This is a genomic window from Flavobacterium sp. YO64 (assembly GCF_004119505.1).
In the GTDB taxonomy this organism is placed as follows: Bacteria; Bacteroidota; Bacteroidia; order Flavobacteriales; family Flavobacteriaceae; genus Flavobacterium; species Flavobacterium oncorhynchi.
In genome coordinates this window covers 1-57,671 of sequence record NZ_NRQV01000011.1, presented here as the reverse complement: position 1 = coordinate 57,671, position 57,671 = coordinate 1, and the positions used below count along the sequence as shown (strand labels likewise).

Genomic DNA, 57,671 nt, shown 5'->3' with positions numbered 1-57,671 from the left:
TTGGAGACAATTCGTTGCCAAACGAAACAGAAGATTTAATAACTGAATTTGAAAAACTAAATAATAACCAACCAAATAAAATACCCTTTTCAAATTGTCCTTGGTGTGGAAGTAATATCCAAGGAGAGGATAAAGAGGATACAGAAAACCTTAATAATAGAGAAAATCATTGGTTTTCAAACAAAGTTCATTTAAAATGTTCCAACAATAAATGCTCCTTTTCATATCCAAAAAGACGAGCCAGAATTAGAGAAAATGATCAAGGTGCGATTCCAGTATGTTTGTCTGATCAGATTATCTATCAACATCCACCAACATTGCTATTCGGAACAGTTGATAAGTTTGCCCAATTGGCCCATAAAGTAAAAGGAACGGACAAAGGTAGAAACGCAGACTCAAGGCGTTTATTTGGCAAAGGAAATTGGGAACGAGGCAAACCTCAACAGGGTTATTTACCTCCTGATTTGATAATTCAGGATGAGTTGCACCTATTACTTGGCCCTCTTGGTTCAGCTGTTGCTTTGTTTGAGTCTGCAGTTGACCAGCTTTGTACACGAGAAGATGGAACAAGACCAAAAATAATTTCATCTACTGCCACTACAAGAAATACTCAATTGCAAATTGCTGCCTTGTTTGACCGAAAAGTCAATCTTTTTCCCAAACCCGGAGTCGAATGTGATGATTCATTCTTTGCCTTTTATCGAAGAAAATTTCAGAATCCAGAAATGGAAAACGAGGAGTATTTATCCAAACGAAAATACATTGGTGTATTGCCAACAGGTAGAACACAAATTTGGATGCAAATGAGGCTTGCAGCTATCGTAATGGCACACCGGGCAATTTTTGAGCTAAAAGAATTATCAGATAATACTCCGATTGATTTTGAAAGATATAAAGATTTTGAAAAAGCGATGGATTATTATCACACTACTATCTCTTATTTCAATAGCTTAAAAGAAGTAGGAAAAACACAATCACAGGTACAGACTTACATTTTAAAAGAACTTCGGAGAGTATTCAACAGAGTTATTCGTCCTCAAAAGTTAATGCACTCTTTATATACTTATGGTCCAATACAAGAAGCTGAATTAACAGGAAGATTGTCAGGAGAAGAAGTTAAAAATGAACTTAAAAATATAGAAACTAAATGGAAACCTAAGAATAGATTTGCGAATATTGAAAATGAAGAAGTTGTAAAAGGTAATGTTCCTCCTGAATTTATAGTGGCGACAAATATGATTTCAGTAGGAATTGATGTTTCTCGTTTCAATACCATTATTATGAATTCAATGCCTCGAAATACTGCTGAATATATTCAGGCAAGTAGTCGTGTTGCAAGGAACGATTATGGATTGGTTTTGACTGTTCATCATCCTTTTAGGACAAGAGATATATCTCACTATGAAAAATTCATTGAGTTTCACGAAAAGATGTACAGCTACGTTGAACCAATTTCCATTACTCCGTTTACAAAAAAATCTGTTGAGCGATATATGGGGTTATATTTGGCTACAATGATTCGTCACACTACAAGATTTACAGAAAGAGATTCAGCTAGTAATATTTCTTTCATTTCGAATGAAGAACTTTCCTTAATTATTTCCGAATTGACCGAATATTTTAGCATTAGAAAAGAAAGACTTTCTAATTTTGATAAACTGATTAATAATCTTCTAAAACAAGAGAATGTCACGCACATTAAACAATGGATTGAAGAGGCTTTCAAGGAATGGAAAGAATTGGAAGAAAATCTTGATAGCTCGACAGATTTAGTTTTTAATAGGAAGATAAATGGAGCAAATCAAGCAAGAAAGCAAGAACAACTTTATGTTGATATAGAAGAATACGAAGGAAACATTCATAGTAAAAAATGGCAAGTGCCGATGTCGTTGAGGGTAATAGAACCTGAAGCTGCTATCAAAATAAACTCTATTTAAAAAAAATGAGAATATTAAACTCTAACCAATATAATCAAGGAATTGGAAAGTATAAATTGCTTTCTTCTACAGCTGGTGTAGGATCAATCATTACAACAAAACTGGGCTCTTATGTACTGATTTCTGATATAAACAAATGGAAATTCATAAAATGGGCAAACTCCAAAGTTGCAACAATTCGCACTAACAATTCTGACGACAGAAAAATTTATGAAGTTAGTAAAACCGAAATCGCTATCCGTGGTATTGATTTTATAGATGACCAACGTTTTATTCGTTTTATTAGAACCGAAAAAGAACTGAAAAATTTAGTGTGCTTAATAGGAATTCCACACATGGCTCTTAACGAATCTTTTAATACGCCAAATTGGAAAAATCATCCAATAAAAACAGCTTTAGAAAAAGCAGAGGAAACAGGAACATCAAATGATTATATGATTGTTGGAACACATTTTCCGAAATGGTTTAAAAATAGAAAAGGAGAGCTTAAAAAAATTTCTAAATGGAAAGATATGTGGGAAAAAGAAGGACGAAAACACAATGGAACTCCTAGCAAAAATGATTTTGCTCCCCCAAGAGATGCTTCAGATTTTGTAAAAGAATATAAACATAAAAATATTGAAGGGAAGGAAGTTAATTATAGAGAATATCGGGAACTTGAACAACTTAATTTATCTCTAATTTGCCCGAATGGACATTTATCTGATATTCCTTGGTCAAGATTTTTGACTTGGAAAACATTAAAAGAAACATTTCAGCTAAATAGAAATGATAATGGTGAAAATTTGTTTGACATAGACCCTTGTTGCAGCAATTCTGATTTAATTTGGACAGAAAGCAAAACTAAGTCAGAAGGCTATGGAAGTATTTATTTGGAGTGCAAAAGTTGCGGTTTAGGCTCCGGCGCATCAAAAGAAAAGCCTAAAGTAAATTTAGAAGGAATAAATAGTGTACTGCCCAATTGTAATGGACAAAAACCTTGGGAAATAGAGTTATCAAATCCAGATTATATTCAATTTGAAAAATGCTATATCCGTGGCGAGCAACAAAATGGTAGAGAAAAAATGCAGGTTGCATTAGTAACGGCAAACAATGTTTATTATGCCAATGGATTTTCTAGCCTGTTTATTCCAATGCATCTTGCCGAAGATATATCAAAAGAATTATTTGATGCACTTGAAATATTAGAAGAACGATACAACAAAAGAAATATCAATAATCCCATCTCAAAAGGAGATTATTGGACTAAAAAAGTAGCCGACGATTTTGAAGAGTTTTTAAGCGATAACGCGATTTCTGTAAAATCACATGAACATCAATTTGAAAGTTCATTAAAGTCTCTGTTTTTAAACATTGAAAATAATCAACCAACCGACCCATATGAAGAATACAGATGGCAAGAATATAGATGCTTTAAACAAAATTCTTCTATTTTAGATACAAAGGAAAACAAAGGTCTTTCTTTTGAAGATATTGATTTACCGACGGAATTGAAACCATTTTTTGAAAAAATACAGCAAGTTGAAGAGCTTAAAGTAACCAATATTCAATTTGATTTTACTAGAGTGAAACCCAAGGAACGAATAGTACAGCTAAATGAACAAGGCGAAAAAGTTGTTGAGGAAGCTTCAACAGGACAAAACACTTTTTCAATTAAAAAAGAAGAACTATTTGTCCTACCTGCAAATGAAACTTACGGAGAAGGTCTTTTTTTTCAGTTTAATGAAAATACAATTGATAAATGGATAGAAGATAATTCTGAACAATTAGGTGAAAGATTTTCAAAATTTTTGAATAGAGAAATTAATCCTATAGAGCAAGGTGCAGGAATAAAACAAAGAATAAAAAACAATGGAATAAAGCAATTTCTAATCCATTCTTTTTCTCATCTAATGATGCGAGAATTAGAATTTTCTTGTGGCTATCCAACAGCTAGTTTAAAAGAAAGACTTTATATGTCGAATACACCTGATAAAAAAATGTCTGGAGTATTGATTTATACCGCAGAAGGCTCCGAAGGAAGTATGGGGGGGTTAGTTTCACAAGGCGAACCTGAAAAAATATTAGATATCATAAAAAAAGGAATTGAAAGATCTATCAACTGCTCTTCTGATCCATTATGTTGGGAATCCGATGGTCAAGGCATTTTTGATTTAAACTTGTCAGCCTGCTTTTCATGTTCTCTTGTTGCTGAAACGGCTTGTGAAGAAATGAATTTAGGATTAGATAGACAAGTTTTGATTGATTCAAGTTATGGCTTTCTTAATGCTTTAATCTAATGCTCCAATGTGAGCAATCGTTCCAAATCCTCTTCAAAAAATTCGATATTTATCCCGTCCTCGATACTAAGAAAAAAGCTCCAGATTTCTCTGAAGCTTTTTTTATTTAAGTTTATTATTTTATATACTTTCACAAGCGAGACGTTCATACTCGCGGGGAAGTATTTCATGTAGCATCTTAGTTTTATAAGTCAGTTTTATAAGACCTAATTTATAATGACGTTATTTATAATGACGTTATCTAAAATGTTAATATAAAATCCAGAATTCATATTATAATAATCATAAATTATATAAAACCCTTTTAAACTATCATCAATATTATAATGAAAACTTGCCCTTTCAACCTTAATCAATCATACAATTCACCACCAGCCCTATCATAGTCTAAATGACTAATGCGCCTAAAAATAATCTTTAAAATAGTCAATTAACTCTTCATAAAAATTATTTGTCCAAAAAAAATGAGAGGTTATTTTTCTATTATATTATTTAAAACAGTTGTTTTCTTTACCTGTATACTTTTTTTGGGGAAATCCCATTACAAGTGATTTTATCAAGATTAAAAAATGTTTCATAATCTTTACATAGCGAATAGTCCCAAAATCTAAATGGTATCTTTCTATCATTTAGTAAATGGAGATATAAAGCATCTTTAATATTTACTAATGAATCTACTTTTTTTACTCCGAGTATAATTACTGTTCTTTGTAAATCTGAATCTACATTAGTATTTTCACATTTTCCAATTGGCAATATTTCTATTTTTTTAAATGGTAACTTCTTTTCCAATAAATTACTTAAATAAATAGCTCTGTAATAAGAACGACATTCTTCAAATTTGTCACTTAATTCTTCGTACGATGAATTACCCACCCAAATAATTTCATTGTGATTAGAATAACCTTGTTTAAAATATTCAGATTTCAAGTAATCAATAAAAGTATCATCAAGATTCCCACTAATATTTGTTATAGAATTCTTACCTTTTAGCCCCACTGTACTGCCGTTTAAAATTACACATGTAGAACTGCCGATTGTCAAATTACAATTGTCCCGCAAAAAACAAGAAAATTGAAACTATAATTTTAACAGGAAATATTATATTTGTTTTTATGATTCCAAATAAAATAATAAGACGGATAGCGCAGCCTTATTTTGCTTTAAATCATATTTTTTTTAAATGAACTTAATCCCAGAAACTTTAGATTAATGGTCCCAAATTTAGAAAGCCGCCTCAAGCCAATCCTTCAGCAGGCAAAATCATTCTATATTGCGACAGCCTTAATAAGTGAGGCCGGATATAGGTTTATTGAAAAAAATGCTCCTGAAAACTGTCGTCGCCACTATATTATCGGAATCGATTTGGGTATTAATCCTAAAATCCTGGAAAAACTTTTAACCAAAAGTATTCAGGGGGCTATTCATGTAAAACTTTGCAAAACACAGCATACTTTCCATCCTAAAGTTTATCTTATAGAAAAGAACGACGGTACTTTCGCTGTTATTATCGGGTCTGCAAATACAACCCTGGGTGGGCTTGCAAACAATGTGGAAATGTCGGTACTGGTCGATTCGCAGCAGCAGTGCGCCGAAATCCTTGCGTGGTTTAGAGCCCTATACGATGCTTCTATAAATCTGAGCGATGAGATCCTGACCGAATACACGAAATACTATAAAAACGCCAGACAGAGGAACGCAGCTGGCTACGCAGACCTTGCGCAATTTAAAAACATGCTGCCTTCAGCTGAAATTCATTCGCACGGACTGGAAAAACAGTATTTCAAGCTTGATGACTTCAATGCCTTCTCATCAATGTTTCACCGCGATAAGTCTACCCTTGCTAAGCAGAACAGAAAAAATGTGAAATTACGATTTATTGCGCTCCACAATTCTATTTTTTCCAGATTCGCCCAATACGGCCTGGATAACCTCTCACCCCACAAAATAAATTGGCATACCGTCTCAAGCCATTTCCACTCAGCTAGGAGCAGGCCTGTTATGGATGCAATGTGGCTTCAGTACGGAAGTGAAGAAAATCTTTCAGATCACCCCAGATTACAGGTTATCTTAAGGGGAAACACAATTGGAATCTGGCTGATGATAGGCAAAAATAAAGGAAGCAGAAGGGAACGGGAAAAATTGAAGTCAAACCTTAAAGACGATTTATTTGCTGAATTATTATTCCAGAATATTAAAAACCTGGGAGCGGTCTACTGGATTGACCTTAACAATAGTGGTGACCGCAGATCCATATCATCGATCGAGGATCCAGCAGAACTAAAGAAACTGCTCCTGACTGATAATGTAAAAAATTATTTTACAATCGGCCGCAACTATCTTTACACTGATGACCAGCTGTCGGATGAAAATATAGAAGAAACTGTTCTTCTGGAGTTTCAAAGGCTTAATGTGGTATATAAAAACATGATATATGGCATGTATTGATTGGAGGAGAATCTACGCCGATATTACAGATTTTTTAAAATATTACTAAATAAATGTAATCTTTGGCCCAAAGAAAATGAGAACACAGAAAATTACAAATTTGGAAAGATATCTTAGCATTACAATCCCTACTTTTTTATTCCTGTCCAAAAAACAAACTGCGAAAAATAACCCATGAAAACAATTTATCAGCATATTGAAGATTTAGATATAGAGCAATGGCATTATTACTATGGCATTGACCATGCATTTAATGCACAAAAGCCGTTTGTGGACAGGATTTCATATATCCATTTCATCATCGATTATTTTTCACAGGGAAAAAAAGTTGAGATTTTCAAGAAAAGCGCCATAGATCCCGATATGCTGCGACTGCCAAACCATATCTGCTCGGTATTTTTTCTGGGAATTATTTTCCACTATAATACATCGCTGAAATCGAAGATCAGTCCGGGAAAAAATGATCCCGGATACAAAACCTTCCCTTTTATATGGTTCCTCACGGCTCTTTTTCATGACAATGCTTATCAGATGGAAAAAAAAGACCAGCTCACCGACATCCATACCTTGCCTCAGCTCTTGGATCATTTTTCTATTGAGCATAATCTGTTTGAAGCAAAATTCAGCCGATGCAGCAGGCTTGCCAGCGTAAGGGAAAAATACTTTTATTTTAGAAAAGACAGGTTCAAGGTCGTCGATCATGGCCTTCTGGGGGGAATTCTGCTATATGACCGTCTCATCAAGATAAGACGAAGAAAGCGCATCGCAGGAGAAGACAGTCTTTTTTGGGGCAAAAAACTTGAAAATCAGTATAAGCTTGCCGCTAGTGCAATTTCGCTCCACAATATATGGGTTCAGGACGAAAAGACGATTGAGCAGTACGACCTTACAGAATTCATTGATTTTGAAAAAATAAAATTAAAAGACTTTCCGCTTTTTTATCTTTTGGCAATCGTCGATACACTGGAGCCCATCAAAATCTTTGAAAACTCCGGGATTTCGGAAATCGATATCCTAAAAAGCATTAATCTTTCATTCAAGCCCAAATCAATCGAGTTCTCGAAAAGCGCATCATGCGCCATCGATTTTGAAGAATTTATCGGCAGGCTGAAATATTTTGACAACTGGATAGACATTGGAATCAAAATCGCAACCCGAAGGGATAAATTTAAAATAAGCTTTAGATAATATATTTACTGCTGGTTCTTCTAAGTGTTTTTTATTTGGCAACATAAGAGGACCCTGAATGCTTATCCATAATTTGTCCTCCTCCTTCTCTGATTAAATACTATACTTCAGGATAGCCTTGTGATTTTCTCAAAAAACTACAGCCAAATTAGCTGTTGACATCCTAAAAGACTGCATTACTCTCAGCCAAGCTTTTATCTTTCTAAACAGATTTACTGTTTTATGCAGACTGCTGATTTTTATAAATTGAGTATAACAACAAAAGCAAAGCCGTACAAAAAAACAGATTGAATTGGCTCCATTTGCGGTTTGCTTGATTCTCACCGTCGCTATCCTCCGGTTTAGTTACCACATCATCATCTTTTTTAGAAACTCTGAATGGTATATAAGCCTGTTTCCATTCGAAACGGGTTAAAAGGGCAGCCAAGATAGTGTCCCCCGGATGCTGCATGCGCATAACGGCTCCGCTCCGGCGGGCTCGGGCACTGATCAAGGACTTTCCTGAAGTATACGGTGAAGCCGCTTGCTATGGACAAATTTTGATTGTTCATAGATGATTCCTTCCCCGTATGTCCAATAAAATTCTTACTTTCGAAAAAACTTTCCCTAAAAACCAAAACTCTTACAGTTAAAATCATATATCAGGTTAATGAACTATCCCCAGCTGCATCTGCCGAAAGCTTTTCTGGACAATATCGACAAGGTCTTCCCTAATCCGGTGAAGCCCTCAAGGCCGATAGCTCCCCAAAAGCCTTCAAAGTTTGAACTGATAAAAATGGTGCTGCCTGTGATCTTCATCGGATCCTTTATGGTTTATGCAAAGCATGTCTTCATGGGAATGCTTTTTATCCTGCCCTCGATTTTGATCTACATGCTCTTCTCCCGCTCGGAAAAAAAGAAATACGACAATGAATTAAGTCGGTATGACAAAGCGGCCAGCGCCTACCCAAAACTGCTGCATCAGTACAATTACGAGATGGAAATTTTGAAGGTCCATCCCCAGAACTATCAGGAACATAAAAGGAATACGGCAAATGGCATCATACTTAGCCGGGCTGCCCTGCATTCTTCCGCAAGGGACTACAAAAAGGGAAAAGCGCATGATTACTTCAAAAGTTTCCTTTACGGATCTTTCGGCACAAAAATTATGGAAAGCGTCTCCATTGCCGACACCGCCTGCAAGCCTTATTCAAGCAGCGTATCAAGGCCCTATGTCACCGATTTTGCCTATATCGACCCCTATATCAATTTGAGGATCGACATAGAGATTGACGAGCCCTATGACTTTGACAGCAAAAGGCCGATCCATCTGGACGACCAGGCCCGCAATGAGTTTTTTACCCAGAATAGCTGGATAGTGGTGCGGTTTGCAGAAGAACAGGCCGTACTCTATCCCGAACTCTGTTGCCAATATCTCGATGGCATAATAAACGGATTCTACAATAATATCCAATCCCTGAAAGATTTCAGGCATGGTGTGCCCGAGATAAAAAAATGGGATTCCAACACTGCCGCAATCCTCATTGCAAGGGACCACCGCGACACGTACCTCAACGGCAGGGTCTATTATAAATTATAAAAAAAACAATATGGATATTGCTTCGTTTCTGGCATTAAAGGAATTTGACGGCATCGATCAAAGGATCATTGATGTGCACCATCAGATGGAGCTCAACCGGTTTAACCTTTTTACGATTTCCTCCTATAATGCCTATCTGGAAAATTTTCACAGCGACGTGATCAAACTGCTGCTGGACCCGCAGGAACGCCATGGGCACCGCACTGTATTTTTTGAACTTTTTCTGGATTATCTGATTTCTTTGGGCGGCCGCATAGACAAAAGCCACTACGCTCTTTGCGAGCTCACACGGGAAAGGGGAAATATCGATATCTGGATCAAGGATCCGGCTTCCAAAAGATCAATCATAATTGAGAATAAAATAAACAATGCCGGTGATATGGAAAACCAGCTTGAAAATTATTACAATTATGCCCACCGATTCGGTTTTCAGGTCGATGCCGTAGTGTACATAACCCTGAACGGCAACAAGAACGCTCCCTGGACGGACAACCTTGATCTCAATTCGAAGATCCTCAACATCAGCGCCTTTAAGAACAATCATGACTTATGCCAGGGATGGCTTGAGAAATGCTATGAAACGGCCGCAGACGAACACTCGCGCTCATTTATTTTTCAATACTTAAAACTAATCAAACATTTATCCCAACACGGAATGGACAGAGAGATCAAAGAAGACTTTTATAAGATCGTAAGCAGCGCAGGCGGTTATGAAAAAGCAAAAGCCGTAGCCTCGCTCGTGGCCGGATTGGACCAGTACCGCACTGACCTTCTGCTTGAAAAAATAAACGGTGACTATGCCCCATTTAAAAAAATCTACAGGTACCGTCCCAATCATCAGCTCTTTGAGAGTTACATCGACAATGGTATTCTTTTCAAAGTCGATGTCCAGCTCCTATCGGGCGGCAATGCCCAGATTGACTTTTGGAATCCCCACCAGGATCACGACACCCAGAAGCATAACGTATCTGAAAAACTTAAATCAATAGGCCTGTATGGCGATTTTTCCCATGGAGGTGCTGGAGGAGGGATGTACAGATATTTTGATTCACAGAAGATAGGCTCGATCGAGCAGGTGGACAATGAGCTTTATGATTATCTGATGGCCTTTTTCAGAAAACTTCGTTGAAACATCTCCCTTCCTGGTCCGGTTTTCAATAATTGGATACCACAGACAAGGCCTGCCTGGCCCTTTTCTTGACCAAAAGGATGCGGGCCATGCAGCTTGCCGCTATCCTATTTTTCTGCATTCGGCCCTGCCGTTCTCAAAAATCAGGCAGCATCCTCTCGCTGCTGCCTTTTTTACGCAGTGGATATAGCCCTGCTCATCTGTTATGATCAGGGTCTTTGTGCTCTCATCGGGCAGAAGCTCCTTAAAGCCTGTCCCACCTCTAAATTGCATTGCCGTAAGCTCGGCTAACGCGCCGAGATCCGGATTTTCCCATTCTTTTCGCATTTCGGTATCCACAGCCGCCAGCTTCTTTACGACGCCCGCACCAACGAGCCTGCGAAGCATGGCCTCCAGAAACTTTTTGTATTGCTCATTATTTAGGGATCCCGACACGTCGACATATGCGGCATCAATTTGCTGCGAAGCAAACAAAGCCTGCTGCTTTGTGTCCAGATAATCCTTTACAGCCTGCTTGTCCTGACCGGGTTTTGCAATCAGGTCCGAAAGCTGCTCGGTCAGCTGATAGGCATTATCGCTGTCAGGCCTGATCTGCCCCATAAAAATGCTTCTCTCAGGAAATGCCAATGGCATATTTTTGCTAACTGGGCCGTAATTCACCAAAACGACAAGCGCATTTGGCAAGGCTGCCGCATAGTCGTTTAAAGCCTCCATAAAATTCCTCCTGCTTGTGGATTTGTGCTGCTTCACCTCCACAGCGGCGATATGCCTTTCCGGCGAGGAGAGGGCGCCGGCAGGAAGGATCCTGTAATCGGGCTGGATGCCCGTTTTTCTCTTTTTGCTGCTCGGATTCTCGAGCGGGCTTCTGACTTCCGACCAAAGCTCAAGCACGCCGTCTCTTGTTTTTACCGTAGCGATATGGGTCTCCTTGAATCTCAGGGGAAGGGTACCCTGCTGATGGTGCAGCTCTACCTGGCAACCTTCGAAAGCCTTGTCGATCCTTGTCAGTATCCAGGTTGCATACAGTTCGTAGCGGTGGCGCCAAACCGGGAGGCTCAATATATCGAGAAGCACTTCTGCCTGCCTTTCTTCTGAAATGATGACGGTATTTCTGTTCAGCCCTGAAATAAATTTCTTCAGTTGGGCGCAGAGTTTGTCGAAGTGCACACTACGCTCGGTATCCTGCATGCTTTCGATTTCCTGGATCCTGCCAAAGAGCCTTTCCAGAAAAAATGCAGGCCAATGGTCAAGAGCCGCCTGGCAAAGCAGTTCCTTATTGTCGAAAATGTTCTTGTCGCGGTCAAAACCCCCGTCACGTGAGACGCTGTCCCTAAACTCTGCAAGCGTTTTTGCATATTTGCGGCAGGAATTCACAAAAGTCCTCCAGATCTCCATCAGGATGGCCAAATGATGGTCCAGATCATCATGTCCTGTAACAGGGGCATCGAGATCCGGCTCAATAAAAAATGCCTCCCTGCTTCCTTCGGGGCGGTATGCCTCGATCCAGCTTCTCACCAAAGCATCCTTTATATAAGGCCTGCTGTCGCTCCTGAAGATCCCATAGAGATCACTCAGCTGATTCATTGTAATTTCATATACCATCAGCGCACGCTCAAAAGCCTGGAGCTGCTTGAGCCTCTCGCGGAAATTTTCCAGATCAAACCCGATATTGCCGAGCTTCCTGCCAAAATCAAACTTAATTTTTATGTTATCCTTGGCATACTTTCCTTCATACTTCTCAAAAAAGGCGCAGATCTCCGACATCATCAGGCTGTAGGGATGGAATGCCTTAAGCAGGGCTTCAAGGAAAGCTTCCACACTCACGCCGCCAGCCGAGAGGTTTTCCTCAACGCTTCCATGATTGTTCGGTATGCCCAGAAGGGAATAGAGATTAAGGTCCGGATCCTTGGCATTGAAGATCTCCTTGTCGTAGTATTTTGTGTCGACTCCCCCTCCCTGTTTTAAAAACTGCCAAAGCTCGGCGGCATCATTGATTACTGTATCGCTTGCTTTGGGATCAATAGTATTCTGACTCATTTATTTGTGGTTTGTTGGATCTTCTTTGGCTTTGTTGATTTTTCCTTCCTAAAAAAAGGTACTGATATGATTGGCAGGGTTGGTGCTGGCTCTCGCTTTGAAAGTCGGCTGTTATTGAAAACAGCGCAGGAAGGTCAAATCGCTTTGCATCCCTGCGTGCTCCTCTGCCCATCCGGAAAGAGGACCCTATTTAAAGGAAAGCGCTTCCGAGAGATTCTCACGGCTGATGAATGCGGCGATAAACTCCTGGACTTCATTGCTCTGCTCGCCTGAGGTCTCAAAAGTATTGATGTGGAACTCCTCATCCTGGTCCGAGATATGGATGCTCTCTGTGTATCCTCTGGAAATCAGGCTTCCCTTCAGCTTAATGATATTGACCTGCTCGCGTGGCCCCAAATCTTTCTTCACTTTTAGTCGTATTGCTTTTTCCATAAAAAAGATTTGAATGCTGAAAATTCAGCGAAGATATTAAGTATCAAATATAATTATTTGCAAAATATCATGCCGTCTTTCATAGCATTTTTAACAGGTGCAAAAGATAAAGCAACTAAACAGACAACATTAAAAGCTAATAACCATACAGCACTAAAAGCTAGAAACCGTGCATAAACAAAACTGATGCAGTCTGTCAAGATTTGATTTTTTGCGATATACAAAACACTGATAATCAAATTCAAATATTTAGCACGTAAAAGTCCACCTTAAATTTTCAAGAATAAAAACAGGTATTTTCACCTATTGCTGATAGTGCCGGAACGTATATCTTTAAAACATCTTAGAAGAGCCTTGGGAGCGCTTTTTATTATCGGAATATATAGTCGTGACGCCAGAGCCCCCATTGGGAAATACTACATGCCATATTCATACCTGCTCCGTTATTAGCCCATCATTTTTTAGCTTGAATCTTATTTTAATCATCGAATAAATTAAAAATAATTTTAACGTAACCATCCGCAATATGATGAATGCTACCTCCAAAATTTTAAGATTGATTGTCTTGCCCTTATTTTTTTTCCAAAGTGCTTTTGGCCAGACCAAGGCCACTGCTACCCATACTATAGAATTTACAGGCACGGGGATCTTGACCTCGCCTCCGCCTAGGATAGTAAAAGAAAAGGAAAAACTTGCTTTCAAGATAAACTGTTCTAAGGACTATTTGGATAAAAAAGCAAAAGATGCCATGGAAATTTATCTTATCGCTTTAGGAAACATTCAGTCGGATTTGACATACGCATACATAGATAAGGAGACTGACGAAATTCTTCAGGTGCAATGCCTGATGGGTAAGAAGATCATGGAATCCTTAAAGTATATCTCAACTGAAGATCAGGCAATCATCAAAGAGAGGCTCATTTTTTTAGGATATGACGATTCTTGCAAAACAGACACCATACCGCCAACCCTTGTTCCCTCATTGGAAAATATAATTCTGCCGACATTCAGCATAGATATTACTTACTACGACAAGTTTGGTCATGAACTCAAAAAAGAATCGCATGATTTTACAACAGCTTTTGATACTGAAAATAAAACGCTTGAAATCAAAACCCTTGAGATAACAGTTGAAAAAGAATCTGAAACTGTAAAATTTGAGCTTAGGGAGAAGAATCCCATAAATTTGAAAATTCAGGAGCAATTAAAAAGACCAGAAATCAATTCGCAGCAATCTGAGCTTAAGTCGGCCCTTAAAAAACTAAAGGATCAAATGGATTTATCTTTAATGGCCGATCTTTCCAGTTTAAAATCAAAGGTAGACCACGCGACAAAATTCTTCAAAGATTCAGCATCAAATCCGATAGATAATACTTGGATAGTAGAGAGCAACAAATCTATTGCAGACCTTAACAAAAAAGTTGAGGCAATGCTGGACAACTTGCGGTCAAAAAACATCAAGTCCTGGTTCCTTAATTGGATGTGGTTAAGCAAAGGCCTACCGACCACAAATCCGTTCGAGTACCAAGCACAGCCTCTTATCTCTAGCCCTTCCAATTCGCAAGCTGCGAAAGTTACCGATAAAGAAAAGGCATTGGTAGAGACATTTGATGCCCTTGTTGCAAAGGAGGCTTTTAAGCTGACATCCATAAGCGGCAGCCTGGACAAGGATCTGGAAGTCATTTCAGATATAAAAGCAAGGCTGAAAGCAGAGAGCAAAGCAATTCCCAGTACAAACAGCTCTGATATCTACTGGTACAGCGGAATAGTTAAGATCACCAGCGAGAAGCAGAATAACTATATGATATCTCATGATGCTGCAGAAAACTATCTGCTAATGACGGATCCTTTGAAGGAAATAACTGAAAAAGACCATGTTTCAATTTTTACCCAAAACAAAAAAGAAGGAGATCCAACTAAAATCCAAGTAATTCCTACTGCCATTACATCCGATATCGGACTAATAACAGAAGAAGGATCTAAAAGCTATCTGAGCGATCAAGGTGATGGAGGCATTAATGATGATGTATTGAAATTTCTTGAAAAATATCAACTGCTTAACAAAAAGATCGAATTCCTTCAATCCTTAAAAGTTGAGCCCAAACTTCCTGTACTGTTTGCCAAAAGCTCTTCGCCAATCTATAAGACAGAGAATTTAAACTACAATACAGTCTTTGACGCGCCGCAGCGCCTGGACTACACCTTAAGCACAGGGACGGCGGCAGCCCCGGTAGAAGTCTTCAAGGGCAATTTCAGGGTCAACAAGCTTTATAACATACGATTCAAGGCAGGAATGGTTTTCAGCAATCTGAAGGTTAAGGACTATACAAAAAATCCAGATAATTCGTTCAGCCTGACGGAAGACCGCGCCGGAATAGACGGCACTTTTGGGGTTCAGATTTTTTTCTGCAAAACAGACATCAGGGATATCAATATATGGAAAGGAAAAGTATCGCCCTTCCTTTATACAGGCTTTTCCATGAAGGATATCACCGAAAGCTTTTATCCAGGTGTCGGACTGGAAATATTCAGCGGCGTTTCTGTCGCCTATATACTGCATGTTGGAAGATCTGAAGTTCTGACTGGTTCTGGGAACGTGCCAAGCCAAATCGAACATAAATGGGTAACGGGAAGCGGCATATCCATCCTAGTAGACGGCGCTTTTTTTGTCAACCTGTTCAAATTCGGCAGCAACAAATCATTGTTTGAACTATAATCCAGTACAAGATGGTGTTACACATTGAAGTGAATTACCGAATTGGCAATCCTGAAAAATATAGCTGGATTGTGAATCTATTGGCAGAAAGGCTTTTGCCTTTGGGCATTACGGCCCATACCTACATCAGCCCGAGCCAATTAAATTACGGTTTATTAAGAGATGCCACTAATGACAGCGAACTACAAATTCTTCTGCGTGAGGCAAAGCAAAACTCTTCAATAAGAAAGGCGGCGGTGCAGCAAAACCAATCGCATATTCTGCTGACTATAGCATCCTTGCATATCGACAAAATTTTAGGAAAGATGTATGATCATGACAAACCTTTAAGCACACGGAATGGCTGCGCGGTCTTTGAATCAGAAATTATGAAAATTGCAGGCCAGTACCCAGTGTCTCTGCAGACCTTGATGGGGAGAACCATCCTGCATGAGATCGGCCACTGCCTAAACCTTGTTCATGAACGGGATCTTTTTATGATGACCCAGACTAACCTTTTGATCGAATCGCCCCTGCAACCCAAGTGGCCGAATAATATTAGATTTGAATTTAATCAAAACGATATCGATTTTGTAACCAGTTATCCAAAATTTGCAAAGCCAGGCGGCAGATTAACCGAATATTCAACTTCAGATGAGTATGATCATAGAAGAATAAGCAATGAATTGGAAATCCGTCTCGACAGCTTCACAGAAGATCTGAACTTCTTAAAAGGGGATATCATCGCACTTAGTGTTGTGATTTCCAACAGTACATCAAAAACGGCAAAACTTCCTATGCCTCTAGGGCAATATTCAAGAAACCTCTGCATCGAACTGTACGGCCCAGACGGAGAATCCTTGGAACTGGACTTAAAAAAAGGCTGCGGTTTCGATAGCCAATATTCACTTCTGAAACCTGGATCAAAAAAGTATGTCTCGCTAAATCTGCACTGCAATGCCAAAGGCTATATTTTTAAAACTGCTGGCGTTTATAAAATCCGATGCACAATAAAGAAATTCAAGACTAAAAATACCTGGTACGCTTCAGAACTGACAGATCTAACTGTAAATGAACCTAAATTAAAAGACCAGACCCTGCCAAACAAGGTATACAGCAAAAATTTGCGTCAATTTTTAACAGGAGGCGCTTTCAATAAGACGCAGCTCATCCGTGAATCCAATAGGCATTTTAGGGACGAAGCCTTTGTGGATTCAAATCTACTTATGCCTGTGTGCTGGATAATGTCATCCGTTTGGAAAAAAGAAATTGAGCTGAGCGAGTCTAAATCCCATATTCAAAAAGCGAAACTGCGTTTGAAAAACATTTACGAGACGATACTCTCCAATGAAAGCAGCGCGGTAAAACGTGGTAAAATAGCCAAGGAATATATCCTTTTAACCGAAAGTTTTTCAAATACCCCTAAAAAGACAATGCAGGTGGAACCAAAAGATATTGAAAAATATGAGGATTTTAAAATACAGCTGCTTGGTCGAACCAATCAAAATGAAAACAGAAAAAAATATGAAGAAAAATTATCTTTTAATTAGTATCGCAATTTTCAGTTTTGTCCTTCTTTTGAGCTGCGACAAGGAAAATGAAGCAGAGTATGTGGGCGACGCATTATCGACAATCAATCTCCAATATCTCAATGCCGCAACAAACTTGAAAGAAGACGTCCGAAAAGGGGCCAGTATAAGCATCTTTTACAATGATGCATCAACCCCGATCTATACAGGAAAAACTGGAGCTTCTGGCATTTTCTCCTATAAGGCTCGTGCAATAGGCAAATATAAAATTATGGTGAAGCAGACCGACACCATCATTCAGTTCAACTCATCGCTTGTAACAGAACTGGATGCCGATTCTTTGAGAGCAGACGAGTTTGGATACGTTGCTTATTCCTATTCCAATAATTTTGAAATTGCAAGGGATTCAAAAATTGAGTTGAACTCAGAACTAAAGCCTGAAACAACGGGCCTGAGACTGAAAGCAAAAGATGAAAATGGAAATCTTCTTGCCAATGTAAACGTCTGCGTTTATAATAACCTGAATTTTTATACTGCCAACTTTCCAAATTGCGGAGGGAGCATCAAATACTTGTCAACGAGCAGCAAAGGAATGATTCTGCTTACAGACTTGGCTCCGAATACAACCTATTATATAAATGCTAAAGGCAAAATAGGGCTGCTGGAAATCAATAACCATTATGACCTCAAAGCCCAGACTTTTACAAGCGGACCAGAGGGAGAAATAAAAGAAGCTGATATTGTACTTAAATAGCCTCTATTGGCGCTTATTTCAATACAAAAAAATAATGGTTTGAATGAATAAACTGCCCAATCAAAAATATATAGTTCATTTTTAAGATATTTGAGTGTTTCTTCAACATACATTATTTAATCAATCACTTTTAAATTATTACGAAAATTGAAGTGCCTAGTAATTAATTTAAAATTAACTTACACTAAAGATCGATCTTTTATCATACAAAATCATCTTAATCGCTAAAGAACAGCAACAAAACTATGTAAAAAAACAGCCTAATAGTGCATTTTAACGCACTATTAGATAACAATAAAATCACAGAGCCATAAAAAACATCAAATAGTGCATTTTAATGCTCTTTTAAGTATTTTTTTAATAAAAACTATTATATTTGCATAAAAAAGAGCCTTATAATGCACTTTACAGAAATCATTAAAATTATAAAGGATCGGAGGGAAACTCTTCAGGTAAATCAGGAAACACTGGCAGAATTATCAGGAGTAGGATTACGCACGCTCAAGCAGTTTGAAAGCGGCAAAGGAAATCCGACTCTGCTTACTCTGTCTAAACTCGCTGACGTACTAGGGCTTGAAATTACCCTTCAGGTTAAAAATATAAAACCATTTAAATGAGAAAAGCCGAAATTTTATACAAGGATCGTCCTGCCGGCATACTCACCCAGCATGACGACGGCAGTTTTACATTCAAATACCATAATCATTGGATAGAAGACTTGAATGCACCAGCGATCAGCCTGACGCTTCCCAAATCTGACGCAACTTATAAATCGGATTTTCTTTTTCCATTCTTCTACAATATGCTGCCGGAAGGATCCAATAAACAAATTGTCTGCAGGCACAATAAAATTGACCGCAATGACTACTTCGGCATTTTAATGACAACAGCAAAAAATGACAGTATCGGAGCTGTCAGAGTATTAAAAATTGAATAAAATGAGCTTACCTGAAATACATTTTTGCCCAGGCACCCTGGCACCAGGATTTGACACTTACAGCAGAACCGCTTTAAACAGAGTTTTTAACGGCAGAAAAGTATCTCATATTCTGCCATATGCATCTCCGGCGTCAGATGTAGAAATGGACGAACTCTTCGAAGAAAACCGAATGAATATGTCTATTTCAGGTGTACAGGAAAAATTTTCAGTACTGCTTGATAAAAATAAATTAAGACTGATCTCCGAGGGCGAAAGAGGGACTTACATTCTAAAACCCGCTCCAAACGCAGGCAGGCTCCCTTATGAAATGCCTGCCAATGAGCACCTCACTATGCAGATCGCAAGACAAGTATATGGAATTGAAACGGCCGAGAACGCACTTATTTTTTTTAGCGACGGAACCCCTGCTTATATCACCAAACGCTTTGACGTAAAAGAAGATGGATCCAAATTAGCTCAGGACGACTTTGCCTCACTTGCCCAGAGAACTCCTCAGACGCATGGAGAAAACTACAAATATCAGGGAAATTATCTGGAAATTTTTCAGCTCATGCAGCAGCACCTTCCCTTATACAGAATTGAAGCACCGAAACTTTTGAAGATACTGATGTTTAATTATCTATTTTCAAATGGCGATGCACATTTCAAAAACTTTTCCCTGCTTGAAACCCCTATGGGAGACTTTCGTCTCAGTCCTGCATATGACCTGCTGAACAGCAGAATCCATATCGAGGACAGACCTTTTGCCTTAGAAGATGGCCTGCTGCCTAGAAAGTGGGCTCAAGGCAGTATCAAAAGTCAGTTTTTAAAACTTTCGCAAGAAGCCCAAATAGAGGAAAAAATATTTAATGTCCTGTTTGCTTCTATGACTTCACAGTCAGAAAAAGTGTATCAGTTTATTGCAGCATCCTATCTCGAAGATAAAACCAAAAGAAATTATCAGCAGTCTTATCAAGGGCGCCTAAAACAATTTTCAAAATAGAGGAACAGTGTTAATTCTGGCTTGCTGCTGGGTTTTTAAGATTTTTTCTCCACATTTACAGAGGTTTATATACCAAACAATCTTAAGAGTTACCTATTGTCATACCAAGTGTTAGCTGGTGCTTTCGATACAGGTTAAAGAGTCTTTTCGCATTTGCTGTTTTAATTAAATCTCCAATATCTACTTGATCCAGTAACCTATAACAGCTCCAACAATGGTGCCTGCGGCGGCGTCTTTGCCTTGTGTAAACAAATAAGTCGCCAAAAAAATCATCAGACACGTTACTATAATCCTCCCTATAGCCTTAGTCTTGTCATCGGCTGTAACCTGTTCTCCGCCCGCATGAATTCCGGTTTGGAGCGCTCTTTTGGTTTCTGAAATTGTTGTTCCAAATAGTTTCATATTTTTTATTTTTTTTGATTATAATATACTATTGCATAAGAAGCACCTCCAATTGTAGCCGCGCTTCCTAAATACAGCAAGGTCGTTTGCTGATGTTTCTGCTTCATGTAAGAAAAATAGCAACTAGTAAAGTCTGAATAAAATCCATACAGCGTTTTATTTTGACAGCTTGAAGTGATTCCTTGGACTATTGCCTGCATATCCAAATAATCCGTTGATATCAAATAGGCATCCGGATTTACTGTAAAACTATTGCAGGTTATAAAATTGCATTCCGGGTCAAAAAGGGCGAGTTTTATTTTGTCGACATTATTATGAAAAATTAAGATGGGAACCTCATGGTTTTTGATGATTTCATTTTGTTTGGCAATCATTTCATCAAATGAAGAAACGGTTGTAATTGATTTGTGCCTGAAAAGTCCGGCTGAAAATGAAATAAGTTTTTTGGCATTGGCTTCATCTAAATCATACAACTTTTGAACTGTTGCTGGATCTTCTGAAATTAAATATATAATTTTGAAAGATTTGTCTCTCTGTCTTAAATATGCCTTATTGTTGTAGACAAATTTTACTCCCCTTTTCATTAGGTAGCCTGCTTCTTCAGATGATAAGGTCCTGCCAAAAGATAAGTGATCTGAACTTTGGAATGGAACTTCAGTAAATTTTTGATATGTCTTATTTTTATACAAAAATGTTTCATCAGAATTTATTGCAAAGATTTTGTCGTCCCTTTCAACAATATCACGTTTCAATGCTGTCAAGGTTGCATTATCCAATTCGCCGGTCAGCTGCAGGCCTTTATTTTTTTGATACCTGAAAAAACCTTTTTCAACGGCAATATTTGTCCATAATTCTTTGTCTGAGGAAATTAATTTCTCACCGGCAATGTATTTTAGGTAGGGGATTTTCCATTTAGAATCAGTCTTGTCTATAGTTAAACTAAACATCCTTTCTGGCTTAAGGTACTTAGATTGCAGAAACATATCTACATCCTTTCTTATTACCGAATTTCCTGAATAGCTGTAATCAAAATCTACTCGAGCACTGCCTGATGAAACAACTTCCTCCACAGCCTTTTTTTTAATACCCTTGTAGGTCAACATATTACACGCATTAATTGTCTTTCCATCTAATTTGCCAGTTACAGGAAGCTTGCAGTATTTTTGGAATACCATTACAGCAAAACTTATATTCCCGTTTTTTTGCTTTAAATCAATAAATTTGCAATTAGCCAAGACGTTCCGGGCCATAACATCATTGACAGCGTTGATGAATTTTTGATTCTTAACATTAAACTGAGTAACTCCATATTTTTTCTTCAAAATAGATGTTACCGCTATAAATTCTTTATTAAAATCAGTTGCATCAACATCAATTATATCCTTATCTATAAGATACATAAAATTTTCTTTTTCAGTTGGAGATGCAAAAATAACAGTATCATCTTTTGGAAAATCTTTTTCATGACCGTACAGATCTCTTCCGTATTTAGATCTTTTTATTTCACTCAATCGAATCGTACTTTTATCTGCAATTGCTTCTCTGTAACTGCCAGGAACCTGATAAGGCTCCTTCACTTCATTTGGTTTAATACTATTTAAAGGAATATCTTTAGATTCTTTTATTATTAATACTTTATTAGAGGGCACAGAAAAAAACTCTTTGATCCTTTTTGCAACTTTGCTTACTTGAGCATTAGTTTGAAAATTCACAAACAAAAACAAACATACTGATAAGTATCTGATTTTCATCTCTTTCCTTTTTATAAGATCTGTATTGGAACCGATGCAAGAATTTTTCGCATTGCTCTTTTCTACTGAATACTGTTTATACTCCTTCGTGATGGATTACTATTTTATCTGCTTTAAAAGAATGCAATAAATATAAGAATATCTCAAAGAACAAAAACACGTACAACTACCTGTTTTTCAAACACTTAAAAACAAAAAAAAAAAAGACCTAATTTGAGAAAAATATTTAACAGAATTAAACATTTTAATTATTGAAGTCCAAAATTTCATATTCAAGGTTTAATCCAACAGCACAAAGAAGGACTGATCGAATTACTTTCGTCTAGAATCAAAATGTTAAAAGAGTAAAACAGATCAAATCAGATCAAATTTTCAGAAATTCTCAAGCCATTTCTCGATTTTTTTTCCTACATTTACAGAGGTTATTAAACCCAATAAATTTAAGAGTGCCCTATTAGTGTCCTTCTATTTTTGACATAACATGACACCCAGTGTTTGCTGGGGCTTACGATACAGGTGGCGGAGCCTCTTTCTCCGCAAAAGAAAACCGATTAGGAAACTAATCGGTTTTTTCTTTTTATACTCTTATTTATTTTAGATAGTACAAGAAAACGATAAAATCTTTTTTGTCTATCCCACTCTAAACTCAACCAAATTCATTCAACATCTAAGCCCGCTTCAAACGGAGAAGCTGGAAATCCTTCGTTATTAAATAAATTAGCTTCTATGGGATTATCTGCCCAAGCATATCTTACTTTGACTGGATCTGCGACGGAATCATTACCAACTATAATTTTATCTCCTTTAATTACAGCTTTTGCCCAAACAAACTTTCCCTCGATTCCTGCAATGGCAAATTCTTTTAATTCAATTCCGTTTTTGATTACCAATCCAGTTCCAACATTTGAAAAACTTAAAATTAGTTTGTTTCCTTCTTTTTTTATCGATTTGTAAAGCGGTCCTGAAGCTGCCAAAGTTTTTTCATCATAAACCAATTTTCTAGCCTGAAGCGATAATCTTTTTCCAACATCATATTTGTTTAATGGGTGAATATCATTCCATTCGCCTAAATCTATTGCTACTGCCAATCCTGTATTTGGAACTTTCAAGGTATTCAACTGCTGTTGTCTCAAAGCTGCCCAATTACTTTCTGCAGGTTCTGGTTTTGGTTCCATAAAATTTGGAAGCTGAACCAGTAAAAAAGGCAGTTTTTCTTGTCTAAAAAGTGTTCTCCAATTGGTTATCAAGGTTTCCATTAGTGCAAAATATTCCGATGGCTTTTTAGTATTTGCTTCTCCCTGATACCATAAAACACCTTTTATAGGATAATTTTTCAATGGAGCAATCATGGCATTGTAAAGTCCGACTGGTTTCCATCTCACGAAAGTCTGCCCTGGCAGCGGAAGCATTTTCGAACCTAACTTATAGCTCCAATTCCCTTTTAAATCTATTGTTTTATCACCAATACTTAATTCGTATGGTTTATCGGTTACAAAACCTCCTCTGCCAGAATTGCTGATAACTCGAATAGTAATTTCGTTTTTTCCTTCTTTTAAAATATTAGCATTAAAAGAATAAATTCTCGGTGGGTATTGATACGACGTTGTTCCAACAAAATTTCCGTTTACAAAAACAGAATCGGCATCTACAATTCGTCCTAAAATTAATTTAGCCTGACTTTCTTTTATTTTCTCTAAAGTAAATTCTCTTTTAAACCAAACAGAACCATTTGTATTTCCTAGTTCTCCATCTGCCCAATAACCTGGAATACTCATTGTTTTCCAATCGGAAATATCGACTGAATTTGCCCATCTGTTCTTTAAACCAAGATCAGTCTGATTTAATAATTTATACCAATCTAAACTTACTTTTCGGTCATTTTCGTCAATTTGTTTTTCTAGTTTTCCGTCTTTAAATTTTAAATATTCTGCATAATAATCTGGGAACTTTTTTATCCCTTCTTCACTGATCCAAGATTCTGCAGGCGAACCTCCCAAAGAACTGTTGATTAAGCCAATCGGAATTTTGTATTTTTCGTAGATTTCACTGGCAAAAAAATAGCCGACTCCTGTAAATTGTAAAATACTTGTTGGATTTGCTTCAACCCAAGAACCAGAAGAAAAATCGGTTCTTTCTTTTTCGAAGTAATATTCATCAGGAACTAAAAACTGTCTGATGTTTGAGTTTTGAGATTTGGCAATTTCGTCTTTGTATTTATCTTTAATTCTTTCCATCGGAAGTTCCATGTTCGATTGTCCTGAACAAAGCCAGACGTCACCAAAGAGAATATTTTTTAGTACAATTGTATTAGAACCTTTTAAAGTCATTTCAAAAGGTCCGCCTGCTTTTTGTGACGGAAGCTCGATCGCCCATTTTCCATCTTCGGAAGTTATGGTTTTATACTTTCTCCCTTTAAAATCCAATTCTATATTTTCATTTGCCGATGCCCAGCCCCAAATATTGACTTTTGTATCGCGTTGTAAAATCATTCCATCGCTTATTAATCGGGGTAGTTTTATCTGCGCATTGATACTGAAGGTTATTAAAAATGCTAATATAATTTTTCTCATACGGTTTGTTTGTTTTTTTTGCCACTCCCGATAGCTATCGGGATAAAAAGATTTACACATATTATCAAAAAATCCTTTAATCTGTGGCTAAAGTTTTTTCTGCCACTAATTACACGAATTGCTACTAATTTTTATAGTTGTCTTCAATTTCACAAATCAAAAAAATCGTGCGATTGTATATTTATAGACAAAGTATAGATTAGTGTTAATTCGTGTAATTCGTGGCCAATAAAAAAACTATTCATAAGTATATAATTTTATTTTTTGTATTTCATAATCGCCAACTGAAATTCTGAGATGTCTGCCTTGATGGGTTTGATCTCCATTAAAATGTCTTATGGTTTTCCATTTTTCATTTTCAAATTTTCCTTGATCTGTTTTTAAAATTCCTGCATTTAAATTTTCTTTTAAAGGTTTAAAAGTTACAACAATTCCTGAACCCGCAATGTAAAATTCGTTCTTAGCAATTTCTATAATAATAGCACTTGACATTGGCCAAACTTCAGCTTTTGCTCCGTCAGACCAATTTAGAGTATAATCGTGTTTGAATGTAAATTCATAATCTCCCAATTTAATAATCTGTGTATTATTTTCTTTGTCTAACAAAACACCATCAATTCTTCCTTGCCCTTTATTGGTTTCAATAGTTGAAGTTAACTGCTGTATCAAATCATAAATTTTTCCAAGAGGTTCCTTTTTGGCATCGGCAACAGATTCTATAGAAAATGGCGAAAAACCAATTGCTTCATAATGTCCAATTGCATATAAACCTTTAAAAGGCGCCGTTTCATCAAAACGATGTTCGGGAATAAATAACGGATCGCCTTGACGGGTAAATAAATCATTCCATTGTTTAAAAGATGGGTTATAAAAATCGGGCGCCAAAAAGTCAATCGAATTTCCCGCAGCTTTCCAAACATCCATAAGATGCGGAAGCGGTCCAGCACTCGGATATTGACCTGGTTTTTTTTCGGGTGCATTTAAAGCTGCATTGACAAACATCGGAATTGGATAAATCTCTTTGCCTGCTTTTGCAATTTGATTGGTAAATTTTGAAAAATACCAAGCCATAAAAATTTCATCTGTATGAAGTCCTTTTCCAAAAACCGTTTCCCAATTCCCTGAAGTTTTGAATCCGTTTTTTTTCCAAATTTCTAAAAACTCTGGAACCAGTTTTTCTTTATTTTTTTGAAGATATTGCAGTAATTCTTTGGGAACTTCTTTTTTAAAAATTTCATTTGCTAGCGGATGATAATCTCTTGCGGTTGGCAGCATTCCGATTTCATTTTCGACTTGAATCATAATTACAGTTTGCTCTTTTTGATCCAATTCTTTAATATGCATCATCAATTTTTTGAACGCATTTAAATCGGCTTGAAGATTGTTTTCACTAAAAGGCGTTAAAATTTCATGGCTGCGATTTTGATCATCTTTCACTCTTGGGTATTTTTTCTGATTCAATTTTACCCAAGCTGGAGCGTGGCTTGACATACTGTTTTTCCAAGATCCAAACCATAGAAATACAAGTTTCAAATTCTCTTTTCGTGCTCTAAGAATTAAATCATCAATTAACGAAAAATCAAATTTACCTTCTTCTGGTTCTATAAGTTCCCAATAAACAGGTGTTAAGACTGTATTGAGATTCATGTCAACCAATTTCGACCAAATAGTTTCCATGCTTTCCATACTTGTTGCGGAGGAATTCCCTAATTCACCTCCAAGTATTAAGAATGGTTTTTGATTTACAATTAATTGTGTTTTATTTCCTTTTTTCTCAAGACTGGGTATATTTTGGCAAAATCCAAAATGTATTATAAATAAGGTTATCAGAAGGAGCCTTTTTTTTAAAATATGAAACATACTTTTTATTTTAATATTAAAAATAAAACAAAGCAGCTTTGTCAAAGTTTAAAACTTTGACAAAGCTTTTTTGATTCTGATTGAGGAGTTTCTTGCGGAGATTTGCTTCGCCTGTTCGCTACCGCTCGGGTCTCGTTCCTCGAAATGACAAAACTACGCGTATACTCAACTTAAAAAAACTACGGTTTTACTAACTCACCCGAAAATCCTAAACTTACATCTTTTCCTGCAAGACCATCTGCAGTGCCTTTGTACGCATGTTTGCGAACATAATTAGCATCCCAAAGGTTTGGAGATTCATTTGGAAGCCAATATTCATGTTCTTTTGAATTATCAGAAACTCCCCAAATCGTGATTCCATATTGCTGTGCTGCCGGAATGTGTTTTTTGTACATATCGATAACATATTGATACATTTCTGCTTGTGAAGCCTGTTGTACTACAGTTGGTGTTGCAGTTCCTAATCTTATGTCTAACTCCGATATTTTAATTAATTTTCCTGAAGCTGCTAATTTTTGAAACATCTGAACAATTTTATCTTTATCTGTCGTTAAACCAATGTGCATCTGCGTTCCGATTCCGTCAACAGTTGCTCCTTTGCTTTCAATATATTTTACGTATTCGATTAATCCGTCACATTTATCTAATCTCGATTCTAAATTGTAATCATTTATGAAAAGTTTATCGGTTGCATTTCCATATTGACGTGCTAATTTGAATGCTGAAACGGCATAATCTTTTCCTAGATATTTTACCCATGAGAAATAATCTGTCGCTGTATCACCTTCGGTTCCATTTCTTAAAGTTCCATCTTCTTTCATTGGTTCATTTACAACATCCCATGATAAAACGCTTGTTTTGTAATGGGTCATCATTTTAGAAATCCAATCGGTCATGGCATCTCCAATAATTTTGGTTTTCTCGGCATCTGTTTTTTCAATTGTAATTGGTGCAGTAACTCCTCCAGAAGATGCTCCGTCAGTTACTAAAACATTATCGATATAATATGTCCCAGCTAACAAACCCAAATCTAAACTAAGTCCAGTTTCTCCGCCTTTGGCTGTAATAGTCCATGAAATTGATTTCCAAGTCGTAGAAGTTGTTTGGTCTCCCTGATAATTTGCTAAACTTCCAGGCATTGTTGAACATCTCATTGAACCAGGTGCTTCTGAACGAATCATAAAGGATGTCGTATAACTTTTACCTGCTGTTAAAGGAGTCGTGAATAATGTTTGAATTTGTGTTTTATATTGCAGCCCCGGATTATCAGTTGCATTAATAACTTTCATAGCACCGCTTCCTTCAAAAGCATTAGCAGCCGGTGCAAGACTCAATGCGTTATCGGCTCCATTTGCTTTACTCCATCCTGTTATTCCTGAATTAAAAGTTCCATTAGAAACTAGATTAACAGGTCCAGTAGAAGCATCAAGATCAACAACTGCAATAGTGTTTATGTCTACTAAATAAGTTACATTTGGCAAATACCCTAAATCTAAATTAAACTGGAATGTGGTACTTCCTGCTTTAAAATCTCCAGGAGCTACTTTGATTTTAACTTGCTGCCAAGAAGAAGTCGTTGCAAAAGCCTCTGTCCAAGTTCCTCCCGTTGCAAACCAATCTTTATATGGCCACTGATTGGTTAAAGAGGTATTAAATGCAACACGTCCTTTACCCGCAACATCAGATTTTATATAAAATGAAATCTCATAGTTGTGTCCTGTCACAATAGGTATATTTGGAGATATTAATTGTAAATGATGTGCTGCCGAAGAGGTTGCACTTGCTTCCATTTTAATAGCTTGTGAACCTGTTGCTAAACCAGAATTTGCTGCAATAGAAATTCCTTTTCCTGGATTATTTCTTAACCAATTTGTAAACGTTCCGTTTTTTAAACCGGCAACATCAAGAATATTAGTTCCGCTTGAACCCGGAATTACGGTTGGTGCAATAATACCGTTTAAATAACTTGCATTTTGATTGGAATGCCAAACTAAAGTATGTCCAAAAACTTTTAGTCCAGCACTTTTTGTTGCCGCGATAAAAGCATCTACATTGGTAAAATTAATTTCACCTTTTGCATTTACCATTGCGCCGTGTTTCATTTCGTAACCCGGTGTTACCTCATCAAAATTTTCATTTACAATCTTTCTATAATTGGCATCACTCATGTACAAACTTATTCCGATTCCGTTTCCTAATGAAAAATCCGAATAGTTTTTTAAAGGTTCGTAACGGCTAATTTTTTCTACTAAAGCTAACGGAAGCTCAGCTCCTGTTACTTCTCCATGTTCCGGGTCTTTTCCCCACTCCATCAAATTATCATCGCATGATGACAAAATCATTAATGATGAAGCAATTATTGGTAAGATATATTTATATTTCATTTTGCAGTTTTGTTAGTTAAAATCGTTGTAAACTGGTGTGTCTAATGGTACAATTCTCCAATTATCGGTATATACTTTTACCGAAGTTGCTTTTGAAGGAAATTCTACTTCACTGGTATTTCCTAAAACATCTTTCATTTTTACATCTGCATTTTCGAACCAAATTCCAAAGTTTTGATAGGTTGCGGCTTCTCGATAAGCTAAAACAGCTTCGAAAGTAAAAGGTTCTTTAGACCATTGATAAAATTTATTTAATGGAATGGTAATCGTTGTCCATCCTGCAGTTTGGAAAGCAACTGATTTTCCATCAATAAGCCAAGGAATATAATTGTAAACTCCGCCAGACCATGTTCCTGCATTAAAATTATTGACTGTACATATTTTCAAGTAACCTGAATCTTTCCAAGCATCTGGTACATAAATATCAAATTGAAATGCAACTTTATCAAGTGGTGTACTGGCTGGAATAAAAGGAGTTAACTGTGCTCTCCAGTTATCAACACCAGTTCCTGCTGTCCATGTTTCTGTTGCTCTGCCTGTTGCTGGAGCAATAGAAGCAAGACGAGACGGGCGATGCGGTACGTATTTTCCTTGCGAAAGATTTCCTGCACCTATCGAAGCCGATTCTATATCAGTGCCCAAAATCATTCCTGTGGCAGGAGGCGTACCCCAAAAACTGTGCTGTCCTCTTCCGTCAAAATCTAAAATAACACCTCTTTTACAATTAAAATATGCTGGAGAATATACACCTCCATTTGAAGTTTGAACAAATAATGATCCTCCTAAATCTGAAATTCCGCTTGGCACTTTAACTGTAAATAATTCGCCATCTTCTGTTGATGTAATTCCTGTTGTTACCTCAACATTTCCAGGAAAAACTACTTTACTTACTTCGGTTAATCCAGTACCTATAACTGTTATAGTTTCACCTGCATTTGGCATTGTGTTAGAAATATTAGTTATAGCAGGTTTTCCAGAGCGAATTTCAAATTTAAAAGTAGTTTCGTTAGAATCATTTGCAAAACGAATTGTATTTCTTACGGATGGATCTGCTTCTAAAATTGGTGTATCTGCCGAAACGCTTACAAGCATCGAATTGTTAGATACAAAAACCACATTAAAATAGGTAGAATATCCGTTGATGTATACTTTCTTAAGTCCCTCAAATCCCGAACCTTCAATGCGCAGCAACTGTCCTAAACGGGCAAAACTAACTTCTCTATCCGGCACTGTTGAATTGACATCTTCTAAAAATACTCTTGAAATTGTGATCGCACCGCCTTGTGAATCGTTGTTATCACAAGAGGTAAACAGCATGCCGAAAACCATCATTGTAAGAAGTGCGATGGGCGCCCAATACTTTTTATTTAAAATATATTTCATATTACTATTTCTTTAATTTTTTATTTCTGAATACTAGAATAAGTCTTTAATTTTCTCTTCTGTAAACTGATACGGAACAGGATTTTCTCTCAATAATGGATTCTGAACTAACTCAGATTCTGGATAAGGGAGTGTAAATATTGTTGCATCAATTACACCAATAGCTCTTGGACTAGTACTTTTTGAAGCGTCAACTGTAACTTTATTAGTTGCTGTGTCATACAAAATTGGAGTTATTGTTCCTCTATTTTGTGCTGTAACATAATTGATTACTTCTTGTTGTTTGTAGTAAGCTCTGCGAACTAAATCGTACCAATATTGTCCTTCCATACACAATTCAACTCGTCTTTCATGAATAATATCGGCATAAGTCAATGTCGTTTTTGGATCTAAACCAGCACGTGTACGTAATTTGTTTACTTCCATAAGTGCCGTTGCATCTGCCGTTGTTGCATTATTCCCTAATACAGCTTCGGCATAGTTTAAATAAACTTCTGCCAAACGCAGCATATAAGTATTTAAGGCCGAATTCATACGGGTAATTTTAGAATTGTCTTTTGTAGAACCTACAACTCCTTTTTTTATGGTAAGGAAATCATTTCCGTGATCAACCGTGTAACCTCCATTTGCTTTATTGATTTCGGCATAATGATCTTTATTCCCCATAAAAGTTGCTTTACGACGAAGATCTTTTGATTCATATTCTTGCAAAACATTATAAGAAGCTCTTGTCCAATATCCCCAAGCTGCATCGTCGCCAGTAATATCAGAACCTAATGCAAAATAAGCCTGCTGTGTATTGTTTACTCCATAATCACCGTTTGGCACCCATTGTAAAGCAAACATGGATTCTGTATTGTTGTTATTGTCAATCATGAATAAATCTTCATAATTTGTCATCAAACTATAAGGCCCAGAACTAATCACTTTTTCAGCTGCTTTTTTTGCTAAATCAAGATATGTTTGATTGCGGGTTCCACTGTTTGGATTATCACTAACTCCCGAAAATGACAAGTAAACACGAGACAGCATTCCGAATGCGCTATATTTTGTTAAACGCCCTGCCTGACCTGCAGTTTCTGGAAGATATTTAGCCGCAAATTCTAAATCACGCATAGAAAACTCGTAAACATCTTTCATTGGATTTTTGTTTACAATTGGATTTTTTACCAATTCTCTCGGATCTGTTGAGATAATTACATCTCCCCATAATGAAGCCAAATACCAGTATGCTGTTCCTCTCATAAAACGAGCTTCGGCAATATATTTATTTTTAACAGCATCGCTAAGCGGACTTCCAGAAATTCCGATAATCACATTATTAGATTGTTGAACTACATTGTACAACGAAGCCCAAGCTGAAACCAACGGCCCTGTTAATCCAGTTTCTGTTAAATCTGTAAATGGATAAACGTAATCTGAAAAAGGAGCATACATATTTGCAGCACGTCCATCGCCTAAACCGTAATAAAACTTGTCATTAAAATCAAACCATACTTTGTTGTATAAAGGTCCTGTTGCAGCCTGAAAATCAGACTCTGTTTTATAAAAATTCTCTTTAGTAATTACATCATTTGGTTCAACGTCTAAAATGTCGCTGCAACTCGTCCAAACAAATGGCAATGCAATAATTAAAGCCGTATAAAATATTTTCTTTGTTTTCATTATGCAGTTTTTAGAAATTAACATTTATTCCAAGAGTAGTTGTTACTGGCGAAGGATAACGTCCGTTATCGATGCCATTTAAAAGTTGGTTTTGATTTATTGCACCAACTTCTGGGTCATATCCTTTATACTTTGTAAAAGTCAAAACATTCTGCATATTTGAATATACTTTGATGTTTGAAATTCCATATTTAGAATATAAACTCTTAGGCAGATTATAGCCTAATGAAATATTTTTAAGTCTAACATAAGATCCGTCTTCTACAAATCTGTTACTCAAACGATAATTAGAGGCCGAAGATGCTGATGAAGCTCCAATTCTTGGCATATATGGATCTCCGCCTACAATTTGTACATTGCGATAATCGTTTGGCCCAGTTGGATCAATTAATTCTAATTGTGCATATCCTAAAGCTGTTTTCAATAAGTTGGTATTCTCACGAGGATTTTCTAACCAGCGTCTTTGATAATTTAAAACATCATTTCCGTAAGATCCAGTAAACATTATACTCACATCAAATCCTTTGAAAGAAAAGCTGTTGGTAAATCCAAAAGTAAAATCTGGATTAGGATTTCCAATGTAACCCGCGTCTTTCTCATTGATTACTCCATCTTTATTTACATCTTCAAACATATAATCACCAATCCAAACTCCGTTTTCTCCAATCTGCATTCCTTCTGGAAGCGCTGTTGGTTTTACTGTTCCGCTTGCATCTTTATAATAAAAATCAGTTGCTTTTTCAAAACGCCCAATAACTTTATATCCGTAAAATTGACCCAATGTCTGTCCTACGGCGCTGCGAGTAACCACTGTTACATCAGAACCTTGTTGTAAAGTCTGATCGTAAACTCCAGATTCTGAATTCAATTTCAAAACTTTAAATCTGTTCATCGAGATATTAAAATTTGATTTCCAAAGAAAATCTTCTCGCTGCATATTTATTGTGTTTATTGTAAACTCAATACCTTTATTTTCTAATGATCCAATATTAGCATAAGGAGGCGCTGTAGATCCCTGCCCTGTTGTACCAACATAAGCTGGAAGTGATAATCTTAATAATAAATCATCTGTCTTCTTGTAATAAACATCGGCTGTAACTTCGATTCTATTATTGAAAAGTCCAAGATCTAAACCAATATTAGTTTGATTTGTTTTTTCCCATTTTAAATCTGGATTAGCTGTATTTGTTGCAATTTGACCACTTCCCCAATTTGTTGCAGATGTGCCATATACAGATGTGTAAGCATTATTTGGTACAGTTGAATTACCTGTAACTCCCCATCCTGCGCGTAATTTCAAATTATTAATCGTCTGATTCTCTTTTAAAAATCCTTCACTTGATATTTTCCATGCTAAACCTGCTGCCGGAAACCAATCCCATTTGTTATCTTCTGCAAATTGCGAAGATCCATCTCTTCTAATAGTTCCTGTTAAAAAGTATCTATCATCAAATGAGTAAGCAGCTCTTGCAAAATAAGAACTAAGTGATCTTGTAGAACTTGCGTTTGAGTTTCTTGCTGTTGTTGGGTCACCTGCATTTAAATCTGTAGCTCCGTTTGTTAAATATCCAGAACGATATCCATAAAGATTTTCCCATTTTTGTTCCTGTAATTCTTGACCTAACATAGAATTAATACTGTGTTTTCCAAGTACTTTATTATAAGTCAATAAATTATTCCAAATCCAGTTTTCACTTGTCGATTTTGTTCTGCTTCCTTCTCTCACCTCATTAGACAATGCACCAAAAGTATAAGATGGATTGAAAGTGTAGTTATTTCCAAAACCATAATCCAGCGAATATTGAGTTTTGAATTTTAAATCTTTTGTAAAACTGATTTCAGCGTAAGCATTTCCTCTAATTCCATAATTTTTAGCATGATTATCTTTCAACAAAGCAATTCCTAATGGATTTGTTTGAACAAATTCTGTAGTATCTGGGCCATCAAAAGTACCATCGGCATTACGTGCAGCAACATTTGGAGTTTGTTTCAGAGCAGTTAGAATTACTGAATCATCGTTTACTGTTGTAACCTGATTAGTTTTGTAAACATTCATATTCACTCCAACTTTCATCCATTTCTTTACCTGAGAATCAATTACTCCACGAAGAGTCATACGATCAAAAGAAGAACCAATTATAGTTCCCTCCTGATCAAAATATGACATTCCTAATGCATAAGTAGTGTTATCAGAACCGCCAGAAGCCGATAAATTATAATTTTGAATTAAAGCTGTTTGAAATAATTCGTCCTGCCAGTTTGTTCCTTCTCCTAATAAATCAGGACGAATAAAATAAGGATCTCTTTGAACGATGCCTAAATCAGCACGAGTATTTTTAAGAGTACCATATTCTCTAAGATTTAATACTTGCAATTCTTTTGGCATTTGCTGCCATCCTACATAACTGTCAAAGTTTAAAGTCAAATCTCCTTTTCTACCCGTTTTGGTAGTCACCATAATAACACCATTTGCAGCTCTTGAACCATAAATTGCTGTTGCCGAAGCATCTTTCAAAATATCAATCGAAGCAATATCATTTGGGTTGATTCCTGCAAGCGGATTTGAATTTAAAGAGCCTGTGTTTCCATCAATTATTACACCATCGATTACATAAATAGGTTCATTTGAACCTGTAATAGAACTTATCCCACGAATACGTACCGAAGAACTTCCTCCCGGCGTACCACTATTCTGTTGAATTTGCACCCCAGCAGCACGTCCTTGTAAAACCTGATCGATTGTTGTTGCAACAGATTGAGTTATTGCTGTACTGCTGACTGTAGAAACTGCTCCTGTTAAATCTGCTCTTTTTACAGTTCCATATCCAACAACAACAACTTCTTTCAAGTCATTTAAGTTCTCTTCCAGTAAAGCATCAATTTTAGTTTTATTATTTACCGAAACTTCATGTGTTTTATATCCTATGAAGCTAAAGACCAAAATACTATTTGCAGGAACAGATTGAAGTGTGTACGTTCCATCAAAATTAGAAACGGTGCTTGTCTTTGTTCCTTTCACAATAATATTAACACCTGGTATTGGTCCATTACTATCAGATACAGTACCTGATACAGTAATTTGCGCATTTACTGCAGCAGAAAATACCAGCATCAGGATCAAGAATCCCAAATTCTTAAAGTATTTTGATCTGCTTTTAGTAATTAAAAAGTTAGTCATAAATAATTGGTTTAATAAGTTAATAGTATGGTTTAGTTAGTTTTTCTTTTTTTAACTGACTTACTATCATTTTCCCTTTTTTAAAATCATACAAATAATAGCTTATAGTCAAAACAAATATATGCAAAAAACAACAACACACAATCGGTTGCGTTAATTTTTTTTCTCAATTTCAAAAAAATACCATTAAAAAAAACGTTTTAAACACAAATAATCAAAAAAACAAAATAATCATCAAAAACAAGCTTAATCACAACGAAAACGTTAGAGATAATAAATTGTTTAGCTCAAAATCTTAAAAAAAGTATAAAATGTTAAATTTCTATATTTTTTTTAAACCGACTAAAACTTCGCAATATTCTATTGAAAATCAAACTAAACCAAATCCTTAATAATCCCTTATAAAACAAGACTTAGAAGACATTACAAACTGCATTTCAAACAATTAACTTCTAAACAATACATTTCTTACAAAAAATAAAACAGTAACAATCGGTTGCTTTTATTGTATAAAAAACTCCCCTCAGAATAACTGGAGGGGAGCCCCAAAAAAAAGTAAAAAATGGATTTTATTATATTACAGATTCATTTTTTTCGCATCTTCGACAAATTGCTTTAAACCAATATCTGTTAACGGATGTTTCAATAATCCTTTAATCGCAGAAAGCGGCCCGGTCATAACGTCTGATCCTACTTTGGCACAATTTACAATATGCATCGTATGCCTTACCGATGCTGACAGGATCTGCGTTTGATAATTGTAATTATCGTAGATTTCTCTAATTTCTTCAATAAGACGCATTCCGTCTGTCGAAACATCATCTAAACGTCCTAAAAATGGAGAAACGTAAGTCGCTCCAGCTTTAGCAGCAAGCAAAGCCTGACCAGCAGAAAACACTAGAGTTACATTGGTTTTGATTCCTTTTGAAGAAAAGTATTTACAGGCTTTTACACCATCACCAATCATTGGCAGTTTCACTACGATCTGAGGATGTAAAGCGGCCAATTCCTCACCTTCTTTTACCATTCCTTCAAATTCAGTCGAGATTACCTCAGCCGAAACATCGCCGTCAACGATATTACAAATGTCTAAATAATGTTTTAGGATATTTTCTTTTCCTGTAATGCCTTCTTTTGCCATTAAAGACGGATTGGTGGTAACGCCGTCTAAAACGCCTAAAGCCTGTGCTTCTTCAATGTCTTGAAGATTGGCAGTGTCAATAAAAAATTTCATATGTTTTTTGGTTTGATTAGTTATTTTTGAAAAGTTATTTATCGTCGACTGTAAAACATGCAGTTTGTCATTTCGACGAAGGAGAAATCTTCGCGAGAAACTCGACAAAGATTGGTTACTTACTTTGTAGAGCTACTTACGGAGATTTCTCCTTCGTCGAAATGACAAAACTGTACGTAGTTCTTTGTCTAAGTAAGTAGTAGAGACGCACTGCAATGCGTCTAAATTCTAGTAAGTAAAAAATGTGCATTTCGATTGATTCTGCTCTTCAAAAAACCTTCAATAAAAAATAACTCACATTATTTTATCAAACTGACTTTCCACCCATTTCAATTTTCAAAAAATAGTAACTAAACCTTCAATCTATTTTTCTGAAATCTCAATGCAAAAAGTCATAATCTTAATACACATTTTCGAAGTTTTCATCTAAAAAAATCATGTTTAAACGCTTTAACGTTTTATAGCTATCACTTTTAAAATTATTTTTTTTCAGATATCTTTTTATCCCACTATTTTTTTGTAGAAACCTAACAGGTTTTAAAACCTGTTAGGTTTGATATGAAAATCTAAATCAATTAAATATATTGATTGATAATGTTTTCAAACAATTCTTGTTTACCGCTTTGAAGATTTAATTCTCCATTTTCGTGAGCGATAGTATAAAGATCTTTAAGGTTTAATTTTCCGTCAGCAAAATCTTTTCCTTTTCCAGAATCGAATGAGCTGTATCTTTCTGTTCTTAATTTTTCGTAAGGAGAAGAAGTGATGATTTTATCTGCAGTCAATAAAGCTCTTGCAAATGTATCAGCTCCCCCAATGTGCGCTAAGAAAACATCTTCTAAGTCTGTAGAATTTCTTCTGATTTTAGCATCGAAGTTAACTCCTCCACCTTGTAATCCTCCAGCTTTTAAGAAAACCAACATAGCTTCAGTAGTTTCCTGGATATTATTTGGGAACTGATCTGTATCCCATCCATTTTGGTAATCACCTCTGTTGGCATCAATACTTCCTAACATTCCAGCTTTTGCAGCCACTTCTAATTCATGTTGGAAAGTATGCTGCGCCAATGTAGCGTGGTTTACTTCAATATTGATTTTAAAATCTTTATCTAAACCATAATTTTTCAAGAATCCGATTGCTGTAGCCGAGTCAAAATCGTATTGGTGTTTTGATGGTTCCATTGGTTTTGGCTCGATAAAGAAAGTTCCTTTAAAACCTTGAGATCTTGCATAGTCTCTAGACATTGCTAAGAATTGCGCCATGTGGTCTAACTCTCTTCCCATATCTGTGTTTAGCAAAGACATATAACCTTCTCTACCACCCCAGAATACATAGTTTTCTCCGCCTAAAGCGATTGTAGCGTCAAGTGCTAATTTTACTTGTCCACCGGCTCTTGCTACTACATTAAAATCAGGATTTGTAGCTGCTCCGTTCATGAATCTTGGATTTGAGAAACAGTTTGAAGTTCCCCAAAGCAATTTAATTCCAGAATCTGCTTTTTTCTGTTTTAAGTAATCTGTAATAAAAGCCAAACGTTTTTCTGATTCTACAAAAGTGGCTCCTTCAGCAATCAAATCGTAATCGTGGAAACAGAAATAATCGAATCCCATTTTGCTGATGAATTCAAAAGCAGCATCTGCCTTATCTTTTGCCGCTTGATATGGATCTGATGAAGCATCCCAAGCAAATTGCTGTGTTCCTGGTCCGAATGGATCGCTTCCTTGTCCGCAGAAAGTATGCCAGTAAGCAATAGCAAATTTAAAGTGCTCACGCATTGTTTTTCCAGCTACAACTTGGTCTGGATTGTAATATTTAAATGCCAACGGATTGTCTGATTCTTTTCCTTCAAATTTAATTTGGCCAATACCTTTGTAGTATTCTTTATCTCCTAAAACTATCATTTGATTTTTTTATTTAGTTGTTATTATTAATTCTAATTCTTGTTTCCATTTTTTATATGCCGTTTCGTATTCCTCTTTATTTTTTAGAGGTAAAAAGGTCATTACATGATCGTTTGTTGTAATTCCTGAACCAAATTTTTCAAAGTCGCCATCTGTTAAGCCTACTGCTCTTGCCGCTCCTACTGCTCCGGTTGTATTGTAAATTTCTATTTCATGTCCAATTAAAGTCGCCACTGTATTAGAGAAAATTTCGGAACGGAATAAATTATCATTTCCCGCTCTAATTACATTAATCGTTGCATTATCATCTTTCAAGCATTCCATTCCGTAAACAAAAGAAAATGCAATTGCTTCCAAAGATGCTCTAAATAAATGCGCGTTGGTATGAATATTAAAATTTAGGTTTAAAATATGAGATCCAATATTTTTATTATTGAACATTCTTTCAGCGCCATTTCCAAACGGAATGACAACCAATCCTTGTGAACCTACATTTATCTGAGATGCTTTTTCATTCATTTCTTCGTAGGATTCATTTCCGATATTGTTTCGCATCCATCGGTATTGGATTCCTGCTCCGTTTATATTCAGCAATTTTCCAACTCTCGGATTTGATTCCGTATAATTTACATGAACGAAGTTGTTTACACGAGTACTTTTTCCTGAATTTGTTTCTGTCACAGCATAGAAAACACCTGACGTACCACCTGTTGCCGCAACTTCTCCCGGACGAAGCACATTTAGTGACAAAGCATTATTTGGCTGATCTCCTGCTCTATACACAATCGGAATTCCAGCAGGAAGACCTGATTCTGAAGAAGCTTTTTCTGTAACAACACCTTGATTCGTGAAATTTTCTACAATTTTTGGAGTCAATGCTGTATCAATTCCGTAATATTCTAAAAGCCAGTCGGCTACTTTATTTTCTTTATAGTCCCAAAGCATTCCTTCAGACAAACCATTTTTGGTTGTCGTTACTTCGCCTGTCAGTTTCAAAGCAATATAATCTCCCGGAAGCATGTATTTAGCAATTTTATTGTAAACTGCTGGTTCGTTTTCTTTAACCCATTTCAATTTCGATGCTGTGAAATTCCCTGGAGAATTCAATAAATGCTCCATACATTTTAGTTCTCCAATTTCGGCGAAAGCGGTATTCCCAATTTCAACCGCACGACTGTCACACCAGATAATTGAATTTCGCAATGGAGTGTTATCTTTGTCAACAATTACTAATCCGTGCATTTGGTACGAAATACCAATTCCCTGAATTTTTGATGCCTCAATATTTGCTTCTTTAATCGCTCTTTTAGTTGCTGTACAAATGTGCTGCCACCAAATTTCAGGATCTTGTTCTGCCCAGTCTGGGTGAATCGACAAGATTTCCATTTCGTTTTGCGGTTCATTCAAAACGATTACTTTTTTACCCGTTTCTGCTTCTACCAAGGCTGCCTTGACAGAAGAACTTCCAATATCATATCCGATATAATACATACTTACAATGATTCTCTTATTATTAATTTTGTCGGCACATAACACTTCGTTTCTTCGTCATGCGTAATAAATGCCGCTGCTTTGGTTCCCATTTCTTTAAAATCAGTTGAGACAACCGAAATTCCTTTGTATATAAATTTCTTCATTGGGGTTTCGTTGTACGATAAAAATCCAACGTCTTTTCCAGGTTCAAAATCTTTCTCTTTGCATTGTTCCAAAAAGTGTCCCAAAATCCTGTCGCTAACACTGATATAAGCAATTCCTTTTTCGATATTGAACTTTTTAGGATCGGTAATGACTTCATATTCAAAACCAAAATCAGCACAGAATTTCTTGAAAAATTCCACCGTTTCCCACGGGTGATTCGTAAAATCAGGATATATAAATTGTATCTTTTTATACTTTTTAAACAAATCAACCGCCTCTGTCAAAGACTCATAAAACGCTTTTCCAAAATCCTGAAAAACATAATTATTTGCTTTTTTTGCCTGAATATTCCAGTCAATCAAAAGCAGTTTATCACTCGAAATTGCCGACAATGCTGGAGCAATGTCTTTATGATCAAAATTCATTACCACGTATTTATAATACTTTCCAATTCCGTTATTAATGATCGTTTTAAAAACATCAATATTATAATGGTGAAACTGCACATCAATAATCACATTATCCGGCAGATTATTCACAACCGAATGGTACAAAACCTCTTTATAAGCCTTAAACGTATCTAAAACTAAAAGTACTTTTCTGGTTTCTCCCGATACGTAATAACCTTTATTCGGCACAGAATCAATCACTTTCTGCTCTTTTAAAATCGAATACGCCTTAAAAACCGTATCTCTCGAAAGCTGATACGTCTTACAGATCACATTCACAGACGGAAGCAAATCTCCCTTCTGTAAAATATTTTCCGCAATAGCATTTGTGATTCCGTCAACCAACTGCTGATACTTCGGAATATCACTTTCGTGATTCATTATAAACTCAAATTTTTCTTCTTCTTTTAGCATACCGTTCTGTTCCGTTCTGTTATGCTAAAGTAGCTAAAAAACTTTTATAAAAAATTATTTTTTACATGAATTATGTTATTTTTTTAGCTCTGGAAGAGCGGAATATTTATAGTAAATCGAATACCGACAGATTAAAAGCTCCAGCGGAGTGACACATTTGCCACAAATAATATATCGCCCCGCTGGGGCTTTTGTAATCGTCTGTTCTAAAAATTCTATAAATATATCGTCCCTCTGGGACTTCGCAAGTAACTCCATAACGAGAATCCACATAATCTTGTCATTTCGACGGAGGAGAAATCTTCGCAAGTAACTCCGTAAAGCATATCGCCAATCTTTGTCGAGCTTCTTGCGAAGATTTGCTTCGCCTGTTCGCTATCGCTCGGGTCTCGTTCCTCGAAATGACAAACTGCATGGAAAATTTCACCTAAAACTATACGCAAAACTATCTCTCAAAATGTTTACTCGAAGTATACATCCCCAAATACGTTCCCACAAAACCTCCTGCTTCCTTTGTACTCAAAATAGAACCATCAACATCTTTTATCAATAAAACCCAATCTGCATTTTGAGCAGTTTTATAATAGAAACTATACAATCTTCCGTTTCCTTCAATCTTTACAAATAATGATTTATCAGAATCCAAAAGTTCTTTCTTTGCAATAATCTCCGATTTTCCATTATTGATTTTGTCTGTTGTTCTTTCAACAAACACTTCCAATTTATTATCTGAATTCAGACGTTTTCCAATTAAAAAATAATGCTTTTCGTTTTGGAAAGCGGTTAAACCAGCCACCTGTAAGTTATCTTTCGGATTAAATTCAAACTTCACCGAAGCTTCAAATTTTAAATGCTGTTGTCTTCTTCCTATAAAAGAAAAATTAGTTTCGGTGTGAATTGATTCTGATCTTGGTTTTATCAGCAATTTTCCATTAATCAGTTCATACCATTTTTCTTTTGGCGTTCTAATAAAACTCCATTTAAAATCTAATTTATTCGAATCAAAATCGTCTTTTGAAATAAAATTTCCATTTAATGGTTCTGTTTTTTCTTTAGAAAGTGGAAGATTTGGTCGTTTATGAATCATCGGAATCGGCTGATTTCCACCTACAATTTCTGGCCAATCGTTTTTCCATTCTACAGGCATCATAAAAGTTTCTCTTCCTGTATTATATAAATCGCCTTCATAAGGTCGGCAGCCTAAAAATACTGACCACCAATCTCCGTTTGACAATTCCACAAAATCCACGTGGCCTGTTGTCGAAATCAAATTTTTACGATTTGGATCTAAATGGGACTGCGTTAAAATGGGATTTTCAGCATAACTTTCATAAGGTCCGTAAATATTTTTACTTCTAAAAATTACTTCTGAATGATTGAAACCTGTTCCTCCTTGAGCACAAAGCAGATAATAAAATCCGTTCTTTTTAATCACATGTGGGCCTTCGATCCAAACGGGCTTTTTAGACATATCGGTTCCGCCATTAATAACCAATTTGGGGCTTGTTGTGGTTTTTTGTTTTTCCAAATCATATTCCAACATATAAATGGCACGATGGCCATCATGAAGCGAAACATTATTAGGCGGAGGCCCGTTATGCGTAATATAAACTTTTCCGTTTTCATCAAAAAAGAGATCAGGATCGATTCCTTTAACATCTGGAAGTGTAATCGGATTTGACCAAGGTCCAGCTGGATTTTTAGCCGTAACAATAAAATTACCGACTCCGCTTACATTGGTACAAATCACATAAAATGTTCCTTTATTGTATCGAATTGTCGGCGCGTACATTCCGCCCGACAAACGAGAATTGCCAAAATCGGCTTGTTCAGTACGGTTTATAATATTTCCTATTTGTTTCCAATTTACCAAATCGGTACTTTCAAAAATGGGCAATCCTGGAAAATAGCAAAAAGAAGAATTGACTAAATAAAACTTATCCTCAACCCTGCAGATTGTAGGATCTGGATAAAATCCAGCCAAAATCGGATTCAGATATTCGCCATCAGATTTAGATAAATTAGAATAGGCATCGTCATTTCCTCGGTAATCAAACCAGTCAAAAGAAGCATAATCGGAATACACAACCGATTGTGATTTTTGCGAAATTTTTTTACACGAAGAAAAAGCACTCATTAAAATGACTGCGCTTACTAATTTTATATCTAATCTTTTTGCTTTAAACATTTCTTTTAATAGATAACTTAAAATTTTAATCCAATAATCTTCTTATTCCGTAAGGATCGATTGTGATAATTGAACCATCTTCGAGATAATCGATTTTGGTTACTTTCATGCTTCGAAGATGTGTTACACCTTTTGACAAACTCGAATCGTGATAAAACAAATACCACTCTCCCTCAACCTCACAAATAGAATGATGCGATGTCCAGCCCACAACAGGATTTAAAATTCTTCCCTGATACGTAAACGGCCCATATGGATTGTCGCCAATCGCATAACAGATAAAATGCGTGTCACCTGTTGAATAAGAGAAATAATATTTTTCGTTGTATTTATGAACCCAAGAAGCTTCAAAAAAACGACGGTCGTTATCGCCTGCAAGAATCTCATTTCCGTTTTCATCCAAAATTTTAATCTCTTTTGGTTCTTCGTCAAATTCTAACATATCGTCTCTTAATAGCGCTACAATTGGCCCTAAAGCTTTTTCTTTTGCCAAAGGTTCTTCGTTGTTATCATCATATATATTGTTGCGGTATTTCTGAAGCTGACCGCCCCAGATGCCTCCAAAATAAATATAATGCTTACCATCTTCGTCTTCAAAAACGGCTGGATCGATACTGTAACTTCCTTTTATAGCGTCTTTTTCAGGAACAAAAGGGCCAACTGGCGAATCTGAAACAGCAACACCGATTTGGAAAATTCCGCTAGCACGTTTGGCAGGGAAATACAAATAATACTTTCCATTTTTATGCGCTGCATCTGGTGCCCACATTTGCTTTTCGGCCCAAGCCACATCATCCACATGCAACGCGACGCCATTATCAACAACTTCTGATGAAATGTCTTCCATCGAAAAAACATGATAATCTTCCATCCCGAAATGATCACCATTGTCGTTAAACGGAATTCCGGCATCAATATCGTGAGATGGGTAAATGTAAATTTTTCCGTTGAATACATGCGCCGAAGGATCGGCCGTGTACATATGGGATACTAAAGGCTTTGAAATTGCCAGGTCATTAATTTCCTCAAAATTAATGTGTTCAATGCTATCTTCAGGCATAGTACTATTTTGTTTAAATAATTAAGTTCTTCTTTCTTTTAATTCTGTTTCGATCTGCACTTCCATTTCTTTATTGATTTTATAGAAAAACAATAATCCAGCTCCTATTAAAAATGGAATTGCAGGAAAAATGCTGACCAATAATTTAATTCCGTTAATTGCTGTTTCGGTCTGTACAGCTGAATTTGGTGCGTAATGGAAATAACCCAAAAACAAAGTTGTTAAAGCTCCTCCAATGCTTAATCCTGCTTTTAAACCGACCATCATTGCTGAAAATATAATTGCTGTAGCACGACGATTGTTTAGCCATTCTGAATAATCGGCAACATCGGCAATCATTGCCCAAAGAATTGGGATTGTGATTCCGTAGAAAAATCCATGCAGGATTTGGGAGAAAAATATTAAGCCGATTGATGTTGGCGGATAGAAATAGAAAGCGATAATAAACAAAGTCGAAATGAATAAAAACAAGCCAAAAACATTTCTTTTTCCGTATTTGTCAGCCAGATTTTTCGACAATGTAATTCCGACAATCATAAAGATAATTCCGCCAGCATTAAACAATCCGAAACCTGCTGAAACTGGGTCATTACCAAAATGATTCAATCCGATATTGGATAAAGTATCTAGAATAGGCTGAATAAAAATGGCTAATTGCTCTTTGTCAACATAATTCTCAAAATAATACACATACGAACCACCTTTCATCGCCAAAGTCACAAAAACTAAAGTTGTTAGCGAAAGCATAATAACCCAAGGTCTGTTTTTGATTAAATCGCTTAAATCTTCTTTTACACTTGACTTTTGCTCTGGTTTCGGAATAATTCTTTCTTTGGTCGTTAGAAAAGTAATTAAAAGCATGATTGTTCCAATAATCGCCAAAGCAGTCATTACTTTTTCGATTCCGATGGCTTTATCTCCGTTTCCAGCACTTTTGATAATGCCAAGCATAAAAACCTGAACAAAAAACTGAGCAAACATCACTGCTACAAAACGATATGATGACATACTGTTTCGTTCTTTCATATTGCCCGTAATAACACCGCTTAAAGCAGAATATGGCAGATTGTTTCCTGCATAAAAAAGCAGCAATAAACTATAGGTTACAACGGCATAAATTACTTTTCCTTTGTATGAAAAATCAGGAGTTGAAAACGCCAATAAAGCTACTACTCCAAGCGGAATCGCAGTTATTAAAATCCAAGGTCTGAATTTTCCCCATTTGGTACTCGTTCTGTCTGCTAAAACCCCAATGATCGGATTAAAAATAAAAGCGGCAATTAATCCAACAATCAGCATGATGATCGAAGAATCCGTTGGTGATAATCCGTAAATATCGGTGTAGAAATACGCCAAATACGTCATCAAAGTCTGAAAAACGAGATTAGCAGCAAGATCTCCTAAGCTGTATCCAATTTTTTCTTTGATGGATAGTTTTTGTGAAATGTTGGTCATTCGTGGGTTTGTGGTCATTTTTTTGATTAGTTAGTTGTCTTTTTTGTCATTTCGACGAAGGAGAAATCACACACGGGATTCGACAAAGATTGGCGACATTCTGTGCGGAGATTCTAGTGTGATTTCTCGTTCCTCGAAATGACAAGATTATGCTATTTTCAATTTAAACAATCGGTTGTGTAAAATTAGACAAAAAAACATATTATGCAAATTTAGTTTACTTTATTTAAGTTATTTTTCATTTCACAACCGATTGTTGATTATTTCTCAAAACATACTCTTTTTCGATGCCTATTCTTTAATTTCTTTGAGCTTTAAAATACTTTCGTAAGCTTTTTTATGTCTTAAAGTGGCATCAAATGGCAAAGGATAATTCGTTCTTCCTTTTATCGGCCAATCGTTCAGCCAAGATTGCCCATCATGAACTCCCCAAAAAGTCACTCGGCTGATTTTATCTTTATGCTTTAAAAATAGTTTAAAAATTGATTCGTAACGTTCTGCGAGTTTGTTTTGGATAGAATCTGGCAATGCTTTTGGATATGGATTCATTTTTTCGCTTCCTTCAAACTTCTGACTGATCTCTGCTCCTTTCAAATCCCACGGATTTGGTAAAACGGTAATATCCAATTCTGTAAAAGCTACTTTAACTCCTAAAGCCGAATACTCTAAAATACTTTTTTCAATTTCTTCTAATGACGGACTATTTAATCTCCAATGTCCCTGAATACCAACGCCGTCAACTTTTCCGCCTTCTGCTTTTATTTTTTTGATTAAAGCAATAGCTCCGACTCTTTTTGCGGGTTCTTCGATATTATAATCGTTGTAATACAACTCGGCTTTTGGATCAGCTTTTTCGGCCAGTTTGAAAGCGTCAACCAGATATTTTTCGCCTAGCGTTTTCAAAAAAACAGATTGTCTTAAAGTTCCATCTTCGTTCAACGCTTCATTTACAACATCCCAGGAATTAATTCTGCCTTTGTATTTGGAAACTATTGTGGTAATATGATCTTTCATAAAAGCTTTCATTTCTGTACTGTCGGCAATCTTTTCCATCCAAGGTGCTAATTGGCTGTGCCAAATTAAAGTATGACCGTGAATAAACATTTTGTTTTTCTCTCCATACGCTACAAATTTATCAGACATTACAAAATCATATTTATCCTTCTGCGGATGCGTGTACATCGATTTCATGATATTTTCTGCTGTAATCGCATTAAATTCTTTTCGAATCAGAGAATCTTCTTTAGCGTTTTTGACTTCAATTTGATCCGCACTTAAAGCGGTTCCGATGTAGAAATCATTTTTATAAGCGTCTTTTAATGAAGTGGTTTCTTTCTGTGACGTACAGCTTACAGCCAACAAAGTTGTGACGACAACTAAATAAGGTTTAATAAATTTCATATCTTTTGGTTTAAATAGTTAATCATTTTTTGTTTCTCAACGTAGACCTGACAGGTTTTAAAAACCTGTCAGGTCTAAATCCGTAACGCTTCCCCTCAATCTTGTCATTTCGACGTAAGGAAACTCGAGCGATAGCGAACAGGCGAAGCAAATCTTCGTAAGTAGCTCCGCATGCTGGATCAACTTTGTAGAGTTTCTTGCGAAGATTTCTCCTTACGTCGAAATGACAAACAGAACGTGTTACGTTATGGAATCATTCCTTCCTAAAACTCTCCGGAGGCCCCAAATACGACTCCAAAACTTTCCCCTCTTCAGTTTCAATTACAATTTTCTGAAGCACCAAAGCCGAATCAATCGCATAAATTTTCAAAACATGATTTCCTGCTTTTTCAATTTCATGCGTTGAGGTAATAATTTTACTATTATTGGCAACCGATTCAGCCCAGGTTTTTTCAGAAGAATCTGCATTAAGGTTCATTATTTGCGGTTTTTCATCATCAAAGCCAATTCCGTATTTCAAACCATCTCCTTTTTTAAAATTGATTGTTGGCGAAAAATAGACATTTACTTTTATCTTTCCTTTAATGAAAAAATGAACATTATATTCCAATCTTGGAGATCTTTCTGAAATTTCAATTGATTTGATATTCGAAGGTTTTATTGTTATTCCTGAATCTGTTTTACCAAGATTTGGAATTATGGTCCATTTTACTGCATCTGAATTGATTGCTTTAGAATAATTTTTACTTTCTATCGAAATACATCCATTGTCTTCAACAAAGCCTATAACATGATCTAAATTCTTATTCTTATTAATCGAAGTTTCAGCCTTTGAAGAATCTTCTGTAGAAACTCCCTCTTGAATTTTGTTTGAAATTTCGATTGTTTTTGTTTTCGGAATCACATTTTTTTCAGGCTGTTGCCAATTATCATAACCAATATGTGTCTGCGCCATCATATGATTCCACTTGCCATTTGCCAATTGAGTGTGATAATAATTTGTCAGCAAACTGTCTTTTTCGAATAATGCTTTTACTTTTTCAGCATAAGCGTTTGCAATGGCATTTCCTTGTTCTGCATACAAATGATTTTTAGCGGTTATAACATACATTTCATTTAAATTGGCACTTGCCAAAACTGGAAACAAAATGAGCTGATAAAAAGCATCTTTGTATTCTGGTTTCAACTTTTCGTTTATCGAATTGGCTTTTTTTACCAATTTTTGATAATCTGCTACAACTCGATCTGCTTCGTTAAAATTTAAAATACTATAAGTTTTAGCATCCAATAATTCAGGTTTTCTTCGTGAATTGTATTTCGTGTATAATTTTAAAATCTCGGCAATTTCTTCTGTAAATTGATTGTCAAAATTTTCTTTTGCCCAATTCAAATAATATTTCTCTAAATTTCCAGCATTAAACTTTTCAGGATTCCACGCCATATCCAGGAAAAACTCAATTGGAAATTCCATTGGTTTGATATCCCCTACATTTACAATCCAGATTTTATCAACTCCATATTGATACGCCAAATCCATTTGTTCCCAAACACGTTCAATTTGATTAGTATTAATCCATTTGTAATTTCGTGGGCCACCAACATAATCGTAATGATAATAAATTCCGTAACCTCCTTTTCTTGGTTTAGCATCTAATTCTGGCAGTTTGCGGATATTTCCCCAATTGTCATCGCAAAGCAAAAGCGTAACATCATCGGGAACGGTCATTCCTTTGTCGTAATAATCTTGAACTTCTTTGTAAAGTGCCCACATTTGTGGCGTTTCTTCAGCAGGTTTTTTAGTAATTTCTGCAATAATGTTTCTTTGAGTTTTTACAATATTTTCTAGTAGTTCAATCGCAGTTCCCTCAGTCATAGGTTCATCGCCGTCGCCACGCATTCCGATTGTAACGATAGTTTCTTTATTTCCCATTCGCTTAATTCCGTCTTTCCAGAAATTAATCAAAGCTTCAGAATTGGTATTAAAATCCCATTTCCCGTTTGCTTTTCCCCATTCTGCATGTGCTCTCGTTAATGGTTCATGATGCGAAGTTCCCATGACAATTCCGTATTCATCCGCCAAAACAGCATTCTCCGGATCTTCGACATAAAACATTCGACCCCACATCGCCGGCCATAAATAATTGCCTTTCATTCGTAGAATCAATTCAAAAACTTTATCGTAGAATTTCGAATTGAATCCGCCAAATTTCTCAAATGCCCAGCCAGACAAAGCCGGAGCTTCATCATTTATAAAAATTCCTCTGTATTTTACTTTTGGTACTCCCTGCGAATGAATTCCAGGCAAAACATGCAATTCTGATTGTTTTTTAATGGGAACATCTGCCCAATAATACCAAGGAGAAACGCCAATTTGATTCGATAAATCGTAGATTCCGTAAATCGTTCCTCGTTTATCTGAACCTGTAATTACCAATGCTTTTTTAATTCCTTTAAACGGATTTTCGATAATCTGAGTGGTAAATTTTTCCCATTTTCCTTGAAGTGCTTTGGCATCAATTTTTCCTTGTTTGGCTAATTGATCGATAAATTTGCTTTTTCCTAATGTCCCAATAATGACAATAAAATCTTCTGCCTCAGCAATCTTTTTTATTTTTTTCGGATGTAAATCTGAAACTTTAAAAAGATCGTTTTCTAAATGTCCTACTACTTTTAAAACTCCTGCATAATCTTTATCGTCTAAAAAAATCGAAGCTATTTTTCCTTTTGAAACCAAAGGGAAGTTTTCATTAGAAGCCTGATTGACCACATATTTTTCTGGATTTATGGCATACGAATTTGTGCTTAATCCGATTAGGAAAAGCAATAAAATCAGATGCGATATTTTCATTTTTAAATACATAGAATCAAAGATTTTCTTTGTTTGCATTAGTTTTGTCATTTCGACGCAAGGAGACCTGAGCGATAGCGAACTGGCGAAGCAAATCACACTAGAAATTCTACATAGAATTTCGCCAATCTTTGTCGAATCCCAAGTGTGATTTCTCGTTCCTCGAAATGACAAACAGTACGTTTATATTCTTATACCTAACAGGTTTTGGAAACCTGTTAGGATACTAAATTAACTTATATTATAAATTTAATTTATACCCAATCCCCATTTCCAAACCTCTTAATTCAGCCAAACCTTTCAATCTTCCTGTCAAAGAATAACCTGGATAAGTTTCTGTTTCCTCATCCACTCTATGAAGGAAACCGTGATCGGGGCGCATCGGCAGACTTACTTTGGTTTTATTCATTAATAACAATAATTTCTCAACAATCACTTCCATTTTAACATCTCCATTTAAATGTTCTGATTCCCTGAAAATGGTTTCGCTTTCGCGGATGGTATTTCGAAGATGTAAAAAATGAATTCGGTCTCCGAAATCGTCTATTATTTTTTCGAGATTGTTATTGGGATCAGCGCTTAAAGAACCAGTGCAATAACACAATCCGTTTGCTTTTGAAGGAACGGCGTTGAAAATAGCTTTTAAATCGGCTTCAGTTGAAACAATCCTTGGAAGCCCTAAGACAGAAAACGGCGGATCATCAGGATGAATTGCTAATTTTTGCCCGTTTTTCTCCGCAATCGGAGTTACTTCTGATAAAAAATAAATCAGATTTTCTCTTAGTTTTTGATTGTCAATTTCAGCGTAATTTTCTAAAAGCGATAAAATCTGTTCTGCCGTAAAATGGATTGTACTTCCCGGAAGTCCTAGCAAAACATTTTTAAACAAAAGTGCTTTTTCATCTTCAGCCAATTGATTTCCAAACCGCAAAGCTTTTTCTTTTTCGATCTCTGAATAATCATTTTCAGAATTTGGTCTTTTCAAAAGAAAAACATCAAAATAGGTAAAAGCGTCCTGATTGTAAAACAAAGCTCTGCTTCCATCTTCATTTATAAAATTATGATTCGTTCTTACCCAATCCAGAATCGGCATGAAATTATAGGTTATAATTTTGATTCCGCATTCTGCCAGATTTTGTAAACTAATTTTATAATTTTCAATGTATTGCAGATAATTCCCTGAAGCTCTTTTGATTTCTTCATGAACGGGAAGACTTTCAACCACGGTCCATTCCAATCCGAAATTGCGAATGATTTCCTGTCTTTCTTTTATCGCTTCAATCGTCCAGACATCACCAACCGGAATTTGATGTAATGCGGTTACAATTCCAGTTGCGCCAGCTTGTCGAATGTCAATCAGCTTGACATTGTCGTTTGGTCCGAACCATCTCATGGTTTGCTGCATTTTTATCATATTGACTTTTTTTATTCTCGCAAAGTCGTAGAGTCGCAAAGTTTTGTTTCCCGCAGATTTTGCAGATTGAGCTGATTTTAATCTTTTTAATCCTTTAATCTGTGGCTTCAAAAAACCTTTGAGCCTTTGAGCCTATGCCTCTTAGAAACTTTAAATTAAAACCCAATACTGTTTCCGCCATCAACCGGCAACACTGTACCAGTAGTATATTTTGATTCGCTTAAAGCGAAATAATAAACGGCGTCTGCAATGTCTGATGGTTCACCTAAATAGCCCATTGGCGTTCTTCCTAATACCTTATTTTTTCTTTCAGGATCGTTATCCAAAGCTGTTGATGACATTTTTGTTTTGATAAATCCCGGAGCAATACAGTTCACACGAATACCAAACTGAGCCAACTCAACAGCCATAGCACGTGTCATGGCTTCGATTGCACCTTTACTTGATGAATACGCAATTACTTTTGGAATTCCGTATTGGGATGCCATCGAACTAATATTGATGATACTTCCGCCTCCATGTTCTTTCATGTTTTTTACTACTTCTCGGCTTACAGCAAAAACACTCAAAAGATTGGTGTGAATGATTGATAAAAATTCTTCATCGGTTACGTCTGTAAATTCCTTTTTCATATTGATTCCGGCGTTGTTTACCAAAATATCAATTGAGCCATTTTTTGTAATGCTTTCAATCATCGCAGGAATCCCTTTCAAATCGTTTAAATCGAAGATTACTGGAATGGCATTTTCTCCAATTTCTTTGCAGGCATCTTCTGTTTTTTCTTTTGATCTGCCAATAATGTAAGTTGTGATTCCATTGTCACATAATTTTTTTGCTGTTGCAAATCCTAAACCCGAATTTCCTCCGGTTACAATTGCCGTTTTCTTGCTCATAATTTATTAAAATATTTTTAATGCTATTTTTAAGCACATAGCAACATAGTCTTTCTTTGTCTACAAAGGCATTTCACTTGCATTAATGCACATAGCTATGTGTGAGAAACTAGTTTCTTTCTTTAATCTTTTTTGAATTAAATATAAATCTATGTTTCTATGTGTTTATTTTTTATTTATCCATTTCCCGGTGCAAAAGGAAATTTTAATGATTTAAAATAGTCTAAAGTCTGCGTTGGCTTTTCAACTCCTATTGGAAGTTCTTTTCCAGAAAACTGTTGAAAATACAGCAAACATGCATCACGCCACCATTTTGCTTCTTTATACTGAATTTCTAATAGCATTTTCACTTCTCTAAAACGTTCGCTATCCACATATTTTTCAGCTTTGTTCCAAACATCCTGCATTTCTCTAACCTGATTTACTCCTTCCTGATATTTTAACGCCAAACCATTCCAAAGAGTTTGTCTGTTTTTTAGTTTATAATCCCACGAAACATGATGGAACCATAAAAGATCTTTTTCAGGGCAAGTTTCTAAATTATCAAAAATATTGGCGACTTCTGGTGCATATTGCGAAACAGCATTCGTTCCCGATTTTGATCTATCAAAACCAATCCCGTTTTTATCTGCTTTATGATAATAAGTTGGATTCCATTCCGGTCTTGACAAATTCGAAACCCAAGGCCCTGGTCCGTAATGATGTCCTGTGTCCATAATATGATGGAGTCCAAGTGGAGTCATATAATTAACAACGGCTTCACGAGATTCCATCATCATATTTTTTACTGGTTTAACGAAATTTTCATCATTTGAAAAAGTGCTTCTCAACCATTCATCTGCAATGGTTCCTGAATCTAAATAGGAATTCCACGCTAGTCTTCCGAAACCATACCAATTGGCTTGCGCAAAAGGATGGCTTGTCCAGTTTAAATCGTTCCCGATATTCGCAACGCCAGCAATTCCGGTTAATTTGTTTTCATATAAAGTGCCATCAATAACTTTAGCAACGGTTGAACCTTTTCCTTTTTGATATGTATCTGATTCCAAAACTTCCTGAAATAATTTAGGAAGAAAAACCAAATGTGTGCTGAAACCTAAGTATTCCTGAGTGATCTGAAATTCCATCATTAAAGGCGTTTTCGGCATTGCTCCAAATAACGGATGAAACGGTTCTCTCGGCTGAAAATCAATCGCTCCGTTTTTGACCTGAACGATTACATTTTCTTTGAATTTTCCGTCATAGGGCTGAAATTCGGCATAAGCTTGTTTCGCACGATCATTCGCATCATGCTCTGAATATACAAAGGCTCTCCACATGATAACTCCACCAAAAGGCGCAACGGCATCAGCCAGCATATTCGCTCCGTCGACGTGATCTCTTTCATAATTTTGAGGCCCAGGCTGACCTTCTGAATTGGCTTTTACCAAAAAACCACCAAAATCTGGGATTCGTTTATAAATTTCAGCCGACTTGTTTTTCCACCAATTAATCACTTCTGGATCTTTTGGATCAGCAGTTTTTAAGTTTCCAATTTCAATTGGTGCCGAAAATCTTGCCGTTAAATAAACTTTTATTCCGTAAGGTCTAAAAACATTCGCTAGTGCTTCGACTTTTTCTAAGTATTGTGGAGTCAGAATTAAAGCATTTGCATTTACGTTGGTCAAAACTGTTCCGTTGATTCCGATTGAAGCATTCGTTTTGGCATAATCAATGTAACGCTGATCAATAAAATCAGGCAATTTCTGCCAGTTCCAAAGTGAAAATCCGGCATAACCACGTTCTACAGTTCGATCAAGATTATCCCAATGATTCAGGATTCTAATATTTGTTTTTGGAGAATCGGCAATATTTAAATTTTTAACCGATTTATTGGTTTGCAGTATTCTCAGAAAACTAAAGACTCCGTATAAAACAGCCACATCATTTTTTCCTGTAATAACAATTTGCTTTTTGTTTTTAAGAGAAATGGATTTAATAATAAAGCCTTCATTATTTATTTTATCAAAATCAGATTGTAATTCGCTTATGATTTCAGCATTCAAATTTGGTTTTGAACCAATGATAAGATTGTTCTCTCCTTTTATATCGGATTTGATTTCGGGAATATTTCCGAGCATATCTGAAAATCCTGTTTTAAGTTCTTTCTCAGCGATTTTAAGAGTTTCAGAATTTCCTAAAACAACAATTCCTTTAAGATTGTTTTTGTATTCTGAAGCTATTGCAGAATTAGCAACTACATTATACTGAAGCCACAATTTATAATCCTTTTGTGCCGAAGCCGAAAAAGAAATTAGAAAAAACAAGAAAACAAATCTAAATGAAGTCATGGTTATAATTTACTCTTTACAATCTTATTTTTACAGCATCACTATTTTACTTCCTTTTAAAAGTATTTGATAAAATTTTAATTTAAAAAATACATTATCCTAAATAAAACAACAATTGCAATCGGTTGCGTAAAAATATAGGATTGTTATTTAAGAAAAAAATTTTAGCTCTCTTTTTTTCGAAAAAATAATTTCTATAACAAATAAAAGCAGGATAATTATAAAAACTATCCTGCTATAACGGGGTTGAATTCAGTATTTAGATTCTGAATTTTATGTCTTATTTTTGAGAAGATTCTCTTGCAAGTACTTCAGTATTCAAGAATGTGATTTCTTTTGCATCATCATTTTTCGATGATTTTAAATTCTTAATGATAATTTCAGCAGCTGCTTTTCCCATTTTTTCAGCTGGATGTGTAATAGTCGACAAATTCGGATCTATAATTTGGGAAATCGGGTCGTTATTAAAACCAATTACTTTAAATTCTTCTGGTACTTTAATTCCACGCTTTTTAGCCGTCTGAACAGCGCTTACTGCCAAAATATCTCCTGGCGCAAACAATCCGTCAGGAATTGGTTTTAAGTCAAATAAAGTATTACTAGCTTTTACGCCATCTTCGTAAGTAACAAAGTTTAGATTAATAATCAATTCTTCTTCTATTTCGATGTTATGGTCTTTTAAGGCTTCTATATAACCTCTTTTTCTTTCATTATACAAATTTCCTAATTCTGATCCTGCGGTTAAATGAGCTATTCGAATACAGCCCTGCTCAATAAGATGTTTGGTCGCTTTATAACCTGCTGTATAATTATCAATAACTACTCTAAAAGTATTATAATCTTTCGGAACCCTGTCAACAAAAACCAACGGAATATTATTGTTAGAAAACTGATGAAAATGTGCCGTATCTCTGGTTTCCATTGCCAAAGAACAAATTACACCACTCACACGATTGCTGTATAAAGATTTTGCCATATTGACTTCTTCTTCATACGAATCATGCGATTGCATAATGATTACAGTATAATCCGATTTTTGAGCCGTGATTTCGATTCCGCTGATTAAAGATGATAAAAAGGGCTGTGTAACGGTAGGAATCAAAACACCAATAGTTCTGGTTTTGTTACCACGCAAACCTGCTGCCAAAGTATTAGGAACAAATCCCATTTCTTCGGCCGTTTTTTTCACTTTCTTAATCGTCTTGTCACTTATGGTATGATGATCTTTTAAAGCGCGCGAAATAGTGGATGTCGCCAGATTTAATCTCTCGGCAATATCGTAAATCGTTACATGTTTATTCTCTTCCATGAAATAAAAAATAGAAATGTAAATATAAACTATTTTCGCTGAAGATGTTCTTTCATAAAATTTGGAGTTAAAATAAAAATTCTGCTTTATAACTTACCATTTATTTGATAAGTTATAAAACGGAATTTACCTGTGTCATGCATTATTATTTTTTGACATCATTCTTTTTGTCTTTTATAATTTTACCGTCTTTGGTAAATTCCAAATCAATTTTATTGGTCAAATCGATATCGAGATCTTTGTGTCCATAGTCGATATGCGTAATTTTTTCATTCGGATGATTTTTGGCTACATAAGCTTTTATATTATCTGGAATAAAAGCAGTGGGAATTGGATTATCTCCGCCCTCAACTTCTCGATATGAACCATCTTTCCAGAACTCTACTTCTGTTCCGTCTTTCAGTTTTACTTCATAACCTTTTTCTCCATGTTCCGGATCCTTTTTAGCTTTTTCTACTGAAGTATGGCTAAAATGCTTCTTTAAAAATTCTTGTGCCGGCTTTGGCAGTTCGGTTACTTCAATTTTCTTTTGCGCACTAGCCGAAATTGTTAAGGCTAACAATACCATTATGGATAAAAATACCTTCGTTTTCATAATTCATTTCTTTAAAGTGTAGTATTACTAATTTACCACTTCAAAAAATGCTTTCAAGTTAATTTAGGAAAATTTTAATGTTTTCAAAATATCATAACAAAATAATTTTCAAACACTTAGATCAAATTCTAAATTAGTACTCTACATATAGCTATAATTTGTAAATTAGTAAAAACCATTAAAAACTAGACCTATGCGTAATATTATTGCTCTTTTAGCTTTTTTTCTTTTAACATCTTGTAAAAATGAAAGTAACACTAAGAACTTATCAAACTATTTTACATATGACAAAGAAAAAGTAGAAACTGCTGGAGTAAAAATGATTTCAATAAAAACACCTGTCGGAAAATTTAAAGTCTGGACAAAACGTTTTGGCAACAACCCAAAAATCAAAATTTTACTATTGCATGGAGGACCAGCAATGACTCATGAATACATGGAATGTTTTGAAACATTTTTTCAGCGTGAGGGATTTGAGTTTTATGAATACGATCAATTAGGATCATATTACAGCGATCAACCAAAAGATAGCAGTTTATGGACTATTGACCGATTTGTTGATGAAGTAGAACAAGTCCGTAAGGCAATTAATGCAGATAAAAATAACTTTTATGTTCTCGGAAATTCTTGGGGAGGAATTCTAGCGATGGAATATGCACTAAAATATCAACAAAACATGAAAGGATTATTAGTATCTAATATGATGGCCAGCGCTCTAGAATACGGAAAATATGCTGACGAGGTTTTAGCAAAACAAATGAAACCAGAAATTCTTGCCGAAATAAGAGCTTTAGAAGCCAAAAAAGATTTCAATAATCCTAGATATATGGAATTGCTAATTCCTAATTTTTACAAAGAACATTTATGCCGTTTAGAAGAATGGCCAGATGGCTTAAATCGTGCCAGCAAACATGTAAATGGAGAAATTTATACTTTAATGCAAGGCCCAAGTGAATTCGGTATCAGCGGAAGATTAGCAAAATGGGATATTAAAAACAGACTCCACGAAATCACAATTCCAACGTTAATGATTGGTGCAAAATATGACACGATGGATCCAAAAGCAATGGAAGAACAAAGTAAATTAGTCAAAAAAGGTCGTTATTTATACTGCCCAAACGGAAGTCATTTGGCCATGTGGGATGACCAAAAAGTATTTATGAATGGCGTAATTCAATTTATCAATGACGTCGATCAATAAAAATTCTAGTAGATAAAAAAAACATAACAAACTAACACACAACCTTATAACATATCGAAAGTTTTTATAGCATTCCCTACGGGTCGGACTTTTCGCTGTATCTTTTGCTTTTTAAGCAAAAAAAAATGCAACTCCAATCTTTAAAAACTAAAATCGTAACGGTTGCTTTCGACTGCTGAGATAGTATGATATATTTTAGGAATGATTTTTAAAACATTT

General features: G+C 35.9%; 38 protein-coding genes (1 of these 38 running past the window's edge). 13 read left to right on the top strand and 25 right to left on the bottom strand.

Translation table 11 applies throughout. The annotated features are described in order from the left end of the window. Positions 1-1,937, top strand: the 3' end of a protein-coding gene (locus tag BOW57_RS09765; protein ID WP_129053969.1) for a helicase-related protein. Its footprint begins 2,338 nt before the window's first position; the window shows 1,937 of its 4,275 coding nt (coding positions 2,339-4,275); its start codon lies beyond the left edge, outside the window; the stop codon is at positions 1,935-1,937. Positions 1,938-1,942: 5 nt separating this feature from the next. Then, positions 1,943-4,216, top strand: coding sequence for a DUF1998 domain-containing protein (drmB, locus tag BOW57_RS09760; RefSeq protein WP_129053968.1), 2,274 nt, complete (start codon positions 1,943-1,945; stop codon positions 4,214-4,216). A gap of 510 nt (positions 4,217-4,726) precedes the next feature. Here the strand turns inward: drmB and BOW57_RS09755 are convergent. Further along, on the bottom strand, positions 4,727-5,215 hold the full coding sequence (locus BOW57_RS09755; protein ID WP_129053967.1) for a hypothetical protein: 489 nt from the start codon (positions 5,213-5,215) through the stop codon (positions 4,727-4,729). 213 nt (positions 5,216-5,428) lie between these two features. On the opposite strand from BOW57_RS09755, the gene BOW57_RS09750 reads away from it, so the two are divergent. The 4 genes from BOW57_RS09750 (at position 5,429) to BOW57_RS09735 (ending at position 10,560) form a co-directional block, all read left to right on the top strand. Further along, complete coding sequence (locus tag BOW57_RS09750) at positions 5,429-6,664, top strand: phospholipase D family protein (RefSeq protein WP_129053966.1); 1,236 nt, start codon at positions 5,429-5,431, stop codon at positions 6,662-6,664. A gap of 174 nt (positions 6,665-6,838) precedes the next feature. After that, complete coding sequence (locus BOW57_RS09745; protein ID WP_129053965.1) at positions 6,839-7,852, top strand: hypothetical protein; 1,014 nt, start codon at positions 6,839-6,841, stop codon at positions 7,850-7,852. A gap of 649 nt (positions 7,853-8,501) precedes the next feature. Then, positions 8,502-9,431, top strand: a complete 930-nt coding sequence (locus BOW57_RS09740; protein WP_129053964.1) for a hypothetical protein — start codon at positions 8,502-8,504, stop codon at positions 9,429-9,431. 10 nt (positions 9,432-9,441) lie between these two features. Continuing rightward, positions 9,442-10,560: a PD-(D/E)XK nuclease family protein gene (locus BOW57_RS09735; protein ID WP_129053963.1), complete on the top strand. Its 1,119-nt coding sequence runs from the start codon at positions 9,442-9,444 to the stop codon at positions 10,558-10,560. Between the two features lie 102 nt (positions 10,561-10,662). On the opposite strand, the gene BOW57_RS09730 is transcribed toward BOW57_RS09735, so the two are convergent. Together BOW57_RS09730 and BOW57_RS09725 are read right to left on the bottom strand one after the other, a co-directional pair. After that, the gene (locus BOW57_RS09730; RefSeq protein ID WP_129053962.1) at positions 10,663-12,597 is read right to left on the bottom strand and encodes a hypothetical protein; all 1,935 of its coding nucleotides are present in this window, start codon (positions 12,595-12,597) and stop codon (positions 10,663-10,665) included. Positions 12,598-12,783: 186 nt separating this feature from the next. After that, entirely contained in the window at positions 12,784-13,029 is a 246-nt protein-coding gene (locus tag BOW57_RS09725; protein WP_129053961.1) for a hypothetical protein, read from the bottom strand. 526 nt (positions 13,030-13,555) lie between these two features. On the opposite strand from BOW57_RS09725, the gene BOW57_RS09720 reads away from it, so the two are divergent. The 6 genes from BOW57_RS09720 (at position 13,556) to BOW57_RS09695 (ending at position 19,929) form a co-directional block, all read left to right on the top strand. Continuing rightward, a complete protein-coding gene (locus tag BOW57_RS09720; RefSeq protein WP_129053960.1) occupies positions 13,556-15,745 on the top strand; it encodes a hypothetical protein in 2,190 nt (729 codons plus the stop codon). 11 nt (positions 15,746-15,756) lie between these two features. Further along, complete coding sequence (locus tag BOW57_RS09715; RefSeq protein ID WP_129053959.1) at positions 15,757-17,274, top strand: hypothetical protein; 1,518 nt, start codon at positions 15,757-15,759, stop codon at positions 17,272-17,274. Beyond that, the gene (locus tag BOW57_RS09710; protein ID WP_129053958.1) at positions 17,213-18,007 is read left to right on the top strand and encodes a hypothetical protein; all 795 of its coding nucleotides are present in this window, start codon (positions 17,213-17,215) and stop codon (positions 18,005-18,007) included. The genes BOW57_RS09715 and BOW57_RS09710 overlap by 62 nt, the downstream gene beginning before the upstream one ends. A gap of 398 nt (positions 18,008-18,405) precedes the next feature. Further along, complete coding sequence (locus BOW57_RS09705) at positions 18,406-18,624, top strand: helix-turn-helix domain-containing protein (RefSeq protein ID WP_129053957.1); 219 nt, start codon at positions 18,406-18,408, stop codon at positions 18,622-18,624. Continuing rightward, positions 18,621-18,944: a HipA N-terminal domain-containing protein gene (locus BOW57_RS09700; RefSeq protein WP_129053956.1), complete on the top strand. Its 324-nt coding sequence runs from the start codon at positions 18,621-18,623 to the stop codon at positions 18,942-18,944. Before BOW57_RS09705 ends, BOW57_RS09700 begins: the two co-directional genes overlap by 4 nt. 1 nt (position 18,945) lies before the next feature. Beyond that, positions 18,946-19,929, top strand: coding sequence for a HipA domain-containing protein (locus BOW57_RS09695; protein ID WP_129053955.1), 984 nt, complete (start codon positions 18,946-18,948; stop codon positions 19,927-19,929). A 180-nt stretch (positions 19,930-20,109) separates the two neighbouring features. Here BOW57_RS09695 and BOW57_RS09690 read toward each other — a convergent pair whose 3' ends face one another. The 22 genes from BOW57_RS09690 to BOW57_RS09585 form a co-directional block, all read right to left on the bottom strand. Beyond that, positions 20,110-20,331, bottom strand: coding sequence for a hypothetical protein (locus BOW57_RS09690; protein WP_129053954.1), 222 nt, complete (start codon positions 20,329-20,331; stop codon positions 20,110-20,112). 5 nt (positions 20,332-20,336) lie between these two features. Beyond that, positions 20,337-22,082, bottom strand: coding sequence for a peptidoglycan-binding domain-containing protein (locus tag BOW57_RS09685; RefSeq protein WP_129053953.1), 1,746 nt, complete (start codon positions 22,080-22,082; stop codon positions 20,337-20,339). A 656-nt stretch (positions 22,083-22,738) separates the two neighbouring features. Further along, on the bottom strand, positions 22,739-24,652 hold the full coding sequence (locus tag BOW57_RS09680) for a sialate O-acetylesterase (protein WP_129053952.1): 1,914 nt from the start codon (positions 24,650-24,652) through the stop codon (positions 22,739-22,741). Between the two features lie 237 nt (positions 24,653-24,889). Beyond that, a complete protein-coding gene (locus BOW57_RS09675) occupies positions 24,890-26,512 on the bottom strand; it encodes a DUF5597 domain-containing protein (RefSeq protein ID WP_129053951.1) in 1,623 nt (540 codons plus the stop codon). A 179-nt stretch (positions 26,513-26,691) separates the two neighbouring features. Next, positions 26,692-28,896: an endo-1,4-beta-xylanase gene (locus tag BOW57_RS09670; protein ID WP_129053950.1), complete on the bottom strand. Its 2,205-nt coding sequence runs from the start codon at positions 28,894-28,896 to the stop codon at positions 26,692-26,694. 12 nt (positions 28,897-28,908) lie between these two features. Next, positions 28,909-30,279, bottom strand: coding sequence for a glycan-binding surface protein (locus tag BOW57_RS09665; RefSeq protein ID WP_129053949.1), 1,371 nt, complete (start codon positions 30,277-30,279; stop codon positions 28,909-28,911). 33 nt (positions 30,280-30,312) lie between these two features. Then, entirely contained in the window at positions 30,313-31,944 is a 1,632-nt protein-coding gene (locus BOW57_RS09660) for a RagB/SusD family nutrient uptake outer membrane protein (protein WP_129053948.1), read from the bottom strand. Positions 31,945-31,954: 10 nt separating this feature from the next. Next, the gene (locus tag BOW57_RS09655) at positions 31,955-35,122 is read right to left on the bottom strand and encodes a TonB-dependent receptor (protein WP_129053947.1); all 3,168 of its coding nucleotides are present in this window, start codon (positions 35,120-35,122) and stop codon (positions 31,955-31,957) included. A 577-nt stretch (positions 35,123-35,699) separates the two neighbouring features. Then, positions 35,700-36,356: a fructose-6-phosphate aldolase gene (fsa, locus tag BOW57_RS09650; RefSeq protein ID WP_129053946.1), complete on the bottom strand. Its 657-nt coding sequence runs from the start codon at positions 36,354-36,356 to the stop codon at positions 35,700-35,702. A 575-nt stretch (positions 36,357-36,931) separates the two neighbouring features. Beyond that, on the bottom strand, positions 36,932-38,257 hold the full coding sequence (gene xylA, locus BOW57_RS09645) for a xylose isomerase (protein WP_129053945.1): 1,326 nt from the start codon (positions 38,255-38,257) through the stop codon (positions 36,932-36,934). Positions 38,258-38,266: 9 nt separating this feature from the next. Then, the gene (locus BOW57_RS09640; RefSeq protein ID WP_129053944.1) at positions 38,267-39,748 is read right to left on the bottom strand and encodes a xylulokinase; all 1,482 of its coding nucleotides are present in this window, start codon (positions 39,746-39,748) and stop codon (positions 38,267-38,269) included. Positions 39,749-39,750: 2 nt separating this feature from the next. Next, the gene (locus BOW57_RS09635; protein WP_129053943.1) at positions 39,751-40,758 is read right to left on the bottom strand and encodes a GntR family transcriptional regulator; all 1,008 of its coding nucleotides are present in this window, start codon (positions 40,756-40,758) and stop codon (positions 39,751-39,753) included. Between the two features lie 445 nt (positions 40,759-41,203). After that, a complete protein-coding gene (locus tag BOW57_RS09630) occupies positions 41,204-42,946 on the bottom strand; it encodes a glycoside hydrolase family 43 protein (RefSeq protein WP_129053942.1) in 1,743 nt (580 codons plus the stop codon). A 25-nt stretch (positions 42,947-42,971) separates the two neighbouring features. Then, positions 42,972-44,006, bottom strand: coding sequence for a glycoside hydrolase family 43 protein (locus BOW57_RS09625; RefSeq protein WP_129053941.1), 1,035 nt, complete (start codon positions 44,004-44,006; stop codon positions 42,972-42,974). Between the two features lie 21 nt (positions 44,007-44,027). After that, positions 44,028-45,461: an MFS transporter gene (locus tag BOW57_RS09620; protein WP_129054025.1), complete on the bottom strand. Its 1,434-nt coding sequence runs from the start codon at positions 45,459-45,461 to the stop codon at positions 44,028-44,030. 291 nt (positions 45,462-45,752) lie between these two features. Then, on the bottom strand, positions 45,753-46,862 hold the full coding sequence (locus BOW57_RS09615) for an endo-1,4-beta-xylanase (protein ID WP_129053940.1): 1,110 nt from the start codon (positions 46,860-46,862) through the stop codon (positions 45,753-45,755). Positions 46,863-47,115: 253 nt separating this feature from the next. After that, on the bottom strand, positions 47,116-49,710 hold the full coding sequence (locus BOW57_RS09610; RefSeq protein WP_129053939.1) for a glycosyl hydrolase 115 family protein: 2,595 nt from the start codon (positions 49,708-49,710) through the stop codon (positions 47,116-47,118). Positions 49,711-49,951: 241 nt separating this feature from the next. Then, positions 49,952-51,115, bottom strand: coding sequence for a mannonate dehydratase (gene uxuA, locus BOW57_RS09605; protein ID WP_129054024.1), 1,164 nt, complete (start codon positions 51,113-51,115; stop codon positions 49,952-49,954). Between the two features lie 164 nt (positions 51,116-51,279). Further along, a complete protein-coding gene (locus tag BOW57_RS09600; RefSeq protein WP_129053938.1) occupies positions 51,280-52,017 on the bottom strand; it encodes an SDR family NAD(P)-dependent oxidoreductase in 738 nt (245 codons plus the stop codon). 176 nt (positions 52,018-52,193) lie between these two features. Continuing rightward, positions 52,194-54,347: an alpha-glucuronidase family glycosyl hydrolase gene (locus tag BOW57_RS09595; RefSeq protein WP_129053937.1), complete on the bottom strand. Its 2,154-nt coding sequence runs from the start codon at positions 54,345-54,347 to the stop codon at positions 52,194-52,196. 280 nt (positions 54,348-54,627) lie between these two features. Next, on the bottom strand, positions 54,628-55,656 hold the full coding sequence (locus tag BOW57_RS09590) for a LacI family DNA-binding transcriptional regulator (protein WP_129053936.1): 1,029 nt from the start codon (positions 55,654-55,656) through the stop codon (positions 54,628-54,630). 145 nt (positions 55,657-55,801) lie between these two features. Next, complete coding sequence (locus BOW57_RS09585) at positions 55,802-56,251, bottom strand: PepSY-like domain-containing protein (protein ID WP_129053935.1); 450 nt, start codon at positions 56,249-56,251, stop codon at positions 55,802-55,804. A gap of 193 nt (positions 56,252-56,444) precedes the next feature. Here BOW57_RS09585 and BOW57_RS09580 point away from each other — a divergent pair, with 193 nt between their 5' ends. Next, positions 56,445-57,452 carry a proline-specific peptidase family protein gene (locus BOW57_RS09580; RefSeq protein WP_129053934.1) on the top strand — a complete coding sequence of 336 codons (1,008 nt, stop codon included), beginning with the start codon at positions 56,445-56,447 and terminating at the stop codon, positions 57,450-57,452. The last annotated feature ends 219 nt before the right edge of the window (positions 57,453-57,671 follow it).

What these genes read in the sequence shown, in the direction of transcription:
- drmB (WP_129053968.1), top strand. Translation starts at nt 1,943, where the DNA reads ATGAGAATATTAAACTCTAACCAATATAATCAAGGAATTGGAAAGTAT.
- BOW57_RS09750 (WP_129053966.1), top strand. Translation starts at nt 5,429, where the DNA reads ATGGTCCCAAATTTAGAAAGCCGCCTCAAGCCAATCCTTCAGCAGGCA.
- BOW57_RS09745 (WP_129053965.1), top strand. Translation starts at nt 6,839, where the DNA reads ATGAAAACAATTTATCAGCATATTGAAGATTTAGATATAGAGCAATGG.
- BOW57_RS09740 (WP_129053964.1), top strand. Translation starts at nt 8,502, where the DNA reads ATGAACTATCCCCAGCTGCATCTGCCGAAAGCTTTTCTGGACAATATC.
- BOW57_RS09735 (WP_129053963.1), top strand. Translation starts at nt 9,442, where the DNA reads ATGGATATTGCTTCGTTTCTGGCATTAAAGGAATTTGACGGCATCGAT.
- BOW57_RS09730 (WP_129053962.1), bottom strand. Translation starts at nt 12,597, where the DNA reads ATGAGTCAGAATACTATTGATCCCAAAGCAAGCGATACAGTAATCAAT.
- BOW57_RS09725 (WP_129053961.1), bottom strand. Translation starts at nt 13,029, where the DNA reads ATGGAAAAAGCAATACGACTAAAAGTGAAGAAAGATTTGGGGCCACGC.
- BOW57_RS09720 (WP_129053960.1), top strand. Translation starts at nt 13,556, where the DNA reads ATGATGAATGCTACCTCCAAAATTTTAAGATTGATTGTCTTGCCCTTA.
- BOW57_RS09715 (WP_129053959.1), top strand. Translation starts at nt 15,757, where the DNA reads ATGGTGTTACACATTGAAGTGAATTACCGAATTGGCAATCCTGAAAAA.
- BOW57_RS09705 (WP_129053957.1), top strand. Translation starts at nt 18,406, where the DNA reads ATGCACTTTACAGAAATCATTAAAATTATAAAGGATCGGAGGGAAACT.
- BOW57_RS09700 (WP_129053956.1), top strand. Translation starts at nt 18,621, where the DNA reads ATGAGAAAAGCCGAAATTTTATACAAGGATCGTCCTGCCGGCATACTC.
- BOW57_RS09695 (WP_129053955.1), top strand. Translation starts at nt 18,946, where the DNA reads ATGAGCTTACCTGAAATACATTTTTGCCCAGGCACCCTGGCACCAGGA.
- BOW57_RS09690 (WP_129053954.1), bottom strand. Translation starts at nt 20,331, where the DNA reads ATGAAACTATTTGGAACAACAATTTCAGAAACCAAAAGAGCGCTCCAA.
- BOW57_RS09685 (WP_129053953.1), bottom strand. Translation starts at nt 22,082, where the DNA reads ATGAAAATCAGATACTTATCAGTATGTTTGTTTTTGTTTGTGAATTTT.
- BOW57_RS09680 (WP_129053952.1), bottom strand. Translation starts at nt 24,652, where the DNA reads ATGAGAAAAATTATATTAGCATTTTTAATAACCTTCAGTATCAATGCG.
- BOW57_RS09675 (WP_129053951.1), bottom strand. Translation starts at nt 26,512, where the DNA reads ATGTTTCATATTTTAAAAAAAAGGCTCCTTCTGATAACCTTATTTATA.
- BOW57_RS09670 (WP_129053950.1), bottom strand. Translation starts at nt 28,896, where the DNA reads ATGAAATATAAATATATCTTACCAATAATTGCTTCATCATTAATGATT.
- BOW57_RS09665 (WP_129053949.1), bottom strand. Translation starts at nt 30,279, where the DNA reads ATGAAATATATTTTAAATAAAAAGTATTGGGCGCCCATCGCACTTCTT.
- BOW57_RS09660 (WP_129053948.1), bottom strand. Translation starts at nt 31,944, where the DNA reads ATGAAAACAAAGAAAATATTTTATACGGCTTTAATTATTGCATTGCCA.
- BOW57_RS09655 (WP_129053947.1), bottom strand. Translation starts at nt 35,122, where the DNA reads ATGACTAACTTTTTAATTACTAAAAGCAGATCAAAATACTTTAAGAAT.
- fsa (WP_129053946.1), bottom strand. Translation starts at nt 36,356, where the DNA reads ATGAAATTTTTTATTGACACTGCCAATCTTCAAGACATTGAAGAAGCA.
- xylA (WP_129053945.1), bottom strand. Translation starts at nt 38,257, where the DNA reads ATGATAGTTTTAGGAGATAAAGAATACTACAAAGGTATTGGCCAAATT.
- BOW57_RS09640 (WP_129053944.1), bottom strand. Translation starts at nt 39,748, where the DNA reads ATGTATTATATCGGATATGATATTGGAAGTTCTTCTGTCAAGGCAGCC.
- BOW57_RS09635 (WP_129053943.1), bottom strand. Translation starts at nt 40,758, where the DNA reads ATGCTAAAAGAAGAAGAAAAATTTGAGTTTATAATGAATCACGAAAGT.
- BOW57_RS09630 (WP_129053942.1), bottom strand. Translation starts at nt 42,946, where the DNA reads ATGTTTAAAGCAAAAAGATTAGATATAAAATTAGTAAGCGCAGTCATT.
- BOW57_RS09625 (WP_129053941.1), bottom strand. Translation starts at nt 44,006, where the DNA reads ATGCCTGAAGATAGCATTGAACACATTAATTTTGAGGAAATTAATGAC.
- BOW57_RS09620 (WP_129054025.1), bottom strand. Translation starts at nt 45,461, where the DNA reads ATGACCAACATTTCACAAAAACTATCCATCAAAGAAAAAATTGGATAC.
- BOW57_RS09615 (WP_129053940.1), bottom strand. Translation starts at nt 46,862, where the DNA reads ATGAAATTTATTAAACCTTATTTAGTTGTCGTCACAACTTTGTTGGCT.
- BOW57_RS09610 (WP_129053939.1), bottom strand. Translation starts at nt 49,710, where the DNA reads ATGAAAATATCGCATCTGATTTTATTGCTTTTCCTAATCGGATTAAGC.
- uxuA (WP_129054024.1), bottom strand. Translation starts at nt 51,115, where the DNA reads ATGCAGCAAACCATGAGATGGTTCGGACCAAACGACAATGTCAAGCTG.
- BOW57_RS09600 (WP_129053938.1), bottom strand. Translation starts at nt 52,017, where the DNA reads ATGAGCAAGAAAACGGCAATTGTAACCGGAGGAAATTCGGGTTTAGGA.
- BOW57_RS09595 (WP_129053937.1), bottom strand. Translation starts at nt 54,347, where the DNA reads ATGACTTCATTTAGATTTGTTTTCTTGTTTTTTCTAATTTCTTTTTCG.
- BOW57_RS09590 (WP_129053936.1), bottom strand. Translation starts at nt 55,656, where the DNA reads ATGGAAGAGAATAAACATGTAACGATTTACGATATTGCCGAGAGATTA.
- BOW57_RS09585 (WP_129053935.1), bottom strand. Translation starts at nt 56,251, where the DNA reads ATGAAAACGAAGGTATTTTTATCCATAATGGTATTGTTAGCCTTAACA.
- BOW57_RS09580 (WP_129053934.1), top strand. Translation starts at nt 56,445, where the DNA reads ATGCGTAATATTATTGCTCTTTTAGCTTTTTTTCTTTTAACATCTTGT.